Source organism: Methylobacterium sp. 092160098-2 (assembly GCF_028920805.1).
GTDB lineage: Bacteria > Pseudomonadota > Alphaproteobacteria > Rhizobiales > Beijerinckiaceae > Methylobacterium > Methylobacterium fujisawaense.
Genome location: NZ_JAQPZJ010000002.1, coordinates 1,279,295 through 1,336,965, shown reverse-complemented (window position 1 = coordinate 1,336,965; position 57,671 = coordinate 1,279,295). Strand labels below are relative to the sequence as shown.

Annotated in this window: 39 protein-coding genes and 18 pseudogenes (1 of these 57 cut by a window edge); 34 read left to right on the top strand and 23 right to left on the bottom strand. The window is 64.1% G+C overall.

What is annotated here, in order from left to right; translation table 11 throughout:
- Positions 1 to 1,534: 1,534 nt before the first annotated feature.
- Positions 1,535 to 1,912 (top strand): annotated as a pseudogene (locus tag PQI07_RS31950) (helix-turn-helix domain-containing protein); the annotation flags it as partial.
- A 99-nt stretch (positions 1,913 to 2,011) separates the two neighbouring features.
- Here PQI07_RS31950 and PQI07_RS31945 read toward each other — a convergent pair.
- Both PQI07_RS31945 and PQI07_RS31940 read right to left on the bottom strand, forming a co-directional pair.
- Positions 2,012 to 2,989: an AraC family transcriptional regulator gene (locus PQI07_RS31945; protein WP_274928856.1), complete on the bottom strand. Its 978-nt coding sequence runs from the start codon at positions 2,987 to 2,989 to the stop codon at positions 2,012 to 2,014.
- 161 nt (positions 2,990 to 3,150) lie between these two features.
- Positions 3,151 to 3,486 (bottom strand): hypothetical protein, encoded by a 336-nt coding sequence (locus tag PQI07_RS31940; protein ID WP_274928855.1) that lies wholly within the window; start codon positions 3,484 to 3,486, stop codon positions 3,151 to 3,153.
- Positions 3,487 to 3,816: 330 nt separating this feature from the next.
- Here PQI07_RS31940 and PQI07_RS31935 point away from each other — a divergent pair.
- The 6 genes and pseudogenes from PQI07_RS31935 to PQI07_RS38025 all read left to right on the top strand — a co-directional run.
- Positions 3,817 to 4,020 (top strand): annotated as a pseudogene (locus tag PQI07_RS31935) (IS21 family transposase); the annotation flags it as partial.
- Positions 4,017 to 4,736, top strand: a pseudogene (gene istB, locus PQI07_RS31930) (IS21-like element helper ATPase IstB); the annotation flags it as partial. The pseudogenes PQI07_RS31935 and istB (PQI07_RS31930), both read left to right, overlap by 4 nt.
- Before the next feature lie 8 nt (positions 4,737 to 4,744).
- A pseudogene (locus PQI07_RS31925) lies at positions 4,745 to 5,215 on the top strand (integrase core domain-containing protein); the annotation flags it as partial.
- A 77-nt stretch (positions 5,216 to 5,292) separates the two neighbouring features.
- A complete protein-coding gene (locus tag PQI07_RS31920; RefSeq protein ID WP_274928853.1) occupies positions 5,293 to 6,156 on the top strand; it encodes a hypothetical protein in 864 nt (287 codons plus the stop codon).
- Between the two features lie 4 nt (positions 6,157 to 6,160).
- Positions 6,161 to 6,313, top strand: a pseudogene (locus PQI07_RS31915) (ATP-binding protein); the annotation flags it as partial.
- A gap of 182 nt (positions 6,314 to 6,495) precedes the next feature.
- On the top strand, positions 6,496 to 6,678 hold the full coding sequence (locus tag PQI07_RS38025) for a hypothetical protein (protein ID WP_446721007.1): 183 nt from the start codon (positions 6,496 to 6,498) through the stop codon (positions 6,676 to 6,678).
- Between the two features lie 46 nt (positions 6,679 to 6,724).
- Here the strand turns inward: PQI07_RS38025 and PQI07_RS31905 are convergent.
- Positions 6,725 to 7,048, bottom strand: a pseudogene (locus PQI07_RS31905) (transposase family protein); the annotation flags it as partial.
- Between the two features lie 265 nt (positions 7,049 to 7,313).
- On the opposite strand from PQI07_RS31905, the gene PQI07_RS31900 reads away from it, so the two are divergent.
- The 7 genes and pseudogenes from PQI07_RS31900 to PQI07_RS31870 form a co-directional block, all read left to right on the top strand.
- A complete protein-coding gene (locus PQI07_RS31900; protein WP_274928852.1) occupies positions 7,314 to 7,640 on the top strand; it encodes a hypothetical protein in 327 nt (108 codons plus the stop codon).
- 219 nt (positions 7,641 to 7,859) lie between these two features.
- Positions 7,860 to 9,506 (top strand): sensor histidine kinase, encoded by a 1,647-nt coding sequence (locus PQI07_RS31895; protein ID WP_274928851.1) that lies wholly within the window; start codon positions 7,860 to 7,862, stop codon positions 9,504 to 9,506.
- 101 nt (positions 9,507 to 9,607) lie between these two features.
- Positions 9,608 to 9,747, top strand: a pseudogene (locus PQI07_RS31890) (DDE-type integrase/transposase/recombinase); the annotation flags it as partial.
- Positions 9,748 to 10,209: 462 nt separating this feature from the next.
- Positions 10,210 to 10,632: a hypothetical protein gene (locus PQI07_RS31885; protein ID WP_274928850.1), complete on the top strand. Its 423-nt coding sequence runs from the start codon at positions 10,210 to 10,212 to the stop codon at positions 10,630 to 10,632.
- A gap of 201 nt (positions 10,633 to 10,833) precedes the next feature.
- Positions 10,834 to 11,859: an AraC family transcriptional regulator gene (locus PQI07_RS31880; RefSeq protein WP_274928849.1), complete on the top strand. Its 1,026-nt coding sequence runs from the start codon at positions 10,834 to 10,836 to the stop codon at positions 11,857 to 11,859.
- A 138-nt stretch (positions 11,860 to 11,997) separates the two neighbouring features.
- The gene (locus PQI07_RS31875) at positions 11,998 to 12,480 is read left to right on the top strand and encodes a DUF3455 domain-containing protein (RefSeq protein WP_274928848.1); all 483 of its coding nucleotides are present in this window, start codon (positions 11,998 to 12,000) and stop codon (positions 12,478 to 12,480) included.
- Between the two features lie 172 nt (positions 12,481 to 12,652).
- Positions 12,653 to 13,826: pseudogene (locus PQI07_RS31870) on the top strand (ISL3 family transposase); the annotation flags it as partial.
- A 141-nt stretch (positions 13,827 to 13,967) separates the two neighbouring features.
- Here the strand turns inward: PQI07_RS31870 and PQI07_RS38020 are convergent.
- From PQI07_RS38020 to PQI07_RS31855, 5 genes and pseudogenes are all read right to left on the bottom strand, one after another.
- A pseudogene (locus PQI07_RS38020) lies at positions 13,968 to 14,030 on the bottom strand (hypothetical protein); the annotation flags it as partial.
- A 99-nt stretch (positions 14,031 to 14,129) separates the two neighbouring features.
- A complete protein-coding gene (locus PQI07_RS38015) occupies positions 14,130 to 14,345 on the bottom strand; it encodes a GntR family transcriptional regulator (RefSeq protein WP_446721004.1) in 216 nt (71 codons plus the stop codon).
- Between the two features lie 100 nt (positions 14,346 to 14,445).
- The gene (locus tag PQI07_RS31865; protein ID WP_274928847.1) at positions 14,446 to 17,877 is read right to left on the bottom strand and encodes a molybdopterin-dependent oxidoreductase; all 3,432 of its coding nucleotides are present in this window, start codon (positions 17,875 to 17,877) and stop codon (positions 14,446 to 14,448) included.
- A gap of 228 nt (positions 17,878 to 18,105) precedes the next feature.
- Positions 18,106 to 18,726, bottom strand: a pseudogene (locus PQI07_RS31860) (integrase core domain-containing protein); the annotation flags it as partial.
- Positions 18,727 to 19,163: 437 nt separating this feature from the next.
- Positions 19,164 to 19,370, bottom strand: a complete 207-nt coding sequence (locus PQI07_RS31855; protein WP_274928846.1) for a hypothetical protein — start codon at positions 19,368 to 19,370, stop codon at positions 19,164 to 19,166.
- A gap of 524 nt (positions 19,371 to 19,894) precedes the next feature.
- Between PQI07_RS31855 and gor the strand changes: the two genes are divergently transcribed.
- Positions 19,895 to 21,277 (top strand): glutathione-disulfide reductase, encoded by a 1,383-nt coding sequence (gor, locus tag PQI07_RS31850; RefSeq protein ID WP_274928845.1) that lies wholly within the window; start codon positions 19,895 to 19,897, stop codon positions 21,275 to 21,277.
- Between the two features lie 12 nt (positions 21,278 to 21,289).
- On the opposite strand, the gene PQI07_RS31845 is transcribed toward gor, so the two are convergent.
- Positions 21,290 to 22,251 (bottom strand): IS630 family transposase gene (locus tag PQI07_RS31845; protein ID WP_274928844.1). Its coding sequence is split into 2 segments (ribosomal slippage): positions 21,290 to 21,903 and positions 21,903 to 22,251, totalling 963 coding nucleotides; the frame shifts between segments, so codons are not numbered across the junction.
- A 174-nt stretch (positions 22,252 to 22,425) separates the two neighbouring features.
- On the opposite strand from PQI07_RS31845, the pseudogene PQI07_RS31840 reads away from it, so the two are divergent.
- Positions 22,426 to 22,711, top strand: a pseudogene (locus PQI07_RS31840) (IS481 family transposase); the annotation flags it as partial.
- Here PQI07_RS31840 and PQI07_RS31835 read toward each other — a convergent pair.
- The 3 genes and pseudogenes from PQI07_RS31835 to PQI07_RS31825 all read right to left on the bottom strand — a co-directional run.
- A pseudogene (locus PQI07_RS31835) lies at positions 22,693 to 22,908 on the bottom strand (transposase); the annotation flags it as partial. The pseudogenes PQI07_RS31840 and PQI07_RS31835 overlap by 19 nt on opposite strands.
- Positions 22,909 to 22,980: 72 nt before the next feature.
- Positions 22,981 to 23,942, bottom strand: a protein-coding gene (locus tag PQI07_RS31830; RefSeq protein WP_274928843.1) for an IS630 family transposase whose coding sequence is annotated in 2 segments (ribosomal slippage) — positions 22,981 to 23,597 and positions 23,597 to 23,942 — 963 coding nt in all. Because the reading frame shifts where the segments join, the coding sequence is not laid out codon by codon here.
- 254 nt (positions 23,943 to 24,196) lie between these two features.
- Positions 24,197 to 24,394, bottom strand: coding sequence for a hypothetical protein (locus PQI07_RS31825; RefSeq protein ID WP_274928842.1), 198 nt, complete (start codon positions 24,392 to 24,394; stop codon positions 24,197 to 24,199).
- A 310-nt stretch (positions 24,395 to 24,704) separates the two neighbouring features.
- Between PQI07_RS31825 and PQI07_RS31820 the strand changes: the two genes are divergently transcribed.
- Positions 24,705 to 25,127 (top strand): cupin domain-containing protein, encoded by a 423-nt coding sequence (locus PQI07_RS31820; RefSeq protein WP_274928841.1) that lies wholly within the window; start codon positions 24,705 to 24,707, stop codon positions 25,125 to 25,127.
- Between the two features lie 308 nt (positions 25,128 to 25,435).
- On the top strand, positions 25,436 to 26,779 hold the full coding sequence (locus PQI07_RS31815; RefSeq protein WP_274926133.1) for an IS1380 family transposase: 1,344 nt from the start codon (positions 25,436 to 25,438) through the stop codon (positions 26,777 to 26,779).
- 211 nt (positions 26,780 to 26,990) lie between these two features.
- Here the strand turns inward: PQI07_RS31815 and PQI07_RS31810 are convergent, their stop codons facing one another.
- The 6 genes and pseudogenes from PQI07_RS31810 to PQI07_RS31780 all read right to left on the bottom strand — a co-directional run bounded on the left by PQI07_RS31810 (position 26,991) and on the right by PQI07_RS31780 (position 34,811).
- The gene (locus PQI07_RS31810; RefSeq protein ID WP_274928840.1) at positions 26,991 to 28,310 is read right to left on the bottom strand and encodes an MFS transporter; all 1,320 of its coding nucleotides are present in this window, start codon (positions 28,308 to 28,310) and stop codon (positions 26,991 to 26,993) included.
- A 69-nt stretch (positions 28,311 to 28,379) separates the two neighbouring features.
- Positions 28,380 to 29,705 carry a glycosyltransferase gene (locus PQI07_RS31805; RefSeq protein WP_274928776.1) on the bottom strand — a complete coding sequence of 442 codons (1,326 nt, stop codon included), beginning with the start codon at positions 29,703 to 29,705 and terminating at the stop codon, positions 28,380 to 28,382.
- Between the two features lie 317 nt (positions 29,706 to 30,022).
- Entirely contained in the window at positions 30,023 to 31,135 is a 1,113-nt protein-coding gene (locus PQI07_RS31800; RefSeq protein ID WP_274928839.1) for a cytochrome P450, read from the bottom strand.
- Between the two features lie 648 nt (positions 31,136 to 31,783).
- A pseudogene (locus tag PQI07_RS31795) lies at positions 31,784 to 31,924 on the bottom strand (IS481 family transposase); the annotation flags it as partial.
- Between the two features lie 522 nt (positions 31,925 to 32,446).
- Positions 32,447 to 32,908: an OsmC family protein gene (locus PQI07_RS31785; protein WP_274928838.1), complete on the bottom strand. Its 462-nt coding sequence runs from the start codon at positions 32,906 to 32,908 to the stop codon at positions 32,447 to 32,449.
- A 221-nt stretch (positions 32,909 to 33,129) separates the two neighbouring features.
- A pseudogene (locus PQI07_RS31780) lies at positions 33,130 to 34,811 on the bottom strand (ISL3 family transposase).
- A gap of 1,127 nt (positions 34,812 to 35,938) precedes the next feature.
- On the opposite strand from PQI07_RS31780, the gene PQI07_RS31775 reads away from it, so the two are divergent.
- From PQI07_RS31775 to PQI07_RS31750, 6 genes and pseudogenes are all read left to right on the top strand, one after another.
- Entirely contained in the window at positions 35,939 to 37,768 is a 1,830-nt protein-coding gene (locus tag PQI07_RS31775) for a glycoside hydrolase family 15 protein (RefSeq protein WP_274928837.1), read from the top strand.
- A gap of 105 nt (positions 37,769 to 37,873) precedes the next feature.
- Positions 37,874 to 38,089, top strand: a complete 216-nt coding sequence (locus PQI07_RS31770) for a hypothetical protein (RefSeq protein ID WP_274928836.1) — start codon at positions 37,874 to 37,876, stop codon at positions 38,087 to 38,089.
- A 119-nt stretch (positions 38,090 to 38,208) separates the two neighbouring features.
- Complete coding sequence (locus PQI07_RS31765) at positions 38,209 to 38,790, top strand: histidine phosphatase family protein (RefSeq protein WP_274928933.1); 582 nt, start codon at positions 38,209 to 38,211, stop codon at positions 38,788 to 38,790.
- Between the two features lie 88 nt (positions 38,791 to 38,878).
- Positions 38,879 to 39,975: pseudogene (locus tag PQI07_RS31760) on the top strand (IS630 family transposase).
- Positions 39,976 to 40,030: 55 nt separating this feature from the next.
- Positions 40,031 to 40,645 (top strand): annotated as a pseudogene (locus PQI07_RS31755) (integrase core domain-containing protein); the annotation flags it as partial.
- Between the two features lie 126 nt (positions 40,646 to 40,771).
- Positions 40,772 to 40,995: pseudogene (locus tag PQI07_RS31750) on the top strand (transposase); the annotation flags it as partial.
- Between the two features lie 138 nt (positions 40,996 to 41,133).
- Here the strand turns inward: PQI07_RS31750 and PQI07_RS31745 are convergent.
- Positions 41,134 to 42,033, bottom strand: a complete 900-nt coding sequence (locus PQI07_RS31745) for a class I SAM-dependent methyltransferase (RefSeq protein ID WP_274928835.1) — start codon at positions 42,031 to 42,033, stop codon at positions 41,134 to 41,136.
- An 802-nt stretch (positions 42,034 to 42,835) separates the two neighbouring features.
- On the opposite strand from PQI07_RS31745, the gene PQI07_RS31740 reads away from it, so the two are divergent.
- Positions 42,836 to 44,179 (top strand): IS1380 family transposase, encoded by a 1,344-nt coding sequence (locus PQI07_RS31740; protein ID WP_274926133.1) that lies wholly within the window; start codon positions 42,836 to 42,838, stop codon positions 44,177 to 44,179.
- Between the two features lie 888 nt (positions 44,180 to 45,067).
- Here the strand turns inward: PQI07_RS31740 and PQI07_RS31735 are convergent.
- Entirely contained in the window at positions 45,068 to 45,295 is a 228-nt protein-coding gene (locus PQI07_RS31735) for a hypothetical protein (RefSeq protein WP_274928834.1), read from the bottom strand.
- A gap of 816 nt (positions 45,296 to 46,111) precedes the next feature.
- Here PQI07_RS31735 and PQI07_RS31730 point away from each other — a divergent pair.
- Positions 46,112 to 47,140: a glucokinase gene (locus PQI07_RS31730; protein ID WP_274928833.1), complete on the top strand. Its 1,029-nt coding sequence runs from the start codon at positions 46,112 to 46,114 to the stop codon at positions 47,138 to 47,140.
- A gap of 738 nt (positions 47,141 to 47,878) precedes the next feature.
- On the opposite strand, the pseudogene PQI07_RS31725 reads toward PQI07_RS31730, so the two are convergent.
- Positions 47,879 to 48,152, bottom strand: a pseudogene (locus PQI07_RS31725) (transposase); the annotation flags it as partial.
- A gap of 570 nt (positions 48,153 to 48,722) precedes the next feature.
- Between PQI07_RS31725 and PQI07_RS38010 the strand changes: the two are divergent.
- Entirely contained in the window at positions 48,723 to 49,256 is a 534-nt protein-coding gene (locus PQI07_RS38010) for a porin (protein WP_446720998.1), read from the top strand.
- On the opposite strand, the gene PQI07_RS31720 is transcribed toward PQI07_RS38010, so the two are convergent.
- Positions 49,184 to 49,953, bottom strand: a protein-coding gene (locus tag PQI07_RS31720; RefSeq protein ID WP_274928932.1) for an IS5 family transposase whose coding sequence is annotated in 2 segments (ribosomal slippage) — positions 49,184 to 49,638 and positions 49,638 to 49,953 — 771 coding nt in all. Because the reading frame shifts where the segments join, the coding sequence is not laid out codon by codon here. The two genes, PQI07_RS38010 and PQI07_RS31720, sit on opposite strands and share 73 nt — an antisense overlap.
- Before the next feature lie 13 nt (positions 49,954 to 49,966).
- Here PQI07_RS31720 and PQI07_RS31715 point away from each other — a divergent pair.
- The 7 genes from PQI07_RS31715 (at position 49,967) to istB (PQI07_RS31690) (ending at position 56,412) form a co-directional block, all read left to right on the top strand.
- Positions 49,967 to 50,860 carry an OprO/OprP family phosphate-selective porin gene (locus PQI07_RS31715; RefSeq protein ID WP_274928832.1) on the top strand — a complete coding sequence of 298 codons (894 nt, stop codon included), beginning with the start codon at positions 49,967 to 49,969 and terminating at the stop codon, positions 50,858 to 50,860.
- 58 nt (positions 50,861 to 50,918) lie between these two features.
- Positions 50,919 to 51,248 carry a hypothetical protein gene (locus PQI07_RS31710; RefSeq protein ID WP_274928831.1) on the top strand — a complete coding sequence of 110 codons (330 nt, stop codon included), beginning with the start codon at positions 50,919 to 50,921 and terminating at the stop codon, positions 51,246 to 51,248.
- Positions 51,249 to 51,348: 100 nt separating this feature from the next.
- Positions 51,349 to 51,885, top strand: coding sequence for an MFS transporter (locus PQI07_RS31705; RefSeq protein ID WP_274928830.1), 537 nt, complete (start codon positions 51,349 to 51,351; stop codon positions 51,883 to 51,885).
- A 62-nt stretch (positions 51,886 to 51,947) separates the two neighbouring features.
- A complete protein-coding gene (locus PQI07_RS38005) occupies positions 51,948 to 52,331 on the top strand; it encodes a DUF427 domain-containing protein (protein ID WP_446720997.1) in 384 nt (127 codons plus the stop codon).
- A gap of 71 nt (positions 52,332 to 52,402) precedes the next feature.
- A complete protein-coding gene (locus PQI07_RS31700; protein WP_274928829.1) occupies positions 52,403 to 52,657 on the top strand; it encodes a hypothetical protein in 255 nt (84 codons plus the stop codon).
- Positions 52,658 to 54,121: 1,464 nt separating this feature from the next.
- Positions 54,122 to 55,642: an IS21 family transposase gene (istA, locus tag PQI07_RS31695; protein ID WP_274928828.1), complete on the top strand. Its 1,521-nt coding sequence runs from the start codon at positions 54,122 to 54,124 to the stop codon at positions 55,640 to 55,642.
- A complete protein-coding gene (gene istB / locus PQI07_RS31690) occupies positions 55,639 to 56,412 on the top strand; it encodes an IS21-like element helper ATPase IstB (protein ID WP_274928827.1) in 774 nt (257 codons plus the stop codon). The genes istA and istB (PQI07_RS31690) overlap by 4 nt, the downstream gene beginning before the upstream one ends.
- A gap of 44 nt (positions 56,413 to 56,456) precedes the next feature.
- Here the strand turns inward: istB (PQI07_RS31690) and PQI07_RS31685 are convergent.
- Positions 56,457 to 57,671, bottom strand: a protein-coding gene (locus PQI07_RS31685; RefSeq protein WP_274928424.1) for an IS3 family transposase whose coding sequence is annotated in 2 segments (ribosomal slippage) — positions 56,457 to 57,376 and positions 57,376 to 57,671 — 1,245 coding nt in all (it continues 29 nt past the right edge of the window). Because the reading frame shifts where the segments join, the coding sequence is not laid out codon by codon here.

The window sequence follows — 57,671 nt, the reverse complement described above, 5'->3', positions numbered from 1 at the left end:
CCCAGCGAGCCTCAGGGGTGGTCATCTTACGTCTCGGACTCGTAGCCCATGGTGCTAGCGTCGGCCTGCCCGCACTTGCGTGCTCCCGGTGCCCTGTGTCCCGGATGGGCTGACCATAGCGCCGATCCGAAGATCGGCGAGACGTTAGGGCACCGAGGGCCATTATACCGGATAATGGCTAAGTCGAGCAGATGACCTGCACAATCAAGGACGCCATGGTCAAACGCTACCACTACGCGACGCGCGAACAGCTCCAGGCGGGTCTGAAGATGTTTATGACGCTTACAACCACACCAGCTCAAGATTCCGCGTGGCCTCACATCCCATGAGCGTGTCTTTCAGGTCTGGACGTAAGAGCCCACACGCTTCAGGTTCGCTTCATCACCCCACATGCCGGGACCATACACCTATCGCCTGGGCGGTTCGGGGAAAGCCAGCACTTCGTCCGTGTAGTTCTCCACGACCTCGCTGAAGGGTACCCCATCAGCCCGTGTGAGGATGGCGCGATGTTCAATGAGGCGGGAAGGCGGGGTGAGAAGGGGGGAGCCCGAAGGCAGGCTTGCGCTCGTGTCCTCCCATCCCTCGGGAAGAGGGGACCATAGAAGTCTCGCGGAAAGTGTTCGACGGCGGAAGTGCAGATCTTGGACAGCTCGCCCAAATGATATGTCAGTAGTATCGAGCTGATGATTCATCTCGACTGTCAGTCGCGCAGGAACATACCAGTTATCCGCTTCAGAAAGCACGTGATTTCCGCAACGAAGGCGCACATGCCGGTAGCGGATTATTTCGGATGAACTGACATCAAGATTTCTCCGTTCTTCGTCGCTTGGGCGTTTGTCGTCCCCTACCAGTTCGGCGACAATCTTTGCGGGATAAGCGAGCTGGTGAGCGCCACACCAACGATCTAGTGTTAGCGTCGCACTGTCATGGCTTAAGAGTTCCGCGTTAAGCGATTGCAGCAGAGCAAGTGCTTCAAGTCGAGCAACGAAGTCACCGCGCCATGCCCTCTCTGCTGCCAAAGCGGGTTGCCACGGTCGTGCGATCAAGATCATGGCGAATAAAAAAGTACAACGCAAGAATTGCAGCGCACTTTTCACCCCTCTGTGTGGATGCTCATAGCTTGCACATCCCCGCTCCCGTGGCAGCTGGTGGTGTCGATGGTGAGGTACATCGTGCGGCTCAGCTTGCAGAAATCCTACCTTTAGGGCTTGGTCAGCGGCCGCGATCACGGCGTTTTCTAACAGTGCGATTTGACGTGCGGGTATGTTCATTCGTGAGGCCTCGTTGTTGTGCCCAGAGGGACTTTAGGCAAATTTGCTACAAAATGATTTCGAAGGCCGCGCTGTGAGGCTTCGTTCCTAAGATACCGCCAAATTGTTGGAGGCTGCTCTGGTGCAGCCGAATTGATTGCGGTTTCAGGGCTTAGAAGGTACGTTGCGCGGCGACCACAGCATCACTGCAAGTGCTGCTGTGTCCTGGTGCAATGACGCGAACGGAGAATTCATTGTTGCGGTGAGGCGTGCGAGTCTGGGCGATGACTCAGACGGTGTGCTTGGTCCTCAATACGACCGACGCAGCGCGGCTGGCTGCGTTCATCGGCGACCGCTCTCGCCCGCATCGAGCATATCCGACGCGCTCGCATCGTGTTGCACTCAGCCGAGCGTCTAAGCGTTCAGGACGTCCCCACCGGACGGGCGTCAGCCGACCTGCCCGTGTGGCGCTGGCGGCGGCGCTACAGTGAGGTGGGCGTCGAGGACCTGCTGCGCGACAAGTCGCGTCCGCCTGGCACGCCGCCCCGCTCCACCGAAACAGTCGCCGAGGTGCTGCACTGACCTGCTCGGAGCCACCGGGCGAGGTCACACACTGCAGCGGCCGTGCCGTGGTCCGAGCTGTCGGGATCTCGTGGCGTACAAACGCTACATCGCCGAGGACAACCGAAGTGCCGGACCCTTTGTCTGGACCAAACCCGCCATCGGCATCCTCGCCGGCGCTGGTAGATCCCTTAATGCGTTCATGACGGAAGCGGCCGGATGGGCTGTGTACTGACTGACGCAGCTCGACGCCACTGCGCCGGCGTCATGCCCATACGCTGCTTGAAGGCGCGCTGGAAAGCGGCTTCCGATTGGTAGCCGACTATTCCCGCGACTGTGCCGGTGGCAGACGACGGCTGTCGTAGCTCTCCGACGGCCATAGTCATGCGGATGTCTGCCAACAACTCGCTGGCGGACCGGCCCAGCGACTTCTGAAACCGGCGTGCCGCCGTCGCTCGCGACATGTTGCAGAGGCGGGCCAGCACCGGCAGTGTCCACGGACGTTCCGGTTCGTGCAACAGGGCCGACAAGGCGGGCGCCAGGCGCGCGTTACTCACCAAGGCGAGCAGACCGACCGGAGCCTCCCTGCCCTCGCTGGCTAGACGCAGCGTCAAGGCGAACAGGGCGGTGGAGAGCGCGTCCAGCATGGCCCGGCCGCCCAAGGCGTCGGTGATCGACTCATCGCGCATGAGCAACACGAGGCTCGCCAGCACCTCCCGGGTTCCAGGCGAGCCCCCCCCCGCTGAAGCAGCCGATTGCACTACGAGGCGTGATGGCAGGTAATCCCGTAGCAGGCGGTCCTGCGGGCGCCCGAGCACGAAGCGACCGCACAGCATGACGAGCCGCTCCCCCCGGCCCGCATTCTCGCTAATGCGAAGGTTGTGCCCAGCTCGCGTCTGCGCTGGCACGGGGGGTATACTACCGCCATCGTGCAGGACATGCGCTTCGCCGTGTGGGAGTAGCAGGATGTCGCCAGCCGAGAGGCGCAGCGGAGAGTCCCCCGTCGGCTCCTCCAGCACCGCCGAGCCAGCAACGATGACGTGGTAGGCCATCTCGCCCACCTCTGAACGCGGTTGATCGATGCGCCAGGGCGCGCCGTAGGTGCAGTGCGTGTCCAACTGGCCGCGCACGGGAATGATCGCGAGCAGACGACTGAGCCAATCCAGGGATGGTGCCACGGTAGTTCCTCCACGGCGGAGTGTGCGGGGTTGACTGCGCCAGTCCGAGGCCGAACGAGGTGTCCGCCGCCGGTAAGCGGGCAGCGGCTCACGTGCCGTGACTGCGGATGGCGTGTGCTGGTCGCCAGGACCGCTCGTCGAGGCGCCGGGGCTGCCGGGCACTACCAGCGGGCGCCGATGAACGGGGCGTTGGTGATCGGATCGGGCAAGGCGCCACCGTTGAAGCGGTCGTTGCGGCCCCAGACCGGGGTGAGCTGGTTGGAGGCCGCGATGAGCTGCGGGTTGGTCGCGGGGTTGCCCAGCCCCGCCACGCTGCTCCCGCGCTCGACGACGTTGCCGGCGTCCAGCCAGCTGCGGGGGCGAACGTGGATGCTCAGCGCGGCTGCGGTGCGATCATACCCGCCCGGTGCGGGGCGCGCCTGAGCGGTGCCGGCCGCGGCCAAGCCGAGACTGGCGACGCTCAGAGCGAGGATCACGCTGCCCTTGAGCTTGTTCAAGAACGGAGCGGACGAGCGACACGCGGTGCTTTCGGCAGCGGTGTCTGAGATGGCCGAAGATTTTTGGTGTGCCTGCACAGAGGACATGACCGCTTACTCGGGAAGAGGTGGCGTCGCGAGGACTTCCTCTTCTACGTACGGGCGGCAAGCGAGATTATCACTCCGATGAACGCTCGACGTTATGCCGGATCATCTCATCGAGCAGGCGGAGCTAGCCAGGAACGGGCAGACTTGACGCCCCCTCATCGCTTTGGTCCGGCGTGAGTGCGAGTTTTCCGGTTTTGTGAGACCCTGACGGGAGGAGCGGAGCCGTGAAGAAGAGCAGGTACACTCGCCCATGACCGGGGCTGCGAGGCCGAACTCGCCGAGTGCCTGGCGGTCGAACTCGCCGCCAAGCGCCTGCCCGATCTCGTCGCCCTGCGCGCCCGCTTCGCCCCCGATCCGGCGGCCATTCCCCACGTCACCGTCGCCCTCGGCTCGCTGGCGAGCTACGAGAGCCTCCTCGACGGCATCACGCCGGGAGAGGTGGCATGAAGGCCCCGGCCCGCACTACCACCGCGGTCGACACCGCCCGGCTCGGCATCATGCTCGGCGAGTTGCGCCTGCCGACCATCAAGACCGTCTGGCCCCGCTTTGCCGAACAGGCCGACAAGGAGGGCTGGCCCGCCGCCCGCTTCCTCGCGGCCATCGCCGAGCACGAGTTGGCCGAGCGCGACAGACGGCGCATCGAGCGTCATCTCGCCGAGGCACGCCTGCCGCCGGGCAAGACGCTTGACGGCTTCGACTTCGCCGCCGTGCCGATGCTCTCGAAGGCCCAGGTCATGGCGGTCGCCGCCGGCGATGCGTGGCTCGCGCAGGGGGCCAATCTGCTCCTGTTCGGCCCACCCGGCGGCGGAAAGAGCCACCTCGCCGCCGCGATCGGGCTCGCCCTCGTCGAGGCCAGCTTCAAGGTGCTGTTCACCCGCACCATCGACCTCGTCCAGAAGCTGCAGGTCGCCCGGCGCGAGCTCGGCCTGGAGGCGGCCATCACTCGGCTCGACCGCTTCGATCTGCTGATCCTCGACGACCTCGCCTACGTCACCAAGGACCAAGTCGAGACGAGCGTTTTGTTCGAGCTGATCAGCGCTCGCTACGAGCGCCGTTCCCTGATGAACACCGCCAACCAGCCCTTCGGCGAATGGGGCCGGATCTTCCCCGAACCCAACATCGCAGAGTGCCGTCTTCGTCGACGGTCTGATCTCTCACATCATCGTCACTGACCCACGACGGCCGGAGCCTGCGCATCCTGACGCTGATCGATGAGCACAGCCGGGCGTGGCTCGCCTTGAAGGTGACGCGGCGCATCAACAGCCTGGGTGTGATCGAGGCCCTGGCAGAGGCGATGTGCCTGCACGGCATCCCGGAGCACATCCGCTGCGACACCGGTCCCGACATGATCTCAAAGGCGCTGCGCAAGTGGGTCGCCAAAGCCGGCTCGCAGATCCAGTACATCGCACCCGGCTCGCCGTGGAAGAACGGGTACTGTGAGAGTTTCAACGGCAAGCTGCGCGACGAGTGCCTGAGGCAGGAGATCTTCTACTCACTCAAGGAGGCACAGATCGTGATAGGTTTCTGGCAGAACACGTACAACCGCGTCCGCCCGCATTCGTCGCTGGGCTACCGACCGCCCGCGCCTGTCAGCTTCCCGGATCTGGCCTTCCGGCTACCCATGGGCGCGACTATGCAGTAGCCTCGCAACTGGCCCGGTCCAAAATACCGGTCAGGTCACCCGACCGGATCGCCATCGCCGTCGCCGCGCTCGCGCAGATGGAGGCGCAGGCGCAGCAACTAGAGCGGCAGTGGACGCTGCGGCGCGAGCGCGCCCGCTACGAGGCCGAGCGGGCGCGGCGCCAGTACGATGCAGTCGAACCCGAGAACCGCCTCGTGGCGCGTTCGCTGGAGCAGGTGTGGGAAGAGAAGCTGCGCGCCCTGGAAGCGGTCGAGCAGGATCACACCCGCTGGCAGCGTGCCGAGCCGCTAGTGCTGAGCGATGTTGATCTCCTTGCGCTGCGGCGTTTGGGCGAGGATCTACCGCGGATCTGGAATGCAGCGGCGACCGCGCCGGCCGAGCGCAAGCGCCTGCTGCGCTTCGTCGTGCGCGCGGTCGTCCTCGACCAGAAGCGCGTGCGGGGTCAAGTCTGGATCAAGATCGTCTGGCAGACCGGGGCGACGAGCGAGCATCGCCTTCAGCGGCGCGTCCACGCCTACCACGACTACATCGACAGCGGTCGCCTGCGCGATCGGATCACGGCGCTCAACGGCGCGGGCCTGACGGACGAGGCGATCGCGGCACGGTTGAATACCGAGGGCTTGGTTTCGGCACGGGGCCGCGCGTTCGCGGGCGGCAACGTCTGGCTGCTGCGTCGGCGCTTCGGTATCCTGACGGCCAAGATCAACGGCGTGAGCCCGAATCCGGCGCGCTGGCCAGATGGGAGTTACTCGATTCAGGGTGCGGCGGCAGCGCTGGGGGTGACGGCACAGACCGTGTTCAAGTGGCTGAGGCGGGGCCGGCTCGTAGGTCGGCAATCGAGCAAAGGGCAACCTTGTCAGATCGTGCTGACGCCGAACACGGTCGAGGAACTACGGGCACGCGCGCGACGCACCAGACGATCCAGGATGGCGGCATCATGACAGCTTCAGGGATCCGGCGATGACGCTCGCCGCCGTCGACCGGCTGGTGCACCATGCCACCATCTTCGAGATGAACGTCGAGAGCTATCGGCGCCGCACCGCCCTCGACCGAAAGCGCGGTCCCGGCCGACCGCCGACCCCGCATTGCCTCGCCTGAAAGGCTCCCGGATGTCGGGTCGTTGCCTCATCTGATTTGCTCCCCGTGCGGGTTCGGCGGCGGGGGTGGCGATGAGGCGGGTGAGTATGGCGACGCGCGATGAATTGCTTGCCGCCGTGGCGGTTCGCTATCGAGGCTGCGGACGGTCAGAGAAGTCCCGTATTCTGGACGAATTTGCGTCCGTGACGGGCCATCACCGCAAGCACGCGATACGGCTGCTCCGGTCCGGTTCCGTGAACCAGGCCCCGGCCTCCCGACCGGGGCGGCGGGTCTACGACGCGGCGGTGCGCGAGATCGCCTCCCGGCTCGTGTTCGGCATCCCGAGCCAGACGCCAGCGGTCTCGATCTCGGGAACATATGCGTGAGGCAACTGGCCCGACCTTCGGGAGCATTCCTCAATGAGGCAATACGTACAGCCATGCCGATATCGGTCTGCGCCTCGGCCAAGCGAAGGCTGCGCTGCGCCCTCGCACGGGCGAGGCCGGGAACAGGCTCGACGAAGATGCGGCTCGGACAATGGCTGCAGCGGAAGCGGCGCACCTTCAGCCGCCACGTGACCCAGCGGTCCTGCCAGGGCAGGTCCTTCAGGGTTCGCCAGTACGAGCTATGCACCCGGGCCGACCACCGCACACAACGCGGGAAGGCTGCGCGGGCTGCGGTAGTCCTGGCCGTGATCGTCAGCGCATCGGCGTCCAGCGTAAACCTGTAGACCTGTAGACCTGTAGACCTGCACACCTTCTGGACCCGTGGGCAATGACGGGTTCGAGATCCGCATCGCGCTCTCCCTCGGCCACCCCGAGGATCAACGCTCCACAAAGCACTCAGCACCGAACCTGCGGAAGAACCCCATTCCAACGCCGTTTGACACTAAAGCGGATTGCCTGAGCCAGGGGCTGCATTGAGACGCATGAGCATGCCTTCAAGCGGATGCGGCATTCGTCATCTTATTAACATCGCCTACCGTGACCTCACATTCACTACTCCGACGCAGGAGGCTCACATGTCCCCCGTGGCCCCTTCTCCCACCCGCAACCGCCGCACCATGGCCGCCAAGCTGTTGCCGGCCGCTTTTGCCGGCTTGGCCTTCAGCATGGTGCTCGCCTCCGCCGCACAGGCGCGATCCTCATCCGAAGTGCCGGCGGCCGCACAACTGGTGCACCTGCCGATGCTGCACGTGGGAACCGGCTTCCGCCGGGTCACCGCGGTCGGCCAGACCAAGACCCCAGGTGCGGCTCTGGACGAGCGGGCCGGTTCCACCGCGGCCCTCGATGCCAAGAGCCGCCAGCTCGACTGGCTGATCAACAACGCCATCTGCACAGGATGCTGACCGAGCAGACTTACCTCAATCGGCGTCCCTACTCTGTGACTCGAATTTGTTACACGGGCGCAGAGTACCCGACTTCCTTTCTGAACCCTGAACACCCCTGGACAGTATCCACAATTGTGCGAACTATGGGGTGGTCGCCCGATGCTAGAGTGTATGATGCAGGGCATAGAACTAGCTAGGCGCTATAGCGCTCGACACCCGGTCTCGTTCCCTGCTGCGATGTCACGCGACCACAAGTACCCGCGACCAGACACATCGCAGCCGGCGCGACTGGCCGAGCTTGAGGCCTTCAGTATTCTCGACACGGCCCCCGAGGAGAGCTTTGACGATGCAGTGCAAGTGGCCCGGCTGGTTTGCCAAGCCCCAGTAGCACTGATGAGCCTTGTCGCCGACAACCGGCAATGGTTCAAGGCGCGGATCGGCTTCCCCTTTACTCGGACCGACATAAGCAGCTCGATCTGCGCCTACATGTTGGACGAGCCAGACCTGCTCATCATCCCGGATCTAGCTGCCGATCCCCGCACACGCGACAACCCCTTGGTGACGGGCGAGCCGTTCATTCGCTTCTACGCCGGAGCGCCGCTGCGTACCGCGAGCGGACATACTCTGGGTAGCTTGTGTGTCGTCGACCACCAACCTCGGCCGGAGCTTTTGAACGAGAGTCAGCAGGACTCCCTGCGGCGGCTGGCCCGGCAAGTTATGACCTTGCTGCGAGACCGCCGCCAAGTGGCCGAGATGCAGAGCACGGCGTTACTGGACCGCGCCGCGGCCACTCGCCGTTCAGCGCTGATCGAGTTGAGTGATTGCTTGCGCGATGCCACGTCAATTTTAGAGATAACCACAAGGGCTGCAGAGATCGTTGGTCGAACACTTAATGGTAGCCGCGCAGGCTACGGCGAGCTGGATGCTGCCTGCGAGCACGTCACGGTCCTACAGGACAGCACCGCGCCCGGAGAGATCAGCATCGTCGGCCGTCATCGCTTGGCTGATTATGGCGCCGTTGAGTACGATGTCGGAAGGGACACTCCTGTCGTTGTCAATGACGTGGAGACCGACGTCCGGACTGTCGCGAAAGCGTCGGCGTTCGGCGCCCTCAATGTCCAAGCCAGACTCAGCGTGCCAGTCCAGGAGCGTGGCCGCACCGTGGGTATCATCTTCGTTCATAGCCCGGCCGCACGAGCATGGGCTCCGGAAGAGATCGCCTTCACCCGCAACGTGGTGAACCGGTTGCAGGTAGGCATCGCTCGGCTACGTGGCGAGGAGCAGCAGGCGATCCTCAATCGCGAGCTGTCCCACCGAATGAAGAACACGCTTGCGGTGGTGCAGGCGATCGCCACCCAAACGCTGCGCAATGCGGCAGACCTCGCTTCCGCTCGTGATGCGTTGGCAGTCCGTCTGATTGCGTTGAGCACGGCTCATGATCTGCTTCTGACCGGGGAACGTGAAAGCGCCAGCCTTGAGGCGGTGATCAGGGGAGCTCTGTCGGTCCATGACGCGCGAATGAACCGCTTACGCGTGAATGGCCCGAACATTCACGTCGGCTCCAGTGCGGCCCTGACGCTGGCGTTGATCGTGCATGAACTGGCCACCAACGCAGGCAAGTACGGAGCGTTGTCAGTTGGCACCGGCTCTGTACGGGTGCAGTGGGAACTCGACACCGGCACGCTGGAGCCGATCGTGCGCCTGCGCTGGATCGAGCGCGGCGGGCCCCCCGTGAGGCCGCCTACCCGTTTCGGTTTCGGCAGACGGCTGATCGAGCGTGGGTTGGGCGGGGCGAGCAATGACGAGGTTCGCTTGAGGTATGAGCCGGAGGGGGTAGTCTATGAACTGGCTGCACCGCTGAGGATCATCGAAGCAGACGAGTGATCAGCTGAGGCGCCCCCTCAAGCTCGAGCGTGAATTGCAGAATAACCTGCAAATGCCTGATTAAGTTGCCTGTTCTAGAGTTGCAGTCTTTGCCGTGACAGCTGCCCCGGGCAGCAACCCACTACGCCACTAAGCACCTACAGCAAAGGATCGAGAGCGGCCACTTCTGAGAGAAGCGGGCGATGCCGCGGGTGGGGGCTTCCGCTCCTTCCACACTGCCCGGCGCACGATCTGCGGCTTCAGCCACACCAAGCCGCTGCTCGCTCTCACGTACAGCGGGCGGGACAAGCGCTCCTGTTCGCCCCGGATGACTTGACGCTCTGCACGGAAGCTTTGCTCGATGCCTTTCACATCGCTTCGGAGATTGCGTAGCCAGCGCAGCATAGGACCTCGCCGCTCGCACCTGCCGAACATGTGTCGTTCGAAGGTCCGATTGGGCCATGGTGATGCTCAATCCGACGCCCACGTGGCCTTGAGCTGGAGCTGACCTGACCGATCAATGGGAGTGCGGCCGTAGATCGGGGCCTTGCTGGCCAGCGCCCGCTACTACGCTGAGCCCTGCCGGCACCTGTCCGAGCTGCCCCACGGCTATATGAGATGATCACGCATAACGTCGAGCGTTTGCCGGAGTGTCAATCTCGCACGCCGCCTGTACATAGAAAAACAAGTCCTCACGACGCCATCTCTTTCCCAATATGCAGTCATGTTCGCTGCTCAGGCCAACCAAACATCTTCGTCCATCTCCGGCATTTTCGCCGAAAGCGCCGGTGGTCGCTCGATCATACCGCTCCTGCGCGAGTTCAAGGCTGGCGCGATCCTCGCTCTGAGCGTCGCCAGTCTCGGCTTGGCAGCGACCGATGATGTTCAGGCGCGCCTCGCACCGGGCGGGGATGATCGCACCGCAGCCGCGCTGAGCATCCACGTTCGCCCCCGCAGCTGGCTGGACGCCGGCAACATCGTCGAGCGCGGGAGCAGCGTGGCGGGGCTGGGCAACCCCGTGATGGACCCGCAACTCATCGCGGCCTCCAACCAGCTCACCCCGGTCTGGGGCCGCAACGACCGCTTCGACGCCGGCACCTTGCCCGATCCGATCACCAACGGCCCGTTAATCAGCGTTCGCTGGTAGCGCCTGCAAGCTGCGGCGCAGGCCAGCCTGAGAACCGGGCGCCACCAGCCCCGCGCCACCTCGATGGGCCATCCTGACTGGGCGGCGGAGGCTACCGCGATCATGGCCCGAGAGCCTCTGCAGGCCGCCCGAGCCCTATTCCCCTGCCCGGCTCAGTGCCGGCGCAGCCAACCGCGCACACGCAGCTGTGGAGGCATCACCGTGGCACCATCCCTGGACTGGCTCAGTCGCCTGCTCGCGATCGTCCCCGTGCGCGGCCGCTTGGACACGCACTGCACCTACGGCGCGCCCTGGCGCATCGATCAACCCGGCGCGGAGGTGGGCGAGATGGCCTACCACGTCGTCCTCGCCGGATCGGCGGCCCTGGAGGACCCGGCGGGTGGCCCTCCGCTGCGCCTCTCGGCGGGCGACATCCTGCTGCTCCCACACGGCGAAGCGCATGTCCTGCACGATGGCGGCGGCACACCCGCCATGCCAGCGCACACGCGGTCGGGGCGCAACCTGCGCATCAGCGAGAATGCAGGTATGGGAGAGCGGCTCGACATGCTGTGCGGCCACTTCGTGCTCGGGCGCCCGCAGGACCGCTTGCTGCGCGACTATCTGCCATCACGCCTCGTGGTACGAACGGTCGATCCAGCGGGGACGGCGGCATCTGGAACCCGGGAGGTGTTGGCCAGCCTCGTGTTGCTCATGCGCCAGGAGGCGATCACCGACACTTTGGGCGGCCAAGCCATGCTGGACGCGCTCTCCACGGCCCTGTTCGCCTTGACGCTGCGGCTTGCCAGCGAGGGAAACGCGGCGCCGGTCGGCCTGCTCGCTCTGGTGAGCAACGCACGCTTGGCGCCCGCCTTATCAGCTCTCCTGAACGAGCCGGACCGCCCATGGACGCTGCCCGCGCTGGCGCGCCTGTGCAGCATGTCGCGGGCGACGGCGGCACGCCGGTTTCAGGATGCACTGGGCCGGTCTGCCAGTGAGTTGTTGGCAGACATCCGCATGACGCTGGCCGCCGGCGAGCTTCGGAAGCCATCCGCGGTCACCAGTGCCGTAGCGGGGACCGTCGGGTACCAGTCGGAAGCCGCTTTCCAGCGCGCCTTCAAGCAGCGCATGGGCATGACACCGGCGCAGTGGCGCCGGCTGCCTCAGCCCATTGCACGTCGCTCAGCATCGACCCTCCTAAAAGGGGAGGTTCAAAATGTATGCTGCGACAGATTGTCCAAGCACGAATGATCTTAACATTACGGTCGTAACGAAATCGGAAATTATCGAAATCATCAGGTCATGAGGGCGGCTCATTTCGACGTGACCACGAGATGCCCTGCGCGGCACGTCGAACATCTCAACCACCTTAGCTCTCAGATGCGCTATGTGCTCATCATCATTTTCTCCATGCTCAGCGTCACTGCTTACGCAGTTGGTGTTCCCGAGGGACTTATCGAGTCCAACGATAAAAATCTAAGGCGACTTTCGGCTGTAGGTGTACAAGTTTACGAGTGTCGGGTGGGCGCTGATGGCGCTTTGAGTTGGGCGTTCAAGGAGCCACGCGCGGAACTCTTCCACGACGGCCAGCCGTTCGGCCAGCACTATGCAGGACCGACGTGGGAAGCGGCGGATGGCAGTCGCATTATCGGGCAAGTGGCTGCAACCGCCCCAGCCCCGCAAGCCACGGACATTCCTTGGCTGCGTCTTACCGTCATCAAGCGCACCGGTGCAGGCGCTCTTGCGGAAGTCGAGGCAGTGCAGCGGGTGGACACACACGGCGGCGAGAAAGTTGGTTCTTGTACGGCAGCTGGCACGATCGCCGGGGAGCCCTACACGGCGGACTACATCCTGTTGGGAACAACCCACTGAGCCTCGCACACGTGCGTGTACTGCTGGCGAAGATCAGCCTAACGGGTCCTGGTTGCCTCCGGTTGGCAGGGTGAGGTCGCAGGCCATTTCTTGATTGCCTGCGTCTCTTAAGCCGTTTACCGAAAAGATAATCTTAGCAGTGATGCGGCTCATTTACGAAATTTGATTGTTTTCCGGTCCGACAGCCCGTCGAGCAGCCCGCGTGACACATTCAGCACCCCCGCGTGTGGTCGGGATCGACGACTGGGCTTGGCGGCGGGGCCGAAGCTACGGCACCATCGTCTGCGATCCGGAGTGGGGTCGCGTCCTCGATCTCCTGCCCGGCCGCGCCTGCGAGCCCTTGCGGGATTGGCTGGCTGCGCATCCAGACATCGCCGTCGTCAGCCGGGATCGCGCCGGTTCGTACGTCGAGACTGCGCGGCTCGGCGCGCCGCAGGCGATCCAGGTCGCGGACCGCTGGCACCTTCTCGTCAACGCTTCCGAGGCGCTGCGTTCGCTCGTCGAGCAGCATCAGGTCCAAATCCGAGAGGCCGCCCGTCAGGCAGCGTCCCGCGACTCCCCATCTGCCGTCGTCGCGGTTGCTCCTGCTGACCCGCCTCCGGCGCAGGATGTTAGGCAGGGCGGCGGCCGGCGACGACACCGTTGCGAGGCGGCGCTACGCCTGCACGGCGAGGGCATGGCGATCAAGACGATCGCGCGTACGCTCGGCGCTTCCCGTAACAGCGTACGACGCTGGCTGCGCGCGAGAGCCTTCGTGCCGTATCGCCGGGCACCGGCCCCAAGCCGGCTCGATGATCATCTGCGCTTCGTCGAGGTGCGCTGGCAGGACCATCAGCACAACGCGGCCGGCCTGGATCGCGAGCGTCGCGCCATCGGCTTCGAGGGCGGCTACGACATCGTCCAGCGCTGGGCGAAGCGACGGCGCCATCGCCTCCCGACCCGGCCGCCCTCGGCCCGGGTCCCGTCGGTACGCCGCATCGCGCGGTGGCTGACAAGCGATCCGGCCAGCCTCGCGCCCGAGGATAGCCGCTACGTCGCATCGCTGTCTGCCCTTGCGCCCAGGCTGCAGGCCGCGGCCGAGCAGGTACGCGGCTTCGGCGCAATCCTGCGTGCTGGTGATCCGGCTGCGTTGAAGCCGTGGCTGGAAGCGGCCGCCACGAGTGAACTCGGCGGCTTCGTCGCTGGGCTGCGGCAGGACGAGGCCGCCGTCCATGCGGCCATCAACGAGCCGTGGAGCAAAGGGGGCGGTCGACGGGCAGGTGAACCGCTTGAGGCTGATCAAGCGCTCCATGTACGGTCGCGCCGGCGTCGACCTGCTCCGGCAGCGTGTCCTTCACGCCGCGTGAGGCGGACCAGGAACCGCTCGACAAACCAGACCGAGCATATCTCACCGTCAGCACCGAACCTGCGGAAGAGCCCCATTCCAACGCTGTTTGACAGTTCTGGCTCGCCGCGTAGACCGCCTCGTGGAAGATGATGTTGGCGGCGTAAAACTCCATGCCGTCGTTCTTGTCCGCGGCCTGCCGGCAGGCGGCCTGGGCGCGGACGATTGTGTTCCGATCGTCCGCGGAATGGCGCTTAGCTGCTAACTCTGCGCAGACCGCCTCTCACGGTCATCAGCTCGACCATTTCGGCGATTTCGCACAACGTCAGCTTCGCCACAAAGGCCCCTGATGCGGCCGGATCTCAATGAGCCCACTCGCCGTCAGCGCCTTGAGGTCCTCGCGAACCGGTGTCCGAGATAGGCCGAACCAGGCGGCGATATCCTCCTCCAGTTTTTTTTGGCCAGGCAGGACGCGCCGCGCGAGGATATCCTGTTTCAGCCTGAACCGCAGCGCTTCGGTACGGGTCCGAGCCGTAGGCAAAGGCTCGACGGCGCGCGGCCCTGCCGTAGTCGTGCGGGGCTGACCGTTCGCGGCCCGCAATCGAAGTGTCTGATCAGACGGCTGAGACGGCAACGCTTCCTCACAGGTCGAGCACGACGGCCGTCAGCGGGACAGCGACGCAGGGCAGGCAACGGCCCGCGTCAACAGGGGCCGACCCGGCGGGGTGGTCGACCTCTCCCGACAATATGCCGACAATGCAGCATTCGCACTGGCCGCTACGGCAACCGCTGGCGGCGACCACGCCTTGCCTATCGATGGCATCAAGCAGCGAGCCGGCCGAGGGGTCCCAGATCAACGTCCGCCCAGCGCGCGCGAGTTCCACGCGCTGGGGGCCTTGATCGGGGCGGCCGGTGGCGCGGCTCGAAGGTCCGAACTCCTCGGTGTAAATGCGCCGCCCGTCGACGCCCGCCTGTTCCAATCCGGTGGTCAGCGCCTCGACCATGGCCGCGGGGCCGCACAGGTAGATCTGCGCGCCAGGTGTGGCCACCGCCAACACGTCGGCGACGGTGACGCGGCCGGTCCTGACGTCCGAGCCGGCGTCCGGCACGACGGGGACGCCAGCGCTGTAGAACGTCGTCACCCGAAGCGTCGGAGTCCTTCGTTCAAGGTCGGCGAGTTCGTCACGGAAGGCGTGATCGGCCGATGAGCGGACGCCGTACAGGAGATGGATTGGCCGTGGCCGATCCGAGTCCGCTGTCTCATAGATCATCGAGAGGAGCGGGGTGATGCCGATGCCGGCCGCGACCAGCACCGCGGTCGCCTCGCCTGCCTCCGCTGTCGGCAGGTGGAACGCACCCTTCGGAGCCTGCACGTCTATCGCGATTCCGTCAGCCGCCCCGTGGAGCAGACCCGACATGCGCCCGACTGCTTCGTCGGCACCCCGAGCGAGCTTCACCGAGATGCGGTAGCTCGCGCCGTCCGTCGCCCTCGATAGCGAGTAGCAGCGGACCGGGGACATCCCCTCGGGGCCGGCGAGCCGGAGCGTAATGTGCTGGCCGCCGCGGAACGGCGGCAGCGCGCCACCGTCGGTCGGTGTCAGCCGAAATGAGACGATGTCGGTTGTCTCCCGGCCGGCGATAGCAAGCTCGAAGGGACGCCAACCGGCCCACGCACGACCCCCGGATACCTTTACGGGTGTCACCTCGCATAAAGATGAGCGCAGCCCCGTCGAGCCGCTGACCGGATCAACATGATCGTCGGACACTAGCCGGTTGTAGTTGGCCCCCGTGTCGGCCAGGGCGTTGTAGGCCGGCAGGCCGAGTGCTTCGTTGGACTGCCACCAGCCATACTGGGCGCTGACCACTCGCGGGTCGAGGAAGCCGTCCAACTTGGCTCGCATCCTGGCCTGACCGTTGCCCGTCCGAATGTCGACCCAGTCGCCCGCCGCGATGCCGCGCTCGCCGGCCGTATCCGGGTGCAGTGTGACTTCGGGGTCCGGGGAGCGCTTGCGCAGCGAGGCGACGTTCCGATGTTGTCCGTGGCAGCAGTGCACGACCTTGGCCGACGTCAGCACGAGCGGCAGCGCCTCGCTGCCTTCCCGGAACGGCGAGATGGCCGGCTCGACGAATTTCGGTAATGGGTCCTGCCCAGCATCGCGGAGCACCTCCGAGAAGATCTCGATTTTTCCGGTCCGCGTTTTGACGCCGGCACTCCGATGGCGATGATAATGCGGCTCGCCCAGCACCGTGATCCCGTTGAGGTGCCGGCGTAGCTCGTCGACCGTCAGGCCGAGGGGTTCGAGGACGGCCGCGAAGCCGGCCTCGATGTCACCATGCCAGAACCGGTCGCCGAAGCCGAGGCGCGTGGCGAGATCGAACACGATCTGCGCGTCCGAGCGCGACTCGCCCTGGCTCGGGACCGCGGCTTGCCGCAACTGAACAAGGCTCTCCGCTCGCTGGCTGCCTTCGAACCCGACGCGAAGGGCTTCTCGTTCCCAGGGGGTGTTCACCGGAAGGAAGACGTCCGCGAACGCGGCCGTCGGCGTCACGACGACGTCTGTGTGAACATGGAACTGCAAGTTGGCGAGCGCCCGTGCGCCGCGGTCGCCGTTGGCATGGTTCACCAGGAAGTTCCGGCCGAAATCGAACAGGCCGCAGACGGCATAGGGCTTCGAGTCAAGAATAGCGTCGTATAGGGCGTCCGCACCGATCCAGCCGTGCCGACCGGGACCCAAAGGCGAACGCGCCAAGTCAATGCATTTGGCGCGCTGCATCGCCGAGAGGAACTCGCCGCCGGTCACGTCACGCGCCGCCGGCTTGGCAAATTCGACGTTGCCCCCGGGAGCGTCAAAGCTGCCGGTCAGCGCCATAAGGATCGAGATCGCCCGATCCGTCTGGGTCGCGTTCGTGTGCTGGCCGACACCGGACCAAACGTAGTAGCTGACCGGCGCCGCCTCGAAGAGCATGCGCGCGGTGGCGGTCACCTGGGCCGCGGGTACCCAGGCCAGCTGCTCCACCCTGTCGAGTGGGTACGCATCGCACAGGTCGCGATAGAGACCGAAAGCTGTGCGGCAGGCGATGCGATCCCCGTCCGCTCCTAAGATCTCGACCGCGGCTTCCAAGACGGGGTTCTCGTCAGGCGCGTAGGTCCTCGTGGCGGGCGCATAGGCGACCGAAGCGCCGACCCGGCCCCACGCGACGAGGTCGTCCGCCCCTGCGCCTGCCGGCGGCGCCCTCATCTCGCCTGCCCGGAGGAACCGGTTGGTGTCGGTACGCACAAGCAGCGGGCCATTCGTCCAGCGGGTGACGAAGTCGCGGTCGAACCAACCTTTGCGGATCATTTCGCCGGCGATGCCGAGCGCCAGGGCACCATCCGCGCCGGGCCGGACTCGTAGCCATTGATCTGCTCGAGCGGCAAACCCGGCTCGCCGCGGATCGACCACGACGAGGCGCGCGCCGCGCGCCTTTGCGGCACCCGTCGCCGTGGCGTGGTCAAGCCAGGTGGCGCTCGGGTTATGGCCCCAGAGGACGATGCAGCCGGATTTCTCGAAGTCGGGTGAGGCCACGCCACGCCCGAATGTGTAGGCGTGCGCGTGGTCCTTGTGCCAGTTGCAGATCTCTGTGCCGTACGCGACGTTCGGGCTACCGAACGCGTTCGTGAAGCGCTCGACCCAGCGGATGTCGTCCGAGATCGGCGTGCCGCTCGGTGTTGTCCAGCCGAACGCGACGGCTTCCGGGCCGTGCTCGTCCCGGATGCAGGCAAGTCCCTCCGCCGCCCGGTCAAGCGCCTCATCCCAGGAGACGCGCTGCCACCCGGGATCGGGATCGCCCTTAGGCCGGGTGCGGATCATCGGGTACAGCTGGCGCTGCGGGTTGTAGACCAGTTCGGGGGCAGCCTTGCCTTTGACGCAAAGGGCTTGGCCCGTCGGGTGACCCGGGTTCGGCTCCTGGGCCACGAGGAGCCCGTCGCGGGTGACCATGACAGAGCCGCAGCGGGATTTGCACAGCGCGCAGAAGCCCGGGGTACGGACTTCCCCGACGGCGTCCGTCGGTGTTGGGAATGGTTTGTTCATGGCTCGAATGTCCGTAGGATCGCGCTTCGCCTCCCTGACGCGCTCATGCTGCATCCGCATCGGCGTCGGCGTCGGCCGGTCGACCAACCGGAGGAACCGCCTAGTCCTCTCCTCGCGGGGGTCGTCGATGACTTGGCTAAGTGAGTGACCCGACCGATATTTTGGACCGAGCCGATGAAGAGGCTACTGCATGGCCGTTGTCATGGGTAGCCGGAAGGCCAGATCCGGTTAGCTGACGAGCGCGGGCGGCCGGTAGCCCAAGGATGAGTGCGGCCGGATGCAGTTGTATGTGTTCTGCCAGAAACCTATCACGATCTGTGCCTCCTTGAGTGAGTAGGAGATTTCCTGGCGCAGGCACTCGTCGCGCAGCTCGCCGTTGAAGCTCTTACAATACCCGTCCTCCCACGGAGAGCCCAGCGCGATGTACGGGATCTGCGGGCCGGTCTTCGCGACCCACTTGCGCAGTGCCTTCGAGATCATCTCCGGGCCATTGTCGCAGCGGATGTGCTCCGGGATGCCGTGCAGGCGCATGGCGTCGGCCAGCGCCTCGATCACACCCAGGCTGTTGATGCGCCGTGCCACCTTCAAGGAGAGGCAGGCCCGGCTGTGCTCGTCGATCAGCGTCAGGATGCGCAAACTTCGGCCGTGCAAAATTCAGCCGTCATGCATCTGGGCCTGCACGAAGTCGAAGCTCCAGACGTCATTACGGTAGAGCGCACGCAGCCGCACACACGAGCCGTCGTTCAGCCATAGCCAGCTGCGCGGCCGGTGCTTCTGTGGGACCTTGAGCCCCTCGCGACGCCAGATGCGCTGAATCCGGTCCTTGCCTATCTGCCAGCCCGCTGCCTGCTGACCGTCCTGCCAGCGCACCTCGACGAAGCGCAGATGATCATCGAGCCGGCTTGGGGCCTGTGCCCGGCCATACGGCACGAAGGCTCTCGCGCGCAGCCAGCGTCGTACGCTGTTGCGGGAAGCGCCGAGCGTGCGCGCGATCGTCTTGATCGCCATGCCTGCGGAAGAACCCGAATTAATACCCCTTCCTGAAAGACGGTAACGTCCTCGAAAAACAACCGTTTTCCATACAGAGCGGGCTCCTGATCGGCGCCGATCGGTACCTCGCTCCTTCCTCAGTTTTGCTAGTGGTAACAAGGCGCTACCTTGGCTTTGGTCCGGGGCTCCCGCTTCAACGTTGATCCACATTTCAGCGGCGTCCTCTGTCTCGCCACTGCAATCAATTACCTCAGGTGACGCAAGGCTCTATCCTTCGGAAGTATTCACCGGTATGCCTAAGCATGCAGCGCGCCAAGAGTTGACTCTCGGCTTTGGTCCACTTCGGCGATGGAGCAGTCCGCGCCGATGCGCGCAGTCATCTCGGTCTGCAGCATGGCCATGCTTCCCATGATTTCAAAGCTCCAGCTATGCCCCAGCGCCATCAACGTGCAACAACCAAAAAAGCACGTTGATTTTTCACGCAATCCGAAAAATCTATCCACGCAAAGTGCCTAGATGCCGGCCGCCTGCTTGTTGCAAATGTAACGCAATAATCTCAGCCCCGCCTAGACAAGTTTTACAAAAAAGTTCTTGGTGCACGTTGTACGGCGAATAGCTTCCTGGGACTGTACGTCGACTTCAGCATTGACACCGGATACGTCAGGACCTGGCGGGACGAAGGCTCGACGCGCTCGGGCTCACACGGACCTGAGCCGTAGATAGTGATGAGGCCTCGCGCTTAGAGCATAAAGTTGGAAGGCACTTGGGGGCAAATTCTCTCAATCGGTACTTCGATCACATGGATGCTGTAGCGAGTAGCGAAATGTCACGCCTATAAGCTTGTCCGTGCCATATATAGCCGCGTCCCGCGTCGGCAGTCGGGCTTATGGCCTGCGCGACGGCGGTCGCCCTTAAAGAGAAAGAGGGCTGCTTCGCGTAACGGGCGGCATGCCTTGGTGCTGCCATCTCGTGCCTGGGTGCGGCTTCCCAGAATGGCGATTCAGAAGTTTGATATGGACGGTCCGACATGAGCGATTTCGGTGTCAACCTCTTCGTCATCGGCGGCGGTTCGGGCGGGGTCCGGGCGGCGCGGATTGCGGCTGGCTACGGGGCCAAGGTGATGCTCGCCGAGGAGTACCGGGTCGGCGGCACCTGCGTGATCCGCGGCTGCGTGCCCAAGAAGCTGATGGTCTATGCCGGCCGCTTCGCCGACGAGTTCGAGGATGCGGCCGGCTTCGGCTGGACCGTGGAGCGGCCGCGCTTCGACTGGAGCGTGCTCAAGAGCCGCCGCGACGCCGAAGTGACCCGGCTCGAAGGCATCTACGACGCCAACCTGATCCGGGCCGGCGTGGAGATCGTGCCCGAACGCGCCGTGATCGAGGACGCGCACACCGTGCGCCTGCTGAAGTCCGACCGGCGCGTCCGGGCGGAGCGCATCCTGATCGCCGTCGGCGCGCATCCGCTCAAGGAGCCGTCCGTGCCGGGCATCGAGCTGGCGATCACCTCCAACGAGGTGTTCGAGCTGGAGCGCCTGCCGGAACGCATCCTGGTGATCGGCGGCGGCTACATCGCGGTGGAGTTCGCCGGCGTGTTCGCGGCGCTCGGCAGCCGCACCACCCTGCTGCACCGGGGCGACAAGCTGCTGCGCGGCTTCGACGACGAGGTCCGCGACGCCCTCGCCGAGGCTTACGGACGCCGCATGGACCTGCGCCTCGGGCGCAAACTGACCCGCATCGAGCGGCAGTCCGGCGGCCTCTGCGCCCGGCTCGACGACGGCAGCGCGATCGAGGCCGACCAGATCCTCGTCGCCACCGGCCGGCGGCCGAACGTCGCCGGACTTGGCCTCGACCGCGTCAACATCGAGACGGACGCCGCCGGCGCGATCCCGGTGGACGCCTATTCGCAGACCAATGTCCCCTCGATCTACGCGGTCGGCGACGTCACGAACCGGGCCAACCTGACCCCGGTGGCGATCCGCGAGGGCCACGCTTTCGCCGACACGGTGTTCGGCGGCAAGCCGTCCTGCGTCGATCACCGCCTGATCCCGACGGCGGTGTTCTCGACCCCCGAGATCGGCGTCGTCGGCCATACCGAGGCGGCGGCCCGCGAGGTCTACGGCAAGATCGACGTCTACAAGGCCCGCTTCCGACCTATGAAGGCGACGCTGTCGGGCCGCGAGGAGCGGATCCTCATGAAGGTGCTCGTCGACTGCGCCAGCGACCGGGTGGTCGGCGTCCACATCTTCGGCCACGATGCCGGAGAGGTGATCCAGGCGGTCGGTATCGCGGTGACGATGGGCGCGACCAAGGCCGATTTCGACCGGACCATCGCGGTCCACCCGACGGCGGCCGAGGAGCTGGTGACCATGCGGGTCCCGGAGGTCACCAAGCATCCGGTCGGCGTCGGCTAGAGCTTTTCCCGGTCAGGTAGCGACGGCCAAGTCGCTCTCGTAGCCGGCTGCGGCGAGGTAGTTGCGGCACTCCTGCGGAGTGAAGCACGTGAAGGCTTGGCGGATCGCCGCCCAGAGATCTGGGATCGTGCGGGCTGCCGCGCTACGTAGCAGCGCCTTGAGTTTCGCGAAGGCCTGCTCAATCGGGTTGAAATCAGGGCTGTAGGACGGAAGGTAGAGTAGCCGCGCTCCTGCGGCCTCGATCGCGTCCTGTACGCCGGCGACCTTGTGGGCAGGCAGGTTGTCCATGACGACGATGTCGCCCGGCTGCAGCACCGGGATCAGGGTCTCGGTGACGTAGCTGCGGAAGCGCCTGCCGTTCGTGGGACCGTCCAATAACGCGGTGGCACACAGTCCACTGGTGCGCCGGGCGGCGGTGACGGTGGTGGTTTTGTAGTGGCCCAACGGGGCTGCGAGCCGGCAGCGCTCGCCGCGCGGAGCCCAACCATAGCGTCGCGCCATGTTGGTGGCAGCCGCTGTCTCATCCAGGAACACCAGCCGATCCGGATCGAGCTCGGGCTGTGCGTCGAACCACGCCTCGCGAGCAGCACTTACGTCCGCGCGCTCCTGCTCAGCTGCGTACGTCGCCCCTTTTTCCAGCTAATCCCATGGCGGGCAAAGAAGCGCGACAGGCCGCTCGTGCTGGTCTGGATACCCTGCTCAGCCAGCCGATCGCGCAGCTCGCGCAGGAAAAGACGCGGCTCCTGCTTGGAGATCCTCAGGATCAGCCCGGCATGCGCCTCGATGCGTTTCGAGGTATGATCGCCGCCCATCGGCTTTGAGGCGAGTTGGCCCTCGTGGCGGAAACGCTCCGACCAGCGGCTGGCGCTCGACACGCTGACCCCGAAGCGGGCGGCGGCGCGATGGTAGGAGGCACCCGCCACCACGGCAGCCACGACACGCTCGCGCAGGTCCACAGACAGGGGTGAAGGCATGAGCAAGCTCCTTCACCCACCAACGCGCTACCCGCTAACCCGTCTCAAGCGGCGCGGGACCGGCTCTAGTTGTTTGGACGCGCAACGTCGTTGGGATGCAGCTCGTTGGGCGATCAAAGCCTAAGCGTGGCGGTTTGACGGTGTGCGCCCCGGTGCTGCCAGGAGGAGCCGCTGATGCTCGCCATCCACCCCCAGGCCCGCACGACCCCAGCCGTGCGGGCCGAGATCGCCCTCTCGCACGAGAGCTCCGGCGTGCTGGCCAAGCGCTACGGTGTCTCCACTGAGACCATCCGCAAATGGCGCAAACGCGGACCCGATGCGTGTCAGGGCAGCTCGGCGCGCCCGCACAAGCTCGCGTGGCGCGCCAGCGATGAGGAGCGCGCCATCGTGTGCGCGCTCCGCCGCTCCACCGGCTTTCCCCTCGACGCGCTGACCTTCGTCGTCGGCCACGAACTGCTGGAGCTTGCGGTTCTCCTCTTCCAACTGCCGCAGACGCCGCAGCTCGCCCGTGCCGAGCCCGCCGCAGGGCTTCTTCCAGCGGAAGAATGCCTGCTCGGAGATGCCCGTTCCGCGCAAAACCTCCGCGACCGGCGTCCCGGTCTCGGCCTGCTTCAGAGCGAAGGCGATCTGCTCTTCGGTGAACCTGCTCTCCTTCACGGCTCCGCTCCTCCCGTCAGGGTCTCACAAAACCGGAAACTCACACTCGCGACGTTCTAGAGCGGGTCCCGATCAGCTTGAAGCATAAGCGTCATCCTCGTAGCCGGCCGCCGTGAAGTAGTTGCGGCACTCCGCGGGTGAGAAGCGCGCGAAAGCCTTGTGGATGGCCGCCCAGAGATCGCTGACCGTGCGCGCCGCCGCGCTGCGCAGGAGCGCTTTGAGTTTTGCGAAGGCCAGTTCAATCGGGTTGAACTCAGGGGAGTACGGCGGGAGGTACAAGAGCCGGGCTCCGGCTGCCTCGATCGCCTCGCGCACGCCTGCCACCTTTTGGACGCCGAGGTTGTCCAGGATGAGCGTGTCGCCCGGCCTCAGGGTCGGGACCAGCGTCTCGGCCACGTAGGTTCGGAAGCGCTCGCCCGTCACGGGCCCGTCCAGCAGCGCAACCGCCTCGGGCCCGCTCGTCCTCAGCCCGGCGATGACCGTGGTGGTCTTCCCATGACCAGCGGGCGCCGCGATCCGGCAGCGCTCGCCGCGCGGAGCCCAGCCATAGCGGCGGACCATGCTGGTGTTGGCCGCCGTCTCGTCCAGGAACACGAGACGGTCCGGATCGAGCTCGGGCTGCGCCTCGAACCAAGCCTCACGCACCGCTCTTACGTCCTCGCGCTCCTGCTCAGCTGCGTGCAGAGCCCCTTTTTGCGCGTGATCCGGTGCCGGGCGAAGAAGCGCGACAGAGAGCTGGTGCTGACCGCGACCCCGCGTTCCTGAAGAGCCTCACGCAACGCGCGCAGGAGGACCTGCGGGCGGGCCAGGTAGGTCTGCCGGATGAGGTCGGCATGAGCCTCGATGTGGCGGGAGCGCTGGTCGCCGCCCAGCGGCTTGGGCGCGACGTGGCCCACGCGCCGCTTCTGCTGCGACCAACGGCTGGCGCTAGCCCGGCTCACGCCGAAGCGCTCGGCGGCCTGTCGGCAGGTCGCCCCGGACGAAACCGCGGACGCCACGCGCTGGCGCAGATCGACGGACAAGGTTATGGGCATGGGCTCCTCCTTGCCCCGTCAACCCGCAGCCACCCAACATAGCTTCCGATCGGACGAGCCCCGCTCTAAGCCGATGGGGGGCGTCAGGTCGGCTTAGCCGGTCTTGAACAACACGATGTAATCGGAGTGCGCGTTTCCGATACTGCCAACGAGAGCGCGCCCGTTCTCCCCGGGCATAACGTTCGACTCTGGTTCCTGGCAGCAGACTGTGCCTGCGGGCCGCAAGGTCACACCGGTCGACAGCCTCCCAGGGCTCAACAATCGCGAATGATCTTGATGTCGTCGGCGGACAGGCCGAAGCGCCGAAGCTCGTCGTCGCCTATGACCTTGAACCAACTCAGTATCCGCTGTTTGGCTGGATCACCGTCGGCTCCGACGAGCCGCCGGACCAGCGGCGACTGCGCGCGACGATGGCAACTTGCGCGAGAACCGTTTCCAGCGTTGAGAGACATCTCACACCCTCTATTTCGTCATGGACAGACCGATAGGTGCGATTGCAGATCGAGACTTTTAGTGCACATAAATCGCGTAATTATGCTGCATGAGATCAGATTGCGCTGTCTCTCGTAGCACCGACGTTACGGGCGAGCCCCGCGTGCAGCTTTAGCCAGGCACTCTTGGCCCAGGCGAGGTTGGTCGCGTGCCCGCGCCGCTTACGGTCAGGCAACGCCCGATTCGGGATTGGTTTACAGGCCTTTCGAGCTAATTAGTACGGAAATTTGGCGGTTCTCTGCCTAATCATCTCAAACAGGTGAGATCATCATGGCGTTGCCCGAGGATTGGTTGAGCCGCCTGCTCGCGCTTGTCCCCGTCCGCGGACGCCTGGACATCTACTGCTCCTATGGCGCGCCCTGGCGTATCGACCAGGCCCGTGCGGCGGTCGGCGAGATGGCCTTTCACGCCCTCGTCGCCGGATCGGCCGTGCTTGAGGATCCGACGGGTGGCCCGCCGCTGCGCCTCTCGGCCGGGGACATCTTGCTGCTCCCGAGGCGGGAGGACCACGTCCTCCACGATGGCAGCGGGGCGCCCGCAGCGCCGGCGCATACGCGGACGGGCTCCAACCTGCTGATCAGCGAGAACGCGGGCGCGGGCGAGCGGCTCGACATGCTCTGCGGGCACTTCGTGCTCGCGCGCCCCCAGGAACGCCTGCTCGGGCATCGTTGCCGCGAACACGGCTGCCCGTAAAGCATCGCATAGGCACGGTTTCGAGAGTGCGTCAGCGTATGGGCATGAAGTGGCCCATGCAGAACGCCCCACCTGCACCACGCAATGCTCGCCTCGAAGGATAACTGTGAGCGGAATCGCGCATCGAGGGCAGAGGGAATGAAGGAAGCGTAGGTACTTACCTTCTGTGATCTCCGCAGACCCTAACCCGTCTTATTCATCACGACGGTGGATCTGGGGTGGCGAGCGTAGCGTAAGGCATTGATGTAGCTTAGGGATTGGGTGCTGACGCCAAGCCTTCAACGCGCACCGAGCCTGCCACGCCCGCCATGTCCGATCCTACGTGTCTGCCGTTCGCGTTTCCATCCGTGCGAGGCAAGAAGCTCACAGCTGCCTTCGACGGCGGGCGCCTGACCTCGGACGGCGGCGTCCTGTTGCTCGCCCAGGCCGCCCAGCGATTGGGCATTGCCGAGAAGCTCGCGACCGTGATCACGGATCGACGCGATCCGAGCCGGGTCGTGCACCCGCTGCCCGAGATCCTGCTGGCCCGCATCCTGGCGATTGCCTGCGGGTATGAGGATGCCGACGACCTCGACCATCTGCGCGCCGACCCCGCCTTCAAGCTCGCCTGCGGACGCCTGCCCGAGAGCGGCGCGGACCTGATGAGCCAGCCCACCGTCTCGCGGATGGAGAACACCCCCGGCCTGCGCGACCTGATCCGGCTCGGGCGAGTGCTGGTCGACGTGTACTGCGCCAGCTACGTCGTACCGCCCGCCGCGGTCACCCTGGACATCGACGACACCTGCGACGTGGTGCACGGCCAGCAGCAGCTGTCGCTGTTCAACGCCCACCACGACGCGCGCTGCTTTCTGCCGATCCACGTCTACGATACCGCCACCAGCCGTCCCGTCGCGATGATCCTGCGGTCGGGTAAGACACCCTCGGGTCGCGAGGTCCGGGGCCATCTGCGCCGGCTCGTCCGGGCGATCCGCCGTCACTGGCCGACGACCGCGATTACCATCCGCGGCGACGGCCACTACGGGCGGCCCGAAGCGATGGACTGGTGCGAGGACAACAGCGTCAGCTACGTCTTCGGCTTGACCGGCACAAAGGCGCTCGCGGCCAAGGTCGAGCCGACCGCCGACCACATCCGGGTGGTGCGGGCCCTCGGCGACAAGGATGCGGTGCGCGGCTTTGCCGAGACCACCCACGCCGCCAAGTCCTGGCGGCAGCAGCGCCGCGTCGCCGCCCGCATCGAGGCGACCCGCCTCGGCCTCGACATCCGCTTCGTGGTCACGAACATCGCCACCGGTACGCCGGAATGGCTCTACGCCGAACTCTACTGCGCCCGCGGCCAGGCCGAGAACCTGATCAAGCTGCACAAGGGCCAGCTCGCTTCCGACCGCACCTCCTGCCGGCACCCGGCCGCCAACCAGATGCGACTCGTCCTGCACACCGCGGCCTACTGGCTGATGCTCACCGTGCGAGACGCCATCCCGGCGGCCCATCGCCTCGCCAGGGCCGAGTTCGCGACGATCCGCCTCCGGCTGCTCAAGCTCGGCGCTCGGATCCGCGAGACCGCTGCCCGCGTCCGCCTCGCCTTCGCCGCGGCGTGTCCGGAAGCCGACCTGCTACGCCACCTTGCGACCGCGCTCGTCCCAGCCCCCGCTTGAACGGCGGGGCCGAGACGCCCCGACGAACCCGCTCCTATCCCTCAAGCACCGACGCAACGTTCCGAATCCATACGCGTCACAGTGGACGCGCGATCCCGCGCGCCATCAGCCCAAAACACGGCGTCAGCCAAGCCCCGGTGAATAAGACGGGCTAACTCCACTTGGCATACCCCGTTCTCATTGTGGTCCAGGGCGTAGGCGGGATCAGGCATCATGCGCCGTCCCTTCCCGGGGCTGTCCGATCGGTCCGTTTTGTCCTCGCCCCGAGCCAAGGCAGGATCGCGGCGAGGCTGATGGTACAGATAGCCGCGACATAGTGGGCGGGCGCCAGAGGACTGAGATGGATCAGGTAGGCCACAAGCGGAGGTGTCAGGCCACCCGCGAGGGCGTATGCGACGTTATAGGCGAGCGCCACTCCTGAAAATGCCACCGCAGGCGGGAAGGCACGCACCAGGATCACGGGCACAATCGTGATCAAGCCCGCAGCAGCACCAGCGACCGCGAACACGGGGGCGAGCAGGCCCGGAAGCATCGCGCAGGCGAACATCAGATAGGCGGCGGCGGTTATCACGAATGCTGCGAACCACACGATAGCTTTCAGTCCGAAGCGGTCGATCGCCGCGCCCGAGGCAATGCAGCTGATTGTCAGAGCGGCGGTGCTCGCGAGACCCGCCACCGCGACCCGATCAGCATCGAGACCGACGCTCTGGCGCAGCAGCGGCGGCGCCAAGAGGATCAGCACGACAATTACTGCGGTCAGTAGCCACGACGCCGCCATTGATACGAGCACGGCTCGCGCATAGCCGCGCACGACTCGGCCGACTGGGAGGTTATCAGCCAGTTGTGCTTCCTGACGCATCGCCTTGAACACCGGCGTCTCGGCGAGCTTGCGACGCAACAGCATGCCAATCAGCCCTAAGATGCCTCCCAGTAGAAACGGCAATCGCCAAGCATATTTCAGAATTGCCTCCGGGCTAAAGACAAGATTTATAGCGGTGTTCACGAGCGAGCCAAGTAGGATCCCGGCGGTAAGTCCAGCGGTGAGCAGGCCGCAAGCGAGGCCAATGCGCGATCGCGGGGCGTGCTCGGCCACAAACACCCAGGCGCCTGGGATCTCGCCGCCGATGGCTGCGCCCTGCAGGACACGGCAGACGAGCAGCAGACATGGCGCAGCGTAGCCGATCTGCGCGTAGCCCGGCATCAGGCCGATCAGAAAGGTCGGCACTGCCATCAGCAACACGGCGATCATGAAGACGCGCTTGCGGCCGGTCAGGTCACCGAAATGCGCCATAACGAGACCGCCGAATGGTCTGGCAAGGTAGCCGGCGGCGAACAGGCCAAACACTTCGGTCTGCTTCAACCAGTCGGGAATTTCAGGTGGAAAGAATACCCGTCCGAGAACCGCAGTTAAGAACACGAAGACAACGAAGTCGTAGAACTCAAGCATCCCCCCTAGAGCAGCGATGGAAAACGTCCGCAACATCTCGCCCGACAGATCATCGGCGGGGCGGTCGACAAAGTTCGACATCATGCAGCTCCATTGCGAGCGGTCTGCGCATCGGGCATCCGTTCAGCGCGGCCCGCGTGCCGCCAAAACCAATCAGGCTGGCAGGACAGCGCGTTGAACTGGGGGGCCAATCGAGCGCTCGACCAACACGTCGAGCACGCCCAGGATCTCAGCTCGCGTATCGATGGCGGCCATATCCGCAGCGATCGACCTGGCTCGGGCCCGGTACGACGGGTCCGACAGCACACGCGCGACCGCATCCCGCAACTGCTCAGAGGTCGGGCGCTGCGCCGGAATCTCGATACCGACCCCAAACCATGCCACCCGCGCGCCGATGTCGGCTTTCTCCTCCGTGCGCCCCGCGGCCACGATCGGCACGCCGGCCCGCAGCGCCAGCGACACCGTGCCGTAGCCCCCGTTCGTCACCACCGCCGCCAGCTTCGGCAGCAGCTGCCCGTAGTCCAGAAATTCGGCGAGCCGCACGTTGGACGGCACCGGCCCGACGTTCGTCACAGGTCGTCCGCCGGTTGTGACCACCACCAGCAGGTCGTCGCGGTCAGCTAGCGCGGCCAGAGCCGGCTGGACCAGCTCGCCGAAATCGGCGTTGGTGACCGTACCCTGCGTGACGAGTACGACCGGTTTGCCCCCGTCAAGCTCGTACCACCACTCAGGCTTTGCTCTCTCCCGCGCAGGCGGCGGCAGGGCGCCGACGAAGCGGACGTGGGCGGGCAGCTCGCCATAGTCGTACTCGAACGCCGGCACGGTCGGGTGCAGATAGGCGTCCGCCGACAGGACGAAGGACGCCAGGACGGAGCACGGCAGCGGCGGCAGTCCTAGCTCCGCCAGCTTGGCGTTGGCATAGGTGCGGGTCGGCTTTTCGACGGTAGCCTCGAACTCAGCCGCGATCGCGGCGTACCGCGCTCGATCAGCATCATCTTGAGCGGGAGGCAAGCCGAGACCGAACGGGGCGCCGTCTGGACGGTCCAGGGATAGGAGGGTGAAGCCGCACGAGACGAGAGGCACGGGTGGGCGGCTTGGATCGAGGAACAACGCCGCACGGCCCATGAACCCGCTGTCGGTCACGACGATATCGGGACGTTCGTCGATGATGGCGGTGCGCAAGGTCGTGAGCTGTGGCGGCATCAAATCAAGGAAGAAAATTTGAAGCGCGTTGCGGATCTGTTCCGGACCGGGCGGGAGTGCGTGATGCTCGGGGAACACCTCCTCGATCCTGGAGAAATCCAGATCGGCCTCGGGAGCGAGTGCTAGGAAGCGAGCGCCGGAGTTCTCGACCGCCAGCTTAAGATGGGTGCCGGTCGCGACCACGACCTCATCGCCGCGACCCAGCGCCATCCGCGCTACGGCCAGCATCGGGCTAAGGTGGCTGATGACAGGCGAGACCGCGAACAAGATCTTCAATGTAATTTCTCCAGGAGAGGCGGTGAATTTTCCGCGTTCACCGCGCCGTGCAGCCGATGCAGATGCTCTTGGTGATCGCGTCTTGTTTCAGGTGCTCGGGCGTTGACCGGAGGAGGACATCCTCTGACGATGGGCTCGCCGCACGGTCCGGCGGCCTTGTCCGGCCGACCGCAGTCGTGTTCGGTGCGGTCTGAGTTGAGAGTGGACCGGCGCCCGTTCCCGTGAAGGCACCCCTCTCAGACTGCGCCGTTGCCGATGACGCGAGCAGTACGGAGACTAAGGTCAAAGCCGGCAGACGTGTCATGGGATGCCCCAAGTTACGCCGTTTTGACCCAGACGGCCTCGTAACCGTTGAACCCTGGTGAGGCCTTGCGCCTTACCTCGTGCTTCGCGGCCAATCGCAGCCGCGGGAAACGGTAGAACAAAGCCGGCAGAGCCACCTGCGCCTCAAGCCGCGCCAGCGACGCACCGAGGCAGAAGTGCTTGCCGCCGCCGAAGCTATGGTGTTTCTGATGCTCCCGTCCGATGTCGAGCGTGTGCGAATCGGCGTGCTGGGCTGGATCGTGGTTCGCTGCCAACAGCATCGTCGTCACCGTCTGTCCGGCCTCGACGGGGCAGCTGCGGATCGTCGACGCAGCGACCGCTTGGCGGCCAGTTGCCGGGACCGGTGTGTCGTAGCGCAGGATCTCCTCGATGGCTGCCGGCCACAGATCAGGCTCGGCAATCATGCGTGCGAGCTGTTCGGGATGTTGCAGGAGCGTGATGACGCCGTTGCCAATCAAGTCGGTGATTGTGACGTTACCGGCAATGAATAGCAGTCGGCAGGTGTTGAGAAGTTCGAGATCAGTTAGCCTGTCGCCCTCAGCTTCTGTGGCCACGAGGGCGCCGATGAGGTCCTGGCGAGGTGGATGGCGGCGCTCGGCGATCATGCGCCTGAAGCAGTCATTCAAACCGTCGCGCGCTGCGATATGAGCGTTTTTCTCCGCATCCGTCCGCTCCGGCGCGAGTATGGTTACGCTGCTTTCCGACCAGCTTCTAAACTGCTCGACTTCTGCGTCCTCGATACCAAGTATGGCCGCGATGATGAGGCACGGCAGTGGACCGGCATAGGCGATGATCAAGTCGAACGGTTCGCTTGGCTCAAACGTGTCGAGTAAGGTCGCGGCAATGGCTTCGACTCGTGGGCGTAGGACATCGACGGCGCGGGCGCTGAAGGCTTGGACGACGAGCCGGCGCAAGCGAGCGTGGTCGGGATCGTCAAGAAACAACATTGACAAATGAGCTCGGTCGACTTCGCTGAAGCCGCGTCGGCCGTATGCGGTTGGCCGACCGTTGAAGGGGTTGGACGACAGGTTGCTGTCGGTCAGTGCGGCGACTACGTCCACCGCTCGCGTGAGCACGATGCGATCGGCTTCACGGTCGTGATGCATGGGATCTCTGGCGCGGAGAGCGTCAAAGATGTCGTGTGGACACTCGCGAAAGACGGGGTCGCGCGCGTCGAGACCAATAGGGTGAGCATCGCCCACTGCTTCAGGATCGCGAGACTGGAGCATAGAAATGCGCCTCCGGCACAGGGCATGTCGACGGTTGCGACACGCATGCCTGGGCCGCCGATCGGCTAAAATTGGCGGGCCACCGTCAAGTCCCAACTCTGAATCAGCCTCGTTACGCACCCATGTCGTCCAGCCACCATCGGGTTACAATCGTAGTCTCACTCAATCGCGCTCCGGGCGACATCGAGCTACAACTTGAGCTAAAATCGTCGGCACTCTCCGAGACCCACTCCACGCAGTTAGCCTCGCGCTATTGCGGGTTTTCCTTGTGCCGAGCGACTTCGAGCGTCGATGGGGTCGGGGCATTTAGAACCAGAGGAAACTCGCTAAGATCATACCGGCCTCGCGGTTGGACCCGATATGATGGGCAGGGAACATGCCCGCCTGATGAAGTGAGCCCATCCTGCCCGTCGGAAATCGGCTGCCACCAAGTTTTTCGACGGAATCCTTGGAAACCGGTCGGGCAGCTTTGGAAAGAAACGGCCGAAAGCTGATGGGTTGGACGCCCCCGGCGGCATAGAAGTACTATGTGTATAGTCCCGGGATGTGGTGTGACGGATCGAGCCTGAAGCGTTCGGGCTCTTTCGTCCAGACCGGAAGGACATGCTCGTCGGACGTGAGGCTGCGCAGGGTCTTGAGTCGACGAGCATGGTTGTAGGCGTCGATTGATCGTCCGCGGCGCCTGTCGGCATCGCCCCCATCCGCTCGTGGCTGGAGCGGATATTGGCGTGCAAATCGCGCATGCTGGTCTCCGTCGCGCTCGCCAACAAGATGGGGCGCATGCCGTGGGCGTTGCTGATCAAGAACGAGGATTACAAAGCGCCGGCGGCGGCAGCGGCGCAAAGCTAAGAGCGAGGTCAAGGCGTCCGGGATTTAGGCGGTCGAGGAAGAGTATAGCACAACGATTGGCGAGATGGGGTCGGGAGAACCAGTGAATGGCTGAGCGCGAGCCATGCGCACAGAGCTGTAGTGGTTCGGGTCCGCGAACTTCCATACTGACCCACAGCGCGATAGCTGCATAGAGAGTCCGGATAGATGGCTGTAAGCGACTACGTGCTGGGACCTCAATTTACTGCTTGCATCTGAAAGGGGGCGTCCACAGATGCCATCTGAGAGGCGGTGCGACTGCCAATCGATGCTAAAGGCAGAGCGCTCTCCTCCGCGCCTTCCTAATATGTCGCCATGCGCTCATTTGATTTCGAATTCGATATTGACCTCTCGACTCGCAACTTTAATTGATCCGTAAATCGGGCAGGTTGCGCGATAAATGTTCACCAAGTCACGAGCTTGATCTAGGGAGATGCCCACGAAAATGAATTTGATCGCAATCTTATCATAGACGGTGACTCCGTGAATTTTTTGAATCTGCGAGGTGAAATCTGATCGAATGTCGACGGTGCATTCACGCATGGGGATATTGTCTCTCGAACAAATCAGATCAAACATACCCAGAGCGCAACTGCCGACGGCCGACAGCAGGAGTTCCGGCGGAATCGCAGCTTCCCCGGGTCCACCCGCATAGGCCGGTGCATCCACCACCATATGGCGGCCACGAAAGCTGGCGATCATTCTGGCGAACTCACCGGTCGAACTGACCCGTACGCTTGTCGATGTCGCATCCAAGTCGATATCTACCGCCCGCTCACCCATGCTTACTCTCTTATCCCACATCGGTCTGGAACCCTTCATTGCCGACCCACTCTGACCACAGTTTCGTTACAGGATGATCACTGCAATGTTACACCATGGCTACATCGGCGGCGCACAATCCCGCGCGAACACCTGACGGGACATTGTCCGAGGAGCTGCGTCCGTCTTCCACTTAGAGTAGACTTGCTTCGCAAAAGTGACTCTTCGTCATTTCGTGTGGATCAAGGAGCCAGGAGCACACGTCGGCGCAGGAACTCGAAGCCGGCCCGGCCGTACATTAGCCGCTTGATCAACTTCAGTTTCGTGATCTGGCCCTCGGATTGGGCGTTGCTCCACGGCATAGTCAACGCCGCCCTCACCGCGGCCGCATCAACGACGAGCCCGCTGGCGAACGTCTGCGCGGCACGGATGCCGCTCGCCTTCGCCTCGACGATCCAGGCCTCGAAGGCCTCCAGATGTCGTATGCCGTGTCCGGACGATCCGTTTCCCTTGGTCCCGGCCTCGCGCACGAGCGTGACGAAGCGCTGGACCAGCCCGTGCAGCGTGGCCGCGTCTGGATCCTGCACGATGCGCGCGAGAAGCGCGCCATCGCTCGGGCTCAGCTGGTCCGGCGCCCCCGTCATGATCCAGGCGAGGACCTTCGATCCCGGCAATCGCGCTCGCCGCGCCGACAGCTCAGCCGAGCCGGTGCCCGTCACGAGGGGAACGGCGTCGCGCCAGCGTCGCGGCGTGGTGATCGCGAGCTTCGTCCGTCGGCTCTGCAGCCATTTGTGGACCTGCCGCGAGCCGCCCGCATAACCGAGGTCGCGCAGTTCTCGCAGGAGCTGCAATCCGTTCTCGCAGCCCTCGGCATGGCGGCGCTCGAGATGAGCGAGCCAAGGGTCGAGCTGGCTCGGTCCGATCCGCCGTTCGCCGCGTTCCGGAGCCCCATCCATGGAGGCGTAGCGCCGCACCGTTCCCGGTGCCAGCGGGATCGCGCGCGCAATCGCCATGATTGCTTCGCCGGCCGCGCGGCGGCGCTGCACCTCTGCATGACGCACGGCCCTCCAACGTTGCGCCTCCCGCGCGGCAGCCTGGTCTGTGCGGCTGCGCGGGAAAGCGTGATCGCGGGCATAATCAGGAACGGAATCCCCCGAGCCGGATGGGACGGGAAGGGCACGCAGGCGCGTATGAGCGCCGACCAACCAGCGCTCCAGCATCTGGCGCGCGTTCAGCAAGAGGTGCCAGCGATCCGCGACTTGCTGGGCACACGGTATGACGGCCTGGGCCGCACGCGCGTAGCCTGTCGAACGATCCCGTGCGACGATCTCCAGATCGGTGTGCAACCGTAGCCAAGCCTCGAAGGTCGCCGAATTGCGGTCGGGCAGAAGATCGATGGCGCGATGACGGTCGAGGTCGACGACGACCGTGCCCCAGGCGCGACCGCGGCGCCAGGCCCAGTCGTCGACGCCGATTGCCCGCGGTCGTGCAACGCGCGGCAGGGGCGCGACGTGCATGAGGCGCAGCAGCGTCGAGGCGCTTGCCGGCATGGCGAGATTTGCGAGCAGGCGCGCACCGGCTCGAGCGTTGATGGCCAAGCCGACGCGCTGCTGCGCCTTGGCGAGGCGTCGGGTGCGTAGGGCGTGCGGAGCCAGGAGACAGGAAGGCAGAATGTGCGTCGGGAACAGGAGGGGTTGAGGCAGCGCAGACGCGGGACGGCGAGGTCGAGCCGAACGGCTCGTCCAAGGGAGGGCAGATCGGCGGGGTGACGTTGATAGGAGCCGTGACTGGCGGTGCTCGGCGTGCCGCAACCGGGACATCGTCCTGCGCAGCGGCGACCACGAACGCGCATCACAATGCCTGCCTCGGGCCCGTTCTCGATGGAGTGTAACCGGCAACCGCGAACCTCGTGCAGCGTCGCCATCGCCAAGCTCCGTCATTTTCACACGACCGGAGAACGCGCGGGGAGCCACACGAAATGACGAAGAGCCATTAAACCGGAGCAAGTCCAGTCGCTACGTGTTTCGTTCCGGCATTTGGTGAAGCGGGTTTGACCTGCAGCGGCTAGGCTCAACGGACTATGCCTTGCAGATGATCTCGTAGGCCGCAAGGCGACGCCGGACGGGTGATCCATCCAGCCTTCGCGGGCCAGGATAGGAGCGCCGGGAGCATGCGACAAGAATAAGCCGACTTATCAACGTTAGCTAGCTCCGAAGGCTCTGAGCGCGCCAGCCGCATGCGAAGCTCTGTGGACCTTGGCGCAACGAGCTAGGCAGATCAACTCTTTCAAATCAAAAGAGATTTTATCTGCTCAGTAGGACTGAGCGGTCAAACGATAAGTGGCCACGCAAGTCATCACCCCGCCATAGCCAGTGAGCGTTTCTGGCATGTTTTTGCGACGTTGGATCATTCGTCACCGACTCATCCACTGATAGGTTACTTCGCGAAGCTGTAATCAAGCTAATCCGGCTCGGTCCCATGATTGCACATTCTGATATTGATGCCCTTATCAATCGAAGAGCCGCCACGCAGCTTATGCATAGGCTAAGCGCGTCGACGAAACAGCAGGATGTGGCGGGTTCCTTAATCGAGCTGGACGAATCAGTCTACCGCCCGTCGCTTCCAGGGCGGATTCACGATTATAGACTGATGCCCGTTTCGATGCCGATCAACGTTGTGCTCTTTGGCCAAGCGAAATAATTTTGCCACGAATCCGAGGTGCAGGCTTGAATTTCGACGGCGGCGCGCTGAATGTTTTGCGGCATTCGCCCAATGGCGTCTATTGCGCGTTCACCATCCTGAGCTACTCGAATGAACCGTTGACTTACTCCTTCTGGTTGGCTTCTGGACCAAGTGCGGCGCCGAGCTTGAGGCGTTCGGGTCCGAGGCCAATTTTATTCGGAACTGTGCTCGTCATCCTAACCATGCCATAGGTGTGGGCTGGCGCCATCGAGCAACCACATACATGCAGGCGCCGCGCACCAAGCCATAAAGTTTAAATTTTTTGGCCGACGGTCGCGATTTTGGTTTCGAGAAAAAAAGGATTTCAATATGCCTTATGCGGACATCGAGGCGCATGGAATCATCGGAAATTTGCAAACCGCAGCCCTTGTGTGCAGCGACGGCACGATCGACTTCTTCTGCTATCCACGTTTCGACTCGCCCAGCGTGTTCGCGGCGATGCTCGACGACATCAAGGGTGGCCGCTTTTCTATCAAGCCGAAACAGGATGGCGTCCGTACCCGGCAGATGTACTTGCCAGAGACTAACGTGCTCGTGACCCGCTTCATGAGCGAAGCCGGCATGGCTGAAGTCATCGATTACATGCCGATCTGCAACGACGGGCCTAAAAGTGCTCTCGTCCGCCTCGTGAAAGGCATTCGCGGAAGCATGACCATCCATATGGAATGTGAACCACGGTTCGACTACGCACGCGCCACCACACACGCCCACCTGGATGGTGACGGCGTCGTCCAGTTCTCGGCATTGGGCGGAAGTGCGCCGCTGCGCATGCGGGCAACCGTACCGATGACAACGACGGCTTCCGGCTCCGCTGCTACCTTCACCCTCGCGCCGGGTGAGGAAGCCGGCTTCGTTTTGGAATGTACGCAGGAGCGTCCGAGCGAAGGCGATCTAGGCAGCTTCCTAGTATCTACCTTCTCGGAAACTATTGCCTATTGGAGAGCCTGGAGTGGGCGTTCTCACTATCGCGGCCGATGGCGGGAGATAGTGCAGAGATCTGCGCTTGCGCTCAAGGTCCTGACCTCCGCGGAGCACGGAGCCGTCCTTGGTGCTGCGACGTTCGGCCTTCCCGAGTGGGTAGGTGGCGGGCGCAACTGGGATTACCGCTACTGCTGGATCCGCGATGCGGCCTTCACAGTCTACGCTCTCATGCGACTGGGCTACACCGCCGAAGCCACGGCCTTCATCGGCTGGGTTGAGAAACGGGCGCGCGAGCAGGGGCAGGGCAACCAGCTTCAGATTCTATACGCCATTGACGGCAACAGAGATGCGTCGGAGGAGGAACTTAGTCATCTGGCCGGGTATCGTGGATCAAAGCCCGTGCGGATCGGAAATGCTGCTGCCGAACAGCTTCAGCTCGACATCTACGGCGAATTGGCAGACGCCATATATCTCGCAGACAAGTACGGTGTACCCGCCAGCATCGACACTTGGCACGGCTTGTCTCGGGCTCTCGACTGGGTATGCGAGAACTGGGACCAGCCTGATGAGGGCATCTGGGAGGTGCGCGGAGGGCGCAAAGCCTTCCTTTCTGGACGCCTCATGTGCTGGGTGGCGTTGAATCGGGGCCTCCGTATGGCGAGACAATTTGCTCGCCCAACGCCGCTTCAGCGTTGGCACGAGACGCAGGACGCAATCGCTCATAGTATCTACACAGACTTCTGGAACCCAGAGAAGCGCGCCTTCGTTCAGCGTCCAGGTTGCGACGTCCTGGATGCGGCGGCACTGCTTATGCCACTCGTCAAGTTCATCAGCCCGGTCGACCCGCGATGGCTCTCGACGCTCGATGCGATCGGTCGTGAGCTGGTGACCGATGCTCTGGTTCTTCGCTACCAAACGACGGATGGAATCAACAGCGACGGCCTGGAAGGAAAGGAAGGGGCTTTCACGCCCTGCTCGTTCTGGTACGTGGAATGCTTAGCACGAGCCGGTCGGCTAGAGGAGGCGCAACTGACGTTCGAAAAGATGCTGGGTTACGCCAACCATCTCGGCCTCTATGCCGAGGAGCTTGGACCTCGGGGTGAGCACCTCGGCAACTTCCCTCAGGCTTTCACCCACTTGGCGCTCATCAGCGCGGCCTATGCTCTCGACCGTGCGTTGTCCGAGAACGGCAAACCATCATCGGACGCGGGCGCTTAATCCGAAGCTGCAAACTTTCGGCGGCTGAGCGCGGGTCCTGTCAAGGTGTTGCTTGCAAGGTTAGTCGCGGTCCTTGAGCCTGGCCCACGGCAGGAGGAGGTGTCCGTGAAGACCAACGGAAGCACCGCTCGACCAGAAAGGCAAATTTATTTGCTGATGATCTTGAAACTCACCGTGCACGGATTTGTCGGCAGCGTGGGGCATAATATTTTTTCGTCCGGCTCTATCGTGGCGTCGATTGTTGCGACGGAAGGTAACGTCGGCGTTGTTAAGAGAGATCAGCCGGCAGCTCGCCGCATCCACTCTGGTGCGCCTTGGTGAGTTTTGGCTAGAGCCGCGCCCGCTCATCTTGCGACGGGCAAGTCGTCACCGTAGCTGACGGCAGCGAGGCAGATGAATTCGAGGCCAATTACGTGGAACGCAGCGATCCTGAGATGCAGATGTCTGTTATTAACGTCCCGCAAATCACTCTGGTTCGACACGGAGAAACGGCCTGGAGCCTGTCCGGCCGGCATACAGGCCGGACCGATATTCCGCTCACTCCGGCCGGCGAGTCGGCGGCGCGCACCCTCGCGACGCGGCTTGCCGGAGGTACCTATTCTGCAATCTGGTCAAGTCCGTCCAAGCGAGCGATGACTACATGCGCGCTATCTGGCTTTGGTACGGGTTCCGCGATCATGCCGGATCTCGCCGAGTGGGATTATGGTGCCTATGAGGGTCGAACCACAAAGGAAATACTGACGGAACGCCCTGATTGGAGGCTGTTTCGCGACGGATGTCCCGGCGGTGAGACGGTGGCGGATGTGGGGGCACGGGCGGACCGGATCATAGTGCAGATCCGAGCGCTAGACGCCAACGTCGTAATCTTCTCAAGCGCGCATGTCTTACGGGTGCTCGCCGCGCGGTGGATTGGGTTACCGCCGGAGGATGGGGCGCTTCTGGTTCTCGGTACCGCTAGCGTAAGCGTGCTCAGCTACGAGCATGATCACAGCGAGCCGGTCCTGCGAGCCTGGAATGGGTGATGGGATCACCACCACGAACTTCAACGCTCAGCCTAATACCAGACCTTGCTGAGGAGGACTCACCGGGGGTACCGGCGGCGGCTGATGGGTGTTTCTGTCTTCGGGTTTGAAGCCCGAGGAGGATGTCATGGCTGCACCGGTGCCGCTGCGGTCGGACTTCTACGCCGAGGGCTTGCGCACTTTGGCAAAGGGCACTCGAGATCGTGCCCAGGCGCGGCGCCTGCTGGCTTTGTCGGCGATCTACGCGGGCGGCTCGCGCTCGGCCGCTGCCGCGCTCGGCGGGGTCGGGCTTCAGACCGTGCGGGATTGGGTCGTGGCGTTCAACGCGTACGGTCCGGACGGGCTGATCGGCGGCAAAGCTCGTAGGGCCCGCCCGCGCCTGAACGCCGAGCAGCGAGAGGTTCTGCGCGCCCTGGTCGAGCAAGGTCCGATGCCGGCCGCCCACGGGGTGGTGCGCTAGCGGCTGGTCGATCTCGCTCAGATCCTGTTCGAGGACCACGGCGTGTCCGTGTCCGAGCAGACGCTGAGCCGGGTGCTACGGAGAATGGGCTACCGCAAACTCTCCGCCCGCCCGCGCCACCACGCCCAGGATCCGGACACCATCCCCGCTTTTAAAAAAGCTTCCGCGCCCGCCTGGAGGCGATCACGCCGGCCGTCGGCTGCACGCCAATAGAGGTCTGATTCGCCGACGAGGCCCGGGTCGGTCAGAAAAACACGATCACCCGCCGCTGGGCCAGACGCGGCACGCGCCCCGCGGCGCCCAAGGACCAGCGCACCGCCTCGGCCTACATCTTCGGGGCGATCTGCCCGGCCAGAGGCACCGGGGCCGGCCTCGTCATGCCTTTCTGCACCACCGAGGCGATGGCCTTGCATTTGGCCGAGATCGCCAAGGCCGTCGCCCCCGGCGCACACGCCGTCCTGCTGCTCGATCAGGCCGGCTGGCACACCACCAGGAAGCTCGCTGTGCCTGCCAACGTCACCCTGCTGCCGCTGCCGGCGCGCTCCCCCGGACTCAACCCGGTCGAGAACCTCTGGCAGTTCATGCGCGACAACTGGCTCGGCAACCGCGTCTTCACATCCTACGCCGACATCCTCGACCACTGCTGTGACGCCTGGAACACCATCATCAACCAACCCTGGCGCATCATGTCGATCGGACTGCGCAACTGGGCTCATGGGTTATGATCAGTGAGGATTGGTATAACAGGCGCACCAAAGGCGCTCTTGGCTCTGCTACTCGCGTCGCGAGGGGCTGAAGGTCTTACGGAAACCCCGGCCGAGCATCAGGTTCTGGCTGGACGAGAGCTCCTGCGTGCGGCTGCGTACGCTTCACCGTAATCACGTCTGGAGCATCGACTTCGTGCAGGCCCAGACGCACGACAGCCAAAGCCTGCGCATCCTGAGGCTGGTCGACGAGAACAGCCGGGCCTGCCTCGGGCTGAAGGTGGCACGTCGCGTCAACAACGTCGGCGTGATCGGGACGCTGGCCAACGCCCTGTGCTTGCACGGCATCCCGAAGCACATCCGTTGCGACAATGACCCTGAGATGATCTTGGAGGCATCGCGTAGATGCGCCACCATAACTAACTCGCAGATCCAGACCATCGCACCAGAACCGCCGTAGGTAAACGGCTACTGTGCAAGCTGCAGCGGCAAGCTGCGCAACGAGTGCCTACGCCGAGAAATTTTCTATTCACTGAGGGAAGTGCAGATCGTGATCGGTGTCGTTCAGAACACATACAACCGCGCTCGACCGCATCCGTCGCTGAGCTACCGTCCACCCGCGCCTGTCAGCTTCCCAGATTGGGCGTTCCGGTTACCCATGACAGCCACCATCCACCAGTTTTTCTTCTAGGCCCCCTCTAAGATACCGGTCAGGACACCACGACACCTACCGCATGACTCTTCATTCGGAGGCCAGCAAGGTCCACCTCGGATTGAGAGTGCCTAACAGAACGGGCACGATTCGCGAGGGCGGTCGTTGGTCGCAACGGCTCGTCCGCTTCTACCCGATGATTTCGGACCGAGATCGCGCCACTTCTGCCGCCGCCTCGCCCGTGTCCAAAAGACGGCGGGCCGCCGATCGAGAATCGCTCCTCGTTGACTGGTATTCTGTTCGTGCTGCGCTCAGGTGTTCCCTGGGAGACGCTGCCAGCGGAGATGGGCTGCGGCTGCAGGATGAGTTGTTGGCAGCCTCTGCGCAAATGAAAGGCGGCTGGCGTTTGGACCCGCTTGCGAATCAGATCGCCGAGGTCACGCGCTGCACGGTATTAGACTCCTCATCTCCTGTTCGCACCGAAGCGGATCGCTCCCGCACGAGGAGAGGAACCCGCTTCGGTTAGTCTACGTGAGCGTCGCCCAGGCACCCGCAAGTTCGTAAAGCCGAACCTGACTGGAGGCCTCCACCACGGCATCTTGCACCCGTGCAGGAAGCGTCTCGATGCCGAGTCGACCGGCCGTAGTGATCCCGTGCCGCTCCAGCACCGGCACCAGTACCTCCAGCGTGAGACAGAGCAGTTCAGCGATGGGGGAAGCTGGCCCCCCGGTAGGCACGTCGAGCAGGATGGTGGGCTCAGGCAAACCGGCTGCGCGGAATAGTCGAACCAGCCCTCGCCCGATCTGCGGGCAGGCCCCGCCCCATTCGAGGCCAGCCAGCATGAGGTCGCGCACCTCCTCGAAGAGCGCCACTCGAGGGCACGACCAAACTTCGTTCGCAATCATGTCGGGGCGCACGAGGTCGGGACTGCCGGGCTCCATGACGATGAGTGTTCCGCCGGGCCGCACACGGGCTGCGGCTTGGCGCAGGAAGGCGACGTGATCCGGCTGGTGGCAGACCACATACCGGCACATGACGACATCGAAGGTCCGAGCGGCGGGAAGCGTATCGAGTGTTCCTTCCTCGTAATTGACTGAGCGCAGGCCGGTATCTACGGTCCGGGCACGAGCTTGCTCCAGTATGCTGGTCTCTCGGTCGAGTCCGATGACCGAGCCCGAAGAGCCGACCAGACCGGCGGCGAGTCTGGCGACGTCTCCCGCGCCCGTACCGATGTCCAGAATGCGCTGGCCAGGTCCGAGCCCGGCCGCACGCAGGATGCGTTCCGTCCCCGGCCTGAGAAGTGCAGCCTGCAGTCCCAGTCGGCGAACCTCCCGATCACTATGGCCGAGGACATAATCGTATTGAGGCATGTGGAATAGCTCTTCCAAATGACGATTGGGCAGGCTTAACATGGCGAAAAGGCTCAAACTTCGACACTTAGTTTTCTACCGTTATGAAGTCAGGTCCCGATTACTAGGTGGCAGACTGTGCGAGGAGCCGATTCAGCGAATAGCAGATCATCTGCATCCTGACGGCGCAGCGGCGGTATGTCGATCAACGCGATGGACGCCCCGGAAGTGGAACCGAGATCATCAAGAGTTCTCTTGATACCGCGAGTGACTACGGCGAGAAAATTTGGCCAGCTCCGTACCAACTACCATCAGAACACGCGCTACTCAGCTACCTGCCAACTGCTAAAGCATCCGTCACGCGTCGATTGGCCAATGCGTCCCGTCTTGCCTGCCGCAGCACGATGTGGGCTGCGGCCCGAGCATTGGCCGCACGTAGCAGCCCTTGCGGGCTGCCGTCACGCAGGGCACGACACGCCAACGCGCGGAACCAACTTATATTGGCCAGAGCTACGGTAAGATGATCGGCATCCGGACCGCATCGTTGCAGTTCTGCTACAGTTACAGTGTTCATGAAATTAATCCTGGGTGCCGAGGAATACCCGAACAGAAGTTTACTGCGCACTATTGCTTGGAAGCAGACGGTAATGTTCTATTTGGGTGGGGCGCAGCGGGACTTAGATCATTCGGCCCGCTCCGGTTTGATCATGAGGCCTGAAGGCCCGATATCACCGGCGATGAGCCGACGGGATACCTAACCCGTCTTATTCATCACGACGGTGGATCTGGGGTGGCGAGCGTAGCGTAAGGCATTGATGTAGCTTAGGGATTGGGTGCTGACGCCAAGCCTTCAACGCGCACCGAGCCTGCCACGCCCGCCATGTCCGATCCTACGTGTCTGCCGTTCGCGTTTCCATCCGTGCGAGGCAAGAAGCTCACAGCTGCCTTCGACGGCGGGCGCCTGACCTCGGACGGCGGCGTCCTGTTGCTCGCCCAGGCCGCCCAGCGATTGGGCATTGCCGAGAAGCTCGCGACCGTGATCACGGATCGACGCGATCCGAGCCGGGTCGTGCACCCGCTGCCCGAGATCCTGCTGGCCCGCATCCTGGCGATTGCCTGCGGGTATGAGGATGCCGACGACCTCGACCATCTGCGCGCCGACCCCGCCTTCAAGCTCGCCTGCGGACGCCTGCCCGAGAGCGGCGCGGACCTGATGAGCCAGCCCACCGTCTCGCGGATGGAGAACACCCCCGGCCTGCGCGACCTGATCCGGCTCGGGCGAGTGCTGGTCGACGTGTACTGCGCCAGCTACGTCGTACCGCCCGCCGCGGTCACCCTGGACATCGACGACACCTGCGACGTGGTGCACGGCCAGCAGCAGCTGTCGCTGTTCAACGCCCACCACGACGCGCGCTGCTTTCTGCCGATCCACGTCTACGATACCGCCACCAGCCGTCCCGTCGCGATGATCCTGCGGTCGGGTAAGACACCCTCGGGTCGCGAGGTCCGGGGCCATCTGCGCCGGCTCGTCCGGGCGATCCGCCGTCACTGGCCGACGACCGCGATTACCATCCGCGGCGACGGCCACTACGGGCGGCCCGAAGCGATGGACTGGTGCGAGGACAACAGCGTCAGCTACGTCTTCGGCTTGACCGGCACAAAGGCGCTCGCGGCCAAGGTCGAGCCGACCGCCGACCACATCCGGGTGGTGCGGGCCCTCGGCGACAAGGATGCGGTGCGCGGCTTTGCCGAGACCACCCACGCCGCCAAGTCCTGGCGGCAGCAGCGCCGCGTCGCCGCCCGCATCGAGGCGACCCGCCTCGGCCTCGACATCCGCTTCGTGGTCACGAACATCGCCACCGGTACGCCGGAATGGCTCTACGCCGAACTCTACTGCGCCCGCGGCCAGGCCGAGAACCTGATCAAGCTGCACAAGGGCCAGCTCGCTTCCGACCGCACCTCCTGCCGGCACCCGGCCGCCAACCAGATGCGACTCGTCCTGCACACCGCGGCCTACTGGCTGATGCTCACCGTGCGAGACGCCATCCCGGCGGCCCATCGCCTCGCCAGGGCCGAGTTCGCGACGATCCGCCTCCGGCTGCTCAAGCTCGGCGCTCGGATCCGCGAGACCGCTGCCCGCGTCCGCCTCGCCTTCGCCGCGGCGTGTCCGGAAGCCGACCTGCTACGCCACCTTGCGACCGCGCTCGTCCCAGCCCCCGCTTGAACGGCGGGGCCGAGACGCCCCGACGAACCCGCTCCTATCCCTCAAGCACCGACGCAACGTTCCGAATCCATACGCGTCACAGTGGACGCGCGATCCCGCGCGCCATCAGCCCAAAACACGGCGTCAGCCAAGCCCCGGTGAATAAGACGGGCTAACGCGGCTCACCAGCACGATCGTACAGCCTCGGTTACGGGCGCACGTATGGCACCAGCGTCCTTGCCTCAGTAGCCGTAGGAGTCGCATCCACCGTAGTAGCCACCGAATCCATAGGGACCGCAGCTGCGATGCCGTAGGGGTAGTCGTAGGCCCCCGGCCAGTACGTGACCGACCGCTGCGCCGGTGAGGGGGCTGGCTCCCAAAACATAGCTGCCATGACCATAGCGACGACCCCGGGAGCCACGACCTTGCCCGTACATGCGCCGTCCGTATCCGCCGCGGAGCCACCAGAGCCTCCCCTTGGAACCCGCCGTAGCCGACGCGGAAGTCACTACCAAACCCGCCGGCGTGGGATCCGCCGCCGTGAAAGACACCACCGTAACCGCGTGCATTAGCGCCGGTTGGAGCGAATGCGAGAGCGGCCAGCATCGCTTTCGAGGTAGAGCAAGACTTTTCATCAAGATCGTCTCCGATCTGAAAGTTCGCCCCTATCTACAACTTGACAATATGCTTGGGCGAGGCATCAGGCAGGCTTAAAAGGCCGGGCTGAGGAAAGATGATCCTCGGCCAAGTGCCTCCACACCGAGCATTAAGGGGCGGAGTTGCTGGATGCGGCTAGGTCAACTGCCTGCGCGCGCCAGAAATTCGGCCTCTGGCCGCGCAGGCGCCTGGCAAAGACCTGACTTTCGCGCCGTCAATCAGGCCGAATTAGAGCCGACTCCAGCCGCATCGTCAACGCAGGACGCCGGCCGGTCCACCCGCGTGCTGGCCCGAGTACTGGTAGGCAGGTGCCGCCCGGTAGTGAGCCTCCGAGGCCTCTGGCAGGCTCCCAGCGGCATTCCTGACGTAACCCGAGTAGGCCGAGGCCGGATAGGGGCTGTGCTTGCTGTCGAGGCCCTGCGCCAACACGGGGGAGGCAGCGACGACCAGGGCGACAGCGGCGAGCAGACGAACCTTCATGACAATCTCCACGGATGTTCCGTCGCGGTTGCGTTCGGTTCGTCCTTCTACCGGCCGGAAATGGGAGTTGTAATGTCGGTTAGGCTCCGAATCATGCTTGAACGTATCAACCACGGTGCGACCACGGATTGTGTGGACGGCTCAGTCGGTTGCTTGCGCTACCCAGTAGCGCGCCGGGTGCCCGGACCCAAGCCGGCTCGGCGCTCGCTGTGCCTCGCTCGGACGCCTGGACAACGCTGTCTTTCCGGGACATCACCGCGTCTACGGTGCCTGCGCGTTTCCATCACACCGCAGCACTACGAACCGCCACCAGCTCCGCCGCGCCCGGATCATGGCGGGTGTTGGCTCACCACGATGAATATCGACAGAGGACGATCGAACGCTGCTGGCGAAATGCGAATGGGATGAGCTGGGTGTAATGTCGTGTTTCTCGGAGTCCGCCTGTGTCGCTGAGCGCGCAACCAGCACTCGCGCCGCGGCCTTTTAATACCGCCCGGATCTTACCGAGGTTGGACGCACGGCTGCACATCGTGCTCAAGCCAAGCCGTTTGCGCTTACCGTCGCGGCAGTCATAATGCGAGCGGCAGGACGGATCGTGCACCGGCTGAGGCGGCCCGACGATACGGCAGAGGTTTCGGCGATACGCATCTTGGCGCGGTCGGCCGGAGCCGTGAGAAGGTGACGACATTCTGATGGGTGCGGCCGTCCTCGCACCGGGCCAGAGCGCCTGGACCCGAGCGTCGGATGGTGCCATCCACGCCGTCGGCAGGCCCGTATTCTGCCTGGTGCGGGCCAGAAACGAGAGGTAGCCTTTCGATGTTCGAGTTTCCGGTTCTGGTCGGCGACATCGGCGGCACGAATGCCCGCTTCGGCCTCATCGAGACGAAGGGCGATCAGCCCCGCCTCCTGTCGCACGAGGCCACCGCCGATCACACCGATCCGTCGAGCGCCATCAAGGCATCCCTGGCCAAGGGCGGGGACCACGCACCCCGACCGCGCTCGGCGATCCTGGCCATCGCCGGCCGGATCGACGGGCCCGAGATCCAGCTGACCAACGCCCGTTGGAAGATCGCCGGGCAGCGCATCGCCGAGGATTTCGGGCTCTCCTCCGCGGTGGTGGTGAATGATTACGTGCCGGTCGCGGCCGGTGCCGCCGATATCAAGCCGCACGACCTGTCGCCGGTCGGACCCTGTCCGCCAATTCCCGGCGGCGCCCGCGTGGTGCTTGGGCCCGGGACCGGTTTCGGCGCCGCGGCCCTGGTGCCCTACGCCGCCCATCTCGCGATCGTCTCGACCGAGGTCGGCCACACCGATTTCGGCCCCACCGACGATTTCGAGGAGAAAATCTGGCACGTCCTCGAGCGGGTGGAGGATCGCATCACCGTGGAGACGGTGCTGTCGGGGCCGGGTCTGGCGCGGCTTCACGCTGCCGTGGCCCATGTGCGTACCGGCCAACCGCACGAGAAGATGGATCCTGCGGCCGTGACCGAGGCGGGGCTCAGCGCCTCCGACCCGCACGCCGCTGAGACCCTGGAGCTGTTCGGGCGGCTGCTCGGCCGCGTTTGCGGCGACCTTGCGCTGACCTTCCTGGCGACGAGCGGCGTCTATATCGGCGGCGGCATCGCGCCCCGGATCCTCAAGGTTCTGCAGGAGAGCGGATTTCGCACGGCCTTCGAGCGGAAGGCTCCCTTCGCCGAGATGATGCGCCAGATCCCGACCAGCGTGATCACCGTTCAGGATCCGGCGTTCCGGGGGCTTGCCGCCCTGGCGAACGAGGGCGGCAAGTTCGTCTACCATGGGCAGGTGTGGCGGAAGGGGTCCCAGGCTGCGCCATCACCTTGGTGAGGCCGTTGCCGGCAGAGTAGCTTCGCTCCTGATTTTATCCGCGCCATCACCGCTACGTACCGCGTGCAATGACGGGCCATGGGTGGCGTTACGGGGTGTCCGGTTCTCACAAAGGCGCTAGCCCCCACGCGACGACAGTCCGGCCTACGCTTCACGGGCGGCGATCGAAGAATCGGCCCGCACACTGGGTGCCGCCGCATGTCCCCATCCCGAACAACGCCGTGTGGCGTCGCGAACGCCCCCGGGCACATCAACAGGGGGGTACACGCCATAACAGTTCGGGCGCTCACGTCGCTCGAGATAATCGCATGCGTGTCCTGCAGCACATTCAACCGGTGAGCTTGAGCATAGATTTTCCTCAATGACGGCACCCGGCGGCCGCGGCGTGGAGATCGTCATGTCCCTCTCATCCCGCCAAGTCCTGCTCAGCGGTGTTGTCGTACCTGCAGGAGCCTTGCTCGTTGGTGCATATGTCGCCCTTGTCAGCCTTGCTCTGCCGAGGCACTTCGTTTGAATGCCTAAGCTGCAGCTGTTCTGGCGCAGGGCGGCTCTCCAGCTGTGTCGCAATACGCCGTTTTCAGATCTTTCCGTCGCTCGTGACTACACCGTACGCGTTCTGATTACTAAATAACGGTCGTGTTCCATCGAGCCCTCATTGCTGTTGCTTTCGCCGTTAGGGCGCAAGCCGCGCCCGGTCGGGCACAGATCCAAGAGGAGTCTTAAGACCCGCTTTGAGCATTCAGCGCACACGGCGGGCCTCACCACTTTCGCTTACACACTTCTTGCAGCATGGAGCGGTCCAGCGTCAGGTCGGCGACCAATCGTTTGAGCTTACCAATCGCGTTCTCTAGCTGCTTGAGCCGCCGGATCTCCGGCACGCCCATGCCGACGAACTGCTGTTTCCAGCGGTAAACGTCGGCTCAGAGAAGCTCAACTTCCGGCAGATCTCGTCCGCAGCCGCACTGTTTTGAAGCTCATCGCCGGATGAACGCGTTCTGTTCGTAAAGCGTTTGCAGGCATGGCATCCACCCTCCTAGGGCTTCGTAATGCCCGAAGCAATTGCGCTCAGCGTAGACCATTTTGTTGGATCAAGGTCAATACATCAAACACAGCTCTACATCAACTCTTGGGCCATATGCCAAGGCCACAACCTAAAGCCATGCGATGAAGGAAACCGGGACGGAGAAAGAATTTGTATAAGTGAAAGGAGAGCGACATAGCTCCCCTATTTGGAACGGACGCATTGTTGACCCACCATGATAGCCTATGCCGGTTAGCTACGCTGATAGCTGGTGCGCTGGCGTGTGAAGCTAAACGCTGATGTTGCAACCGCGAACCGGTAGCGGAAGCTTTCTGCCGCCGGACACCAGGTCCGCGGCAGGCCGCCATGCGCTGCTGTGAGCGTGTTCTGTTACCAATGAAATCATTATGTAATAATTTTGTAGCTTCAATATGAAAGTCCGGTATCCCGACGTCGAGATCGAGGCACATAAGCTGCGAATAGCCTGACAAGACAGCTGACCATCAGCCAACGCTATTGCCCATGTGGGATTCAGAACCAGTTCGGATTTGAGGTCTATTTATGAGAACGCCTCGTTTAACGGGCCTAATTACCTTAATATTCATCTTTGCGTTTGATATGTCGATCTATTCTGCGTCAGCGGAAGACATTGAAAGTAATATTAAGTCGCCAACTTTCACGCGAATGTTTTTTACGCCTGATCTTCGACTTGAGCTTGACGAAAAAGGCATCGCCATAAAATCGGTAGATGACGTTATGAAATTCCGCATCGGCGGCCGATTGCAGCTAGATCCTACATTTGGCGAAACAACCCCAAGAATCAAGGATGGCTTCGGGTCCAATATCGAGGTGCGACGCGCTTGGATTGAGACCTATCTGACTATCAACAATGCTATCGACTTCGCCTTTCAGTACGATCTCAATACGGATCGCACTCCTATTAACGACGCCGCTGTCAGTTACCACGGCGGAAGTGGTCTGATCGTCACACTTGGAAATTTCAAGGAGCCTTTTAGGGCGTGTCATCGCTTGAGCCAGTCGAGGGCTGCGGCGAGGGACAGGACGCCTACGAAGCTGGCGGCGGTTTTCTCGTAGCGGGTTGCGATGGCACGCCATTCCTTGAGCCTCGCCCAAAGGCGCTCGACCTGATTGCGGTTGTTGTAGATCCAGTCCGGGCAGGCGACGGGGGTCTCGTGGCGCTGAGGCGGGATCGCGGGGCGCGCACCCATGTCCCAGATGTGCTCGCGGAAGGCGTGACTGGTGTAGCCGCGGTCTGCGACCACCCACTTGGGCACGCTTGGCAGTTGGTCGAGCAATGGAACCGCATGGGGCAGCTCGTGCGCCTGCCCCGGTGCCAGCCGGAAGGCGATGGCGCGGCCCCGCCCGTCAGCGATCACGCAAGCCTTGGTGCCATAGCCGCCACGCGAGCGGCCAACTGCTTCACGAGTGTCTCGCTCGGCCCCAGATCCCCCCTTTTGGCGGCACCGGCCGCCTTTTGGTGCGCGCGTATGTTCGTGCCGTCGAGAAACACCATCCCGAGTTGAACCCCGCGCTCCTGCACGAGGCTGAGGAGCCGTTCCCAGACGCCAGCACGGGACCAGCGGATGAAGATCTGCGCGGCCCGCCACCAGGGACCAAGATCCTCCGGAATGGCCCGCCATTTCGCCCCGTTCTGGTGCCGCCAGAGAATGGCCGAGAGCGTGCGTTGCAGGTCCTGCGGTGGCGTCTTGGCCTTCGGACGGCACGCCTCGACCAGCGGCTCCAGCTCAGACCATTGCGCGTCGCTCAGCATCATCCCTCCCGCCTTGGAGAAAGGAAAACGCAAGCCTCACCAGTCGGTTCAGGCGACAACAGTCCCTAGCCTTCAGCAACTAATTAGCGACAACAACACCACCTTTGTTGAACGCGGCCTGTCAGATGCTCTAGTCCCCGCCCGCAACACCGGGCTTGCAGTTGCCAGCTACGGTGATCGCTGGACTCTAACTGGAGGAGTGTTCGGTGGAAACATCAATACTGGCATTGAACTCGGTGGTATCGCAGGAACTGCACGCTTTACCTACGCACCAATCCTAAGCGAAACGGAGGTGCTGCATCTTGGCATTGCCGGCAGCTTCCGCTCCTACGACGAGAACGATCGCAGCCTCTCCTTCTCGTCCAAGCCTGAGGCCTTTGTATTTCAGACATCACTAATCAACACTCGTGCGATCCAGAGCGCGGGCAATCTCGCTAGGCTCGGCCTCGAGGCTGCCTACCAGAACGGGCCATTCCGCTTGCAAGGCGAGTACATCCACGTTGCGGTAGGACGGGAAGGCGCGCTGCAGAGCGCCGGCTTCGACGGCGGCTACGTCGAGGGTGCTTGGATCATCAACGGTTTAGGTCGTTCTTACCAGCTTCAGACAAGTTACGGCGCCGATCTCGCAATTTTTAAGGGAATTCAGGTCGGAGAAGAGCAGCGGATCACCAGGGGTGGAAGCGGCGTTTTTGAGCTCGCCACACGCTATAGCATTCTGAACCTAAAAGACCGATCGATCACCGGCGGCATCGAACGTGACTGGACAGCGGGATTCAACTGGTACCCGGATAGGAACATACGATTGATGGCCAACTACATCCGTGCGAAAGCGGATGGATCGCCCTTGGTTGGCCGACGAAAGATCGACGCCGATATCGCTGAGTGCCGGCTGCAGCTCTACTGGTGAATCGTAAGTCAGCTCAGCCTACATCTTCACGCATTTCCATAAATGGAGGAGGTCCGGCGTGCGCCTCGACCTTGATGACAATGGCGGGTGGCTTATTCAGCCTGCAGAGTTGGCCCGCCGGCTCAGGATTGAAGAGGCAGCCCTGCTAAGGCAGGGGTTGCTTGGGCTGATAGATAGCCGCCTTGATCTCGGATATGCGCACGATGAGGGCCGCTCGCAGGTGACTATCAGCGTCGGCAAGTTCAGCTGGCAAGGTACATTCGGGCCCGATGGTTTCTTGCTCACCGAGTTCCGGTGGAATCGTCAGCCGAGCACCATGGCTGCGAACCGAAGAACTGCTCTGCGGATCGGCTCAAACGACGATGGCAGCTACGTGGTAGACGGCTGAGCTCAATAGCAATAGCACCGTCGCGCCAGTCGCCGGAATGGCTCACGGTCTCCCGTTCCGTGCCCCGAGGGCATGGCTCGTCGCTTTGCTCTTCGCCTGCGTGAACTTGCTGTTCTACGCCGTCCTGGCCTGGACGGCACCGATGTATCAGGAGGCGGAGCTCACGGCTGCAAGGGCCGGGCAGATACTTGCGACGTTCACGGCGGTCTTCACGATCGCAAACCCCATCTTGGGATGGCAGAGCAAGTCCCACGATTGTCGGTTGTGGCTGGAGGCTAGCGCCGGTCTCGCTATGCTTGGCCTTGACATTCTGGCTGTCGCGCCACTTTCAGCCCCGTTCCTATCGATCCCGTTGTTCGCGTTTGGGCTCGGCGGAACCTTCATGCTTGGAATGGCCTTGCCGATGGGCAACACAGACAACTCGGCGGAGGCGAACGCCTGGAACGCGTTCGTGCAGATGATCGGCTACTTGATTGCGGCAGGTGGCCCCTTGGCGGTGGGTCGGCTTCGCGACGCGGCGGGCGGTTTCACGCTCGGCTTTCAGTGCCTCACCGGCGTTGCCCTGCTGATGGTGGCGTTGTCGCCGTTTCCAGAGCCCCGGACGTCCAATGCCTCTCGGGCAATGGCGCAGGCTTAGCAGTTAGACCGACCTTTCGCTTTTCCTCACGGAAAACGCCGAGGCACAGTGGGAGTTGATCGATGTTTGTTGCAACTTGGAACGGTGACGAGATCGCCGGGAGTCCTCCCTGCATCCTTGTCGAGAACCGTCTCTACTACCCACCTGAAAGCGTTCAACCCGGCGCGCTGAGGCCAGCAAGCGGCAGTAGCCAATGTTACTGGAAGGGAGGCTCGGACACTTACTTTGATATACTTGCTGGAGACCTAGTGAATGCTGGCGCAGCATGGACCTATGAGGAAACCGCCCCGATCGCGCGGCCGATCGAGAACTGGGTGGCGTTCTGGCACGCCGTGGAGAGTCGCTGGGTGGGCGATGGTGAGGGCCGGCCGCAGGTTCTCGAACATGCGGTACCCAGACCGTTCATGGATCCCCTGAGGAACACCTGCAGTCTGCCGGATGTCTAAGCCGACGCTGACGAAGCGATCTCAAGAGACGGCGAACAGTGGATCCGACCGGAGCGGGTCAGGCGTGGATAATGGCGGAGGCCGTCGCCCGTGCGTTCGAGGAGCACAGCGGCACGTTGAGCGGCCTCAGCCGCGAGGCGCTCGCCCGTGATGTCGGGCATATCCTCCAGCCACTCCTGAGCACCTGTACGAACGCGGAGTGGATCGAGGCCATCAACGCGCGTCTCGACCTGCTGGAAGGCGACACAGACAAGCCTGGACCTCGGCTCGTGCGGTTCGAGGCAAATGGCGTCGCGGAGATGACGGCACCGATGGACGGTCCCTGAGATGTCCGCGATGCATCCTGATCAAGGCACCCTGCGCGTGGATTTTTGCGGTGTACTCAGGGGTACCTCGGTCTAGGGGCTCGCCGCGCGTGGCCACTGAGGCCAAACGTCCGACAGCGGATTAGCGGAGCAGTTGGCGGCTCGGACGCTGCGACATGCCCGAGCCGCCTGCCGCAAGCCGGTTGAGGCGGGCTTGACGACGAATACGCATTAACACCTTGAAATTACAGAACGGCTACAAGAAGGGCCGATATCGTGTCACCGCACTGTTTAAGTATTTCAACTGAAACAGAGATAACTCCTAGCGCTCCGCTGCTATGTGGCTGAGGCATTGCTCACCGTAGCCAATCGTCTATCACGTTCCGGCCGTCTTTGCTGCGATGACAGCCTCGCACAGTGCATCTTTTGGCGGTCTGTTATGATAATCTCTGCGCTTCTATTCGCCGCCGGAATACTAGCTGGAGGCACGCGGCAGATTGAGGTACTGATTATAAACTCACTATTAATTTTTATTGTTTTTTAGATGTTTTGGCTCGTTAACGGTATTATTGATTATCTCAGATTTGTCGTCCTGTTCGGTTATCTCTCTGCTTATCAGGCGGGGTATCTCGTTGGTGCTTACTCTTGTAAATCTTCTAATTGCGATTGACTTTTGTCGGGCTATTGCGTCGGCGCTGACCGCCTCAACCATGAGCCCTGCGCGCCATCCGCCCAGCCGCCGCCCAGATGTCGCGCATCCTTAGAGTTACGATCCTTCCGTACGACGGGGCGCTTAACCCGACTGCATCAAAGAATTGGATCGGTCCCGGCGGCCGGCCGGCGTGCCCTCCGCCGGAACTGGCCCCACGAACCCCTGACCTCTCCAAGCGTTGGTTCAGGGTCAGGAGGGCCCCATGGCCTACGACCAAAGCGGCAGCGCAAATCTGTCCGAGAACGAACGTAAAGCTAGTGAGTGCGCCGGTCGGAAGCGGCTCGGTGAGAATGGGCACCCACAGATGCGGCCGACGCCCAAGGAGCAGCACGCAGCCGACCGCACCAGGACGACTGTGAAGCACAGCCTGAAGCGCGGCTTGCAGGAGACTGACCGGTCGGCAGGCGAGAGTTAGGTCGTAGGTTAGCAGAGGCTGGGTCATGGCACGCGCCCTCCGATCCCTGCCCACACGCTCTTCAGGACGATAGCGCGCCAGTCCGCGTTCGTCAGATCCATCTTCGTGACCGAGATCAACGCCGCGCTCAACGCGTCGGAGCCACCGGCAGCATGGATGGCATCTCCGATCCGGCGAAGCTCAGCCCGGCAGGCAGTGCCGATCGGGTCCGTGGTGAGACCGGGCAGGTCAAGCTGGCCTTAGTGCGGGATCGGCGTCCTGTGTGACGCCAATTACGATTGCCGCCTGACGACGATTGGGATGGCCGGTTCGACGTGAGGGCGCGCAGCCTTCCCCCGTAATCACGGGGAGAGGTCTGATGCCGGGCTTGCACGTCACCGACCGACAGGTCCGGCGCTACATGACCTCACGACGGGAAGGCCAGACGCAGGCTGTCGCGGCAGCCCAGGCCGGCTTCAGCGAGCGTACCGGGCGGCGCATCGAGGCCGGTCCGACACTGCCGAGCCAGAAGCCGCCGCGCGCCTATCGCACCCGCGCCGATCCCTTCGCCGAGGTCTGGCGTGAGGAACTGGTCCCTCTGCTAGAGGCCGTGCCCCACATCCGGGCCACCAGCCTGCTCGAAGAACTCGACCGCCGCCATCCCGGGCGCTTCGGTGAGGGCGTGCTGCGCTCCCTGCAGCGGCGCGTCGCCCACTGGCGCGCCACCCAGGGGCCCGAGCGCGAGCTGATCTTCCGTCAGGAGCATCCGCCCGGGCGACAGGCGCTCTCGGACTTCACCGACGGATCCAAACTCGGCGTCACCGTAGCGGGCCGACCCTTCCCGCATCTGCTCTACCACTTCTGGCTCGCCTACTCGGGCTGGCGCTTCCTCAAAGCGATCTGCGGCGGCGAGAGCTTCACCGCGCTGACCGAGGGCCTGCAGGACGCCCTCTGGCAGCTCGGCGGCGTGCCCCGCGAACACCGTACCGACCGGCTCTCGGCCGCCTACCGCAATCTCGCCACCCGTGACGACGAAGCCGAGGGCTACGCCGCCTTCTGCCGGCACTACGGCCTGGAGCCGACCCGCAACAATGCCGGCCTCGCCCATGAGAACGGCTCCGTGGAGGCGGCCCATGGCCATCTCAAGCTCGGCCTGAGCGAGGCGCTGGAGCTGCGCGGCTCGAAGGACTTCGCCGATCTGGCCGCCTACCAGGCCTTCCTGCAGGACTATGCCCTGCGCAGGAACGCCGCCGTGCGCGACGCCCTGGCGGTGGAGCGTGCCGCCCTCGCGCCGCTGCCCATCTACCGCACCAGCGACTACAGCGTCGCCAGCGCGGGCGTGACGCGCTTCGGCACCATCTCGGTGCGCAACGTCCTCTACACCGTCCCCTCGCGCCTCGTGGGTTGCCGCCTCACGGTGCACGTCTACGACGACCGCCTCGTCTGCCACCTGGGGCTCACACCCGTGCTGACGCTGGCGCGCCGGCACTTCAAGCGCGGCGGCCCGCTCCTGCGCGTCGTCGACTACCGCCACCTCGTCCACGCCCTGGTGCGCAAGCCGCAGGCCTTCCGGCACTCGGTCTTCCGCGAGGACCTGTTCCCCCGCACGGCCTTCCGACGCGCCTGGGACGTCCTCGACGCCCACCTCGACCCACGTCAGGCCTGCCGCGTCTACGTCGGGCTCCTGCACCTGGCCGCCACCCATGCCTGCGAGGGCCAGCTCGCCGATCATCTCGAGGCCGTCATCGATGCCGGTCGCCTGCCCGACCTCGATACCGCGCGCGCCACCGTCGCCCCGCGTGCCTCGAGCACCCCGCTCGTGCGCGTCAGCGCGCCGGATCCGGCCCCCTACGACCGCCTGCTGCCGTCCCTCAGCGCCACCCCGGATCCCACGCCATGACCAAGACCGACGCCGCCAAGCTGCCGGTGATGCTCACCAGCCTGCGCCTGCCGACCATCGCCCGTCTCTGGCAGGAACTCGGGGCCTGCGCCGATCGCGAGGGCTGGGGCGCGGCCCGCTACCTCGCCACCCTGTGCGAGCACGAAGTCCAGGAGCGTCACACCCGCCGCATCGCTCGCCACCTCGCCGAGGCGGACCTGCCTATGGGCAAGACGCTGCAGAGCTTCGAGTTCGCCTCCGTGCCGAGCCTGCGCAAAGCCCACGTGCTCGCCCTCGCCGGCGGCGATGCCTGGCTCGACCAGGGGGCGAACATTTTGCTCTTCGGCCCCTCCGGCACCGGCAAGTCTCATCTGGCGGCGGCCCTCGGCACGGCGCTGGTCGAGAACGGCCACCGCGTCCTGTTCACCCGCACCACCGACCTCGTCCAGAAGCTGCAGGCGGCCCGACGGGATCTCTCGCTGCCGAGCCTTCTGTCCAAGCTCGACCGCTACGACTGCCTGATCCTCGACGATCTCGGCTACGTGCGGAAGGATCAGGCGGAGACCAGCGTGCTGTTCGAGCTCATCGCCGAGCGCTACGAGCGGCGCTCGCTGATCACCACCTGCAACCAGCCCTTCAGCGCATGGGACCAGATCTTCCCCGACCCAGCTATGACCGTGGCGGCCATTGATCGGCTCGTCCACCATGCCACCATCCTGGAACTCAACACCGAGAGCTACCGTCGTCGCGCGGCAGCCAGAGCCGGGGCAGAGGCCTCGACGGCAGCCTAATCGTCGCTGTACCGCCCGCGGATTGTGAGACACCGATCTGAAGCCTACGCGGCCAAGGCCGCGGGTGGAAGCTGCGCGGTGCGAATGGCGGCTGGTGGTCGGAAGCCGTGCCGCTCGATCAGCCACGTCTCATTGTAGAGGTCGCGAAAGGCCAGCAAAGCGCGACGCAGGTCCTCGACCGTGTCGAAGTGCTTCACCCACAGCAGGTTCTCCTTGAGCGTGCGGATGAAGCGCTCGGCGCAGCCGTTTCCTTCCGGTGCGCGCACGAAGGCGGGCGAAGTTGCGATGCCCAGGAACGCCAGTTCCGCCTGGAAATCGTCCGACATGTACTGGCTGCCGTGGTCGTGCCGGACACTCAGGCCGGAGGCGATCTCGGCCGTAAAGCCGCCGAAGCGCTGCCGCACACCCTGGCGGATCGGCTCCAGCGCCTCGAACCGTGTGGCCCGACGCGCCGCATGGATGCCCACGCACTCGGCCGAGCAGTGGTCGACGGCCACGAACACCGCAACCTGGCCCTCAGCCGTCCAGGTGGTGGTCAGATCGGTGCCCCACATCGTGTCCACCCTCTCCGGGATGATGGTGCCGTCGTGATTGCGCGGGCCGCGCGGCGCGCCGACACGTGCGGGGGCGAGCAGATCATGGGCGCGCATCAGGCGCAGCACGCGGCGTTTGGAGGTGCGTACGCCCTTGAGGCGCAGCCGCGCCCAGACCTTGCGGTGACCCTCGCCGTGAAAGGGGCTGTCCGTGAGGATGGCGCGGATCTGCGTAAGCAGCGCCGCATCCGGCATCGGCCCGACCGGGCCGGGACGCCGCGACGGCACGGGCCGGGAAGGTGAGAGGTGCCGGTGGACGGTGGCGCGCGACACGCGCCAGATCCGACACACCCGGGCCAGTCCGTAAACTTTGCCGCTGGCAGGCGAGACGGCCCGGCTCATGGCCGCGACCGCCTGCGGGCCAAAGGGCCGGGGCCGCGCGCCTCCAGGGCGGCGATCTTGGCCTCCAGCAACTCGCGCTCGATCAGCATCTCACCGAGCTTGGCCTTCAGCCGCCCACTCTCCAGCGCGTCCGCATCAAGGGGCCGGGTCGCCAAGCTCGCTTCGCCCGCCATCAGGAAGGCGTCGCGCCAGCCCGACAAGGTCGCGGCGGTCACGCCCAGACTGCGTGAGACGCTCTCCAGGTCCTCGCCGCGCAGCAGCCGCAGCACCGCATCCCGCTTGCGCTGCCGGGACATGCGCCCGCCGCGACCAGGACCAACTGCA

Excerpts from the sequence above, each read along its gene's own strand:
- PQI07_RS31920 (WP_274928853.1), top strand. The coding sequence starts at position 5,293 with ATGGAGGCGCAGGCGCAGCAACTAGAGCGGCAGTGGACGCTGCGGCGC.
- PQI07_RS31900 (WP_274928852.1), top strand. The coding sequence starts at position 7,314 with ATGTCCCCCGTGGCCCCTTCTCCCACCCGCAACCGCCGCACCATGGCC.
- PQI07_RS31895 (WP_274928851.1), top strand. The coding sequence starts at position 7,860 with ATGTCACGCGACCACAAGTACCCGCGACCAGACACATCGCAGCCGGCG.
- PQI07_RS31885 (WP_274928850.1), top strand. The coding sequence starts at position 10,210 with ATGTTCGCTGCTCAGGCCAACCAAACATCTTCGTCCATCTCCGGCATT.
- PQI07_RS31865 (WP_274928847.1), bottom strand. The coding sequence starts at position 17,877 with ATGAACAAACCATTCCCAACACCGACGGACGCCGTCGGGGAAGTCCGT.
- gor (WP_274928845.1), top strand. The coding sequence starts at position 19,895 with ATGAGCGATTTCGGTGTCAACCTCTTCGTCATCGGCGGCGGTTCGGGC.
- PQI07_RS31825 (WP_274928842.1), bottom strand. The coding sequence starts at position 24,394 with ATGTCTCTCAACGCTGGAAACGGTTCTCGCGCAAGTTGCCATCGTCGC.
- PQI07_RS31820 (WP_274928841.1), top strand. The coding sequence starts at position 24,705 with ATGGCGTTGCCCGAGGATTGGTTGAGCCGCCTGCTCGCGCTTGTCCCC.
- PQI07_RS31815 (WP_274926133.1), top strand. The coding sequence starts at position 25,436 with ATGTCCGATCCTACGTGTCTGCCGTTCGCGTTTCCATCCGTGCGAGGC.
- PQI07_RS31810 (WP_274928840.1), bottom strand. The coding sequence starts at position 28,310 with ATGATGTCGAACTTTGTCGACCGCCCCGCCGATGATCTGTCGGGCGAG.
- PQI07_RS31800 (WP_274928839.1), bottom strand. The coding sequence starts at position 31,135 with ATGCATCACGACCGTGAAGCCGATCGCATCGTGCTCACGCGAGCGGTG.
- PQI07_RS31785 (WP_274928838.1), bottom strand. The coding sequence starts at position 32,908 with ATGGGTGAGCGGGCGGTAGATATCGACTTGGATGCGACATCGACAAGC.
- PQI07_RS31775 (WP_274928837.1), top strand. The coding sequence starts at position 35,939 with ATGCCTTATGCGGACATCGAGGCGCATGGAATCATCGGAAATTTGCAA.
- PQI07_RS31765 (WP_274928933.1), top strand. The coding sequence starts at position 38,209 with ATGTCTGTTATTAACGTCCCGCAAATCACTCTGGTTCGACACGGAGAA.
- PQI07_RS31740 (WP_274926133.1), top strand. The coding sequence starts at position 42,836 with ATGTCCGATCCTACGTGTCTGCCGTTCGCGTTTCCATCCGTGCGAGGC.
- PQI07_RS31735 (WP_274928834.1), bottom strand. The coding sequence starts at position 45,295 with ATGAAGGTTCGTCTGCTCGCCGCTGTCGCCCTGGTCGTCGCTGCCTCC.
- PQI07_RS31730 (WP_274928833.1), top strand. The coding sequence starts at position 46,112 with ATGTTCGAGTTTCCGGTTCTGGTCGGCGACATCGGCGGCACGAATGCC.
- PQI07_RS38010 (WP_446720998.1), top strand. The coding sequence starts at position 48,723 with ATGAGAACGCCTCGTTTAACGGGCCTAATTACCTTAATATTCATCTTT.
- PQI07_RS38005 (WP_446720997.1), top strand. The coding sequence starts at position 51,948 with ATGTTTGTTGCAACTTGGAACGGTGACGAGATCGCCGGGAGTCCTCCC.
- PQI07_RS31700 (WP_274928829.1), top strand. The coding sequence starts at position 52,403 with ATGGCGGAGGCCGTCGCCCGTGCGTTCGAGGAGCACAGCGGCACGTTG.
- istA (WP_274928828.1), top strand. The coding sequence starts at position 54,122 with ATGCCGGGCTTGCACGTCACCGACCGACAGGTCCGGCGCTACATGACC.
- istB (WP_274928827.1), top strand. The coding sequence starts at position 55,639 with ATGACCAAGACCGACGCCGCCAAGCTGCCGGTGATGCTCACCAGCCTG.